Raw genomic sequence first — 52,540 nt, 5'->3', positions numbered from 1 at the left:
ATCGGCCAGCGCGTTACATGTTGCCCTTCTGAGATCTGATGTATGTGTCACCGATCGCGATCAGGTCGCCGGCAGCAACCATCTCGCCAACCGTTGCGACGACCTCGGCGACTGGCCTGCCAGACTGTATGACCAGATTGTCGATGGTGGCCGGATGGACTCGCTCCATGGCTTCAACAAGCCACCCGACGGCTGGTTCGATGGCCTTAGCGGATTTAGGTTTGGGTGGTGCCCCGACGAGCAGCCGTAGGTCCTCAATGAGTTCGTCGGGGTCGAGTGCCGGAAAGGCACCGTCACGGATCAAAAGATTGCAACCGCGGCTCGTGCGCCGATTGACGTCCCCAGGGACCGCAAACACCGGTACCCCTTGGTCCAGGGCAAGCGACGCGGTGATTAGCGCACCACCCTTCACATCAGCCTCGACAACTATCACGGCGTCGGCCAGCGCCGAGATGATCCTGTTGCGTGGCGGGAACCGCCAAGGCCGCGGGTCGGCACCCAACGGATACTCCGACACCACAGCGCCACCGCTATCGACAAGTTGCCGCGCCAGCGATCGATGCTCGGGCGGGTATAAAACGTCGACACCCGAACCGAGTACGACACACCCGTGACCACCCCCACGCACAGTGCCCTTGTGCGCGGCACCATCGACACCTCTGGCGAGGCCGCTGACGGTGCTCCAACCCTCGTTGGCGATGGCTTCGCCGTATGCGGTCGCGAGATTGCGGCCATACGTTGTGGCTGTACGGGTGCCAACGACTGCGAACGTAGGGCCAGTCGCAATCTCTCCGACAATGAACAACCCCGGTGGCCGATCTGGACGGTTGGCTAGTCGACGTGGGAAGGATGGATCGTCGTCAGCAATCCATCGAACCTTCGCGTCCTCAAGCGACGCCCGACGCTCCTCTGCGGACACTGAAAGGGCGCTTCTTGTTGCCGAGGACTGCCGCGTCTTCCCATGTGTTACCGCTGCGACCACCGCCTCATAGGAACCGAATCGGGCAACCAAGTCGCGCAACGTTCGCGGTGACATTCCGGCGCATTGACATCGCAGCTTTGCGTCGTTCACTGTGACACGCCGCGAAGCACGAGCGCTTCTGCAACGTGGGCCTTGGAAATCGATTCGGCGCCGGCAAGGTCCGCAACGGTACGAGCGAGGCGCCTAACCCTGTCCCACCCGCGGGCGGTGAGAGCGTTGGTCGCAACCGCCTTGCGCAACAAGGTCTTGGCTCCGTCCTCCCACGGCTGCATGTCAAGGTCACGCCGGCGCAACTCCCTATTCATCTGGCCGCGAGCCGTTTGTATATCCGCAGCAGCCTGAACACGCGATCGCACGGCCGCTGAACGCTCGCCGCGGCGACCAACAAGATCGTCGGCCGGCACACGGTCAACGACTACACGAACGTCGAAACGATCAACCAACGGCCCTGATAGTCGTCGTCGGTAACGATCGATCGCTGATGCCGAGCACACACATGACGTGGTTCGGTCATCGCGGTATCCGCAGGGACACGGATTTGTCGCCGCAATCAACTGGAATCTCGACGGGAACTCGACCGAGAAGCCCACACGGGCGACAACGACACTGCCATCCTCGATTGGTTGGCGCAACGCATCGAGAAGGTGTACCGGGAACTCGCCTAACTCGTCGAGGAAGAGCACCCCGTGATGTGCAAGCGTGATCTCGCCCGCAACCGGGGTCCCGGAGCCCCCGCCAATCAGCGCCGCCATGGTGGCTGAATGGTGAGGAGACCGGAATGGCGGAATCAAGATGTCGTTCCTGAATCGACCAACGGCCGCCCACCCAAGCGCAACATCCAGCGCTGCTGCTTCGCGAAGCGGCGGCAGGATCGTGGGAAGCGCACGAGCAAGCATTGTCTTACCGGCACCGGGTGGTCCAGACATCAGTACGTGGTGGCCTCCTGCGGCGGCAACTTCGAGCGCACGTTTTGCCAACGAATGGCCTCTGATGTCAGCGAAATCGTTACCCTCGTCCGGTTCAACCGCTTCTTGTGACTGCGGCGCTCGGATCGCCTCACCGCGGGCTGCTTGGATGGCCTCGGCCAAGGTGGCAGCCAACGCAATAGGGGCATCGGTGATGACAGCAGCTTCGGGGCCACTGGCGTCAGGCAAAATACACAACTTGTTCATGGCGCGACCCACTACCGCGGCGCCGAGACCGCCGGTAACGGGTTGTACTGCACCATCAAGTCCAAGCTCTCCAAGTGTGACAACTTCCGCACACCCCATGGGGATCTGGCGCGACGCGGCGAGCACACCGAGGGCTATTGGAAGGTCGTACGCGGACCCCGCCTTGGGGAGGTTGGCCGGCGACAGGTTGATCACGACCCTGCGCTGCGGGAAGTCGAACCCCGTCGCCACAATTGCCGCCGATACTCGCTCGCGGGCTTCGCGTACCGCAGCGTCAGGCAACCCGACGATTGCAACACCTGGTTTCTTCCCCCCGATGTGAACTTCGATGCGAACGGGGCGGGGCTCAACCCCTACAAGGGCGACAGACGTAACAGCAGCGAACATGCCACCAACGTACGAACTCTGCGACTCCGATGGAAGGGTGTTGGTTGGGGCGTTTCAGTACGCCCCAACCAACCCTCCGACGTATGCGACTGGAGAAAGTCAGTCAGCGCCGATTGCTTCACGGGCAGCGACGTTTGCGCCGGCGTAGAACGAGGCGAGGACCGCTGCCACTTCGGCCTTGTCATTTGACAACGTGGTTGTGTCAAGCAATGCACCCACCCAGCCATCTGTTGTCCAAGCCCCGACCTCAAGCTCGTCGAGAACGTCGGGTGAGGGAGCCGGCCATGGCAGGACGTACGCGTACGGTGCTGCCGAACCGCCATCACCGAAAGACAGCCCGAACGTCACCGACTTTGCGACTTCGGGGTCGGCTTCCTTGTCGATAACTCCGATCGTCCCTGAATCGAAATGATGTGGCCAGACACGAACGGGCGATGGATCATCGAGATCGGACTTGGCGCCCTCGAGTCCTGTGCCAGCCATCGCCACCCACGCCTCAACGGACGCAAGAGCAGGCTCGGCGACGAACACACCACCATCAGCAAGACTATGCTCGCCCATCTTCTCGAACGGGTACGCCATGTCGTCGGGTGCCTCACCACCGTTACGCGACGCAACCTGTGCGCTAAGCCAGGTCATCACCTCGGCAACCGTCTTGCCGGCGAGCGCAAAAATCTCATCCCCACCGGCGTCTGTGACGACGAGTTCAAGCGCGGAAATACGCAGCCCAACACGAAACGGGGTCGTGGTTGAGGTCTTCTTGCTTAAAAGCGTGGAGGTCTCAACGTCCCACGTCACGGCGACATGACCCCAATCATCCTCGGCCTCCGCCAGGGCCTTTCCGACGATGCCGGGAAAGTGTACCGCCCAGTGAGCGACAGTTCGGGCAGATGAGTACGAGTCGATGTCTTCAATTTTGAGCATCATGACCTCCTCTGGATCAGTCACTTGACGAACCCACGACGGGCGTTTGCCATTCCCGTTTGTGTTTGAGCGCCCTCTCGATAGTGGCCAGGGCCAGGCGACAGGTCAGTGACCGGTGAATTTCGGGGACCGCTGTTCCTGAAATGAACGCACTCCTTCGGCAACATCGTCCGATGTCAACAGTGTTGCCTGCGCCTGGGTCTCGTACGCGACGGCCTGCTCGAAGGACCATTCAAATGAGCGGTTCAGTCCCTGCTTGATGAAGCGCTGTGCAAGCGGTGCTCCGGCCGTAAGCTCGTTTGCGAGTTCTTCGACGTTTTTGCGAAGGCTGCCGACCGGGACGATTGCCGACACGAGACCGATCCTCATCGCCTCGTGGGCGTCGACCATACGTCCGGTCAACGCCATCTCTTTTGCGCGGGCAAGGCCAACCAAACGCGGGAGCAACCATGTTCCACCGAAGTCGACGGTCAGTCCACGTCGCACAAACACCTCTCCGAACCGCGCATCCTCGGACGCAATAACAACATCGCAACCCAGCGCAAGGTTGAGTCCTGCACCGGCGGCGACCCCGTCGACCATCGCGATCACCGGTTTTGGCATGTGGAAAAGCTCGGTTGCTGCCTCCCCAACCGGACGCATCCACGCTGCACCGACTGCTGCTGAGGACGCTGTCTCGGCAAAGTCGTTTTCGCCGACATCGGCGCCTGAGCAAAAGTTCCCTCCCGACCCTGAGATAACGAGAACCCTCTGATCGCATGACCGGAAGTCTCTGAACGCATCCCTCAGCTCCACCCAACCAGAGCGCGGCGTCGCGTTCATCACATCGGGACGATTTAGTGTCAACCACCGAACCGCGTTGGTATCGGAGATCAACAGAAAACTCGGGTCAGCCATGGGCGAACCTTACCGCGTAGCCGTGTTGCATCGATGTCGCGGGGCCGTACCATGTGCGCATGGGTCTCAATCCTTTTCGAAACCAAGACAAGACAACCCTCGATCTTGTGCTCGTCATCCTGTTCGTCGTTGTCACGGTCGCGCTTATCGGCTGGGGATTCTTCGGGTAGTCGTATGCCCTTTGGACACGAAGACGTCATGACAATTCAGCCCTACCAGGCGCGCAAGCAATACCTCTGCCCCGGGTGCGAGCAAACCATCGGCGAGGGCGTCGGCCACGTTGTTATCGTGCCGCAGCTCGCCCCCGATCTGCGCCGTCACTGGCATCGCGGTTGCTGGTACAAGGAACTTCGCCGCAGGAGGTCATGATGTTTGATGTCACATTTGCCCGATCGCAGTTCCCCGCGTTTGCGAAGGAGCCAACCCGGACGTGGGGCTTCTTCCAAAACGCCGGGGGTAGCTACCTTCCCGCTGCCGTGCTTGATCGATACGTTGAGTTTCTCACCGATTTCAAGGTACAGCCGTACGGGGACAACCCCATGGCGAAACGCGCCGGCGAGGCAATGGATGCTGGACGGGCCACGCTCGCCGACCTGCTCGGCGTACCGATCGACCGACTGACGATCGGCCCATCGACTACCCAGAACTTGAATACGCTGGCCAACGCTTTCCGGGGCAATCTCGGACCTGGAGACGAGATCATCGTCACTGATCAGGACCACGAAGCGAACATAGGGTGCTGGGAGCGACTGTGCGACGAGACGGGGGCAAATTTGCTCTGGTGGCACGTCGACCCCACATCCGGCCTGCTTGATATAGAGGATCTTGAATCGACCCTCACCGATGCAGTCGTCGTCGTCGCGATGACACACGTGTCGAACGTCGCCGGTGTGATCAACCCGGTTGCGCAGGTTGCGGAGCTGGTCCACATGCGAAATCGCTTCCTCATCGTTGATGGTGTTGCCGCCGCGCCGCACATGTGGCCACATGTTGACGCGACCGGAGCAGACGCCTATCTGTTTAGTCTCTACAAGACGTTTGCACCGCATCTCGGAGCTATGGTCACCACACCGCGCTTGCTTGAGGCCGTCACGCCGCAATCGCATTTTTTCAACACCGACGTGCCGTGGAAGCGGCTTGACGGCGCCGGTCCCGATCACGCTGCGATCGCCGCGCTTGTCGGTCTCGGTGACTACTTTGACACGCTCGCCGACCATCACGGGATCAACGTCGCTAACCGGGCGGTCCGCGTGCGAGAGCTATCCGAGTTGATGCGCGCCCACGAATTCGAACTCGCGTTACCCCTAGTCGAGCTTCTCCTATCGCGAGGTACACGGGTCATCGGGACCACAGATCATCCCGACAAGGTCGCCAACTTTTCCCTCGCCCCCAAGCAACCCACCGCACGCAGCATCGTTGACCGTCTGGCAGAGTCACAGATCGCTGCCGACGCCGACCACTTCTATGCGGCGAGACTCGTCGCAGCGTGCGGCATCGAGAACGTGGCGAGGATCAGTTTCGCTCACTACAACACAGCGGAGGAAGTGACACGCATGGTCGATACTCTGGCGACGGTCCTCTAAACAAGCCTCAGGCGACACTGCGCCCGGGGAGACCCGCCAAGCGACCTGCCTCCGAGCAAAGCGTTTAGCGGGGACGGTAGACATCAGCGCGGTGGTCGATACAGAGCACCCGAACTGTGTTTTCGTCGCCGGATTCGTACACGATGCGATATATGCCAACTCGTACTGAATCCAGACCGAACAACTCGTTTCCAAGCGCCCTCCCAACGGGACGAGGATTGGCAACACGCGGACCAACGAGAGTTCGACAACGGCCACTGGCCGTTACCTCATGGCAGTCGGGTGTAGACGATGTCATCCTCCGACAGCACCACCGTATCGGACGACGCCTCATGCTCGAAACGCAGGCTCACATCCGGAAGTTGCGAACTCTGCTCCGAGCCTCGCGGGTGGCAGTTGGCGATCGGTGCCACCTCAAACACCGACTTTCCCGCAAGGTCGAACGTGCCGGAACCTTGCGCTGACCAGGTGGCATAGGTGAAACCCTGGGTCTCGCACAGGCCAGAGCGCGTGTCTGAAGACTCCCACGATCCATCGGCGAGGATCGACATCGCAACGCGGGTGCCGTCTTGATCCGTGGCCTCCCACGACCCAACAAACGGGTTACTAGCGTCTGGGAGGACTCCACCGACTGGCGCCAATCTTGTGTACCGCACACCGCCGCTGGCAGGCTCGAGTGCGTCACGGCTCTGGTCATGAAAGAATCTGAGGGCTCGATCGCTGGCGCTGCCACTTTCGAGATCGTACGGGTAACACACCACCGACCCTGCAATCGTGAGGGTCGGCACGAGGTTTGCGCCTTCTCCGACCATGTCGTCGATGAACGAAGGCTGATCCGTCAGTTCTACAGTGGCCGATCCGGCCCACGTTTCGGGTGAATGTGCGAATCCCTGATCTCGACAATCTCGAGAGGCAGAGTCCCAGTGCATAAAGGCACCATCAGGACCAACGCGAAGGTCTAACTGGCTGCCATCGAGGGCGGTCGCCGTCCATCTCCCAACAAAGGGGTTCTCGTCCGTGGTAGGCGAAGTCGTCGAAAAGACGGCTTCCGTGGTCGAGGTGGTAGGAGATACTATGAGGGTTGGTGATGCCGCGACAGCTGGGACCGTCGGTGAGGTCGCCCCAGGCGAAACCTCGGTTGTGTCCGGCTCCCCTGAGTCGACGAGCAACGCTGCCGCGAGCACCCCGACCGTCAAGACGACCCCGCTCGCCACGACGATCACTACCTTCCATACCGGCCAACGGCGGCGCTCAGATTTCGGTGGGGGTTTGTCTACCATCGTCTTTCCTCCAACACGAAGAATCTACACCGACACCGATTCAATGGCCGCCGATTGGAACCGTGTTACAGGTGCCGAACCCAGCGTATTGCGACGCGATCCGGGAAGAGCTGAACACCAATCGCATCCACGCGTTGAATCGGGACCTTGGCGGCGGCAACCGAGCGATAGACAACGTCCCTTTTGTGGGTGTCGATCCTGTCGAGCGGATCTCCTCGGCCGACAATCGTCTTCACTTCCACAGCGATTGTTACACCCCGATGTTTGACGACAAGGTCGAGTTCGCCACCGGACACTCTTAGGTTTCGATGGAGGACTGAGGCACCGCGACGAATCAGAAACTCTGCAGCACACCGTTCGCCGATTTCACCAACCGAGATTCGGCGTTTCGCACTGTCTGCGTGAACGCCTACAGTTTTGCGGAGTGTTCGAGTTCCTCGATATTGACGTCTCGAAAGGTCATCACTTTGACCTTCTTCACGAAACGGGCCGGACGGTACATGTCCCATACCCATGCGTCTTCAAGCTCCAATTCAAAATAGACGGAGCCGTCAATGCTTTTCGTATTCAACTCGACACCATTGGCAAGGTAAAAACGGCGTTCGGTCTCAACAACGAACCGGAACATCGACAGTACGTCGCGATACTCCTTGTAGATCTGTAGCTCGATGTCGGTTTCGTAACGCTCGAGATCTTCATCACTCATGTGATGGTCCTTGCCTTGGGGTGGGCGTGATAATAGATACTTCGGAAGCTAAGGACGACTTCTAATGCGTTTCTATCAAACGCCACCGACAAACCGTTCGTCGCGGCTTACGACACTCGACCGCCTCCCTCACGATCTACAGACCACTCCAATGTCCTGCGGGCCACACGACCGCCAGCGCCCGACCGACAATGACGTCTTCGGGAACCGTTCCGAACACTCGCGAGTCTTTCGAACGGTTGCGGTTGTCACCCATCACAAACACGTGTCCAGCGGGGATCGTGAACGGCGCATACGGTTGTAGGACCAACCCGTCAGGGACGTACCCCTCGCTGAGCAAGAGACCATCGATGTACACGGATCCTCCCTTGATCTCGATCGTTTCGCCTTCAAGTGCAATCACTCGCTTGATGAGTTGGACGCCGGGCGTCCGTGTGCCTAGTGCTTCGCGCACGTTTCTCGAAACCGCGCCAATGAACGACTCGGGCGGAGAGGGACTAGAGGTTATTTCGTCAAATACGATTACATCGCCGCGTTGGATGTCGCCAAAACGGTATGCCATCTTGTTGACCACCACCCAGTCATCGACGGTGAGGGTCTGTTCCATCGACGCCGAAGGGATGAAAAATGCCTGGATCAAAAATGTCTCGATGACAATCGCGGTCGCAAACGCCGCCAAAAGTAGGATGAGAAAATCCCGTATTGACCGGAAACGGGACCTTATGCGGAGGGACCGAGCGGACACTGCTCGCCGCTCATCGTGATCGTCATGGCTCGAGTGAAGTGTCTCGAATGAATCGGGCTTCGGATCAGATTCCATACGCTACGCACTCTATCGACGAAGTACAGCAATGCCCTGGCGGTCGCTGTAGTCGAGGCCGCCGAGGTAGTCGTGCCACAGTATGCGGGCGGCAGTTGCTCGATGCGGTGCCCACGCCTCCGCAATGGCGTCGGCATCGTCGTAAGTCGGCACGCTGGAAAGCCCCATGACGGACTCCATCGAAACGACCAACGCACGATCGCCGCGAGGCCACAGGTCGCAGCGTAGGTCCGCAAACATGAGGTACACCGCAGCGGTCCACGGGCCTACCCCGCGCAGGCCACATAGCTTGGAGAACGCCGCGGCATCGTCGAGGTCGTCGACCACAAGCAGGTCCGGATTCTCAACCAGCAGTCGGGCGATGCCTAAGCAGTAGCCGAATTTCTGATGTGAGAAACCGATAATGCGAGCCGTAGCCGCATCCAGGCCAGCGAAACGGTCCGGTGTGACCACGCCGAGGTTATTGACGAGCCGGCTAAAAGCAGCCTGGGCGCTCGCCAAAGACACCTGTTGCTCAAGAATGATGTGGACTAGAGACGCGAAGCCCGGGTCCCGCTTCCACAACGGGGGAACTCCGTTGCGATCGAGGCGCTGTGCGAAGTACGGAAAGTTCGCGGCGAGTTCTGTGACGGGACCAATCATCGCCGCACGAGAAGCGAGCCGGAAACTCAGAGACCGCTCCAATTTGAGAATGGCCAAAGTATCACGAAGGCGCGGCCGATAATTCGCTGCTCAGGCACCGTTCCGAAGACGCGGCTGTCGCGCGAGTGGTTGCGGTTATCTCCCATGACAAAGACTTCCCCATCGGGGACGAGCTGAGGACCGAAGTCAGGGCTCGGGCCATCCCAAACTGCGTACGGTTCGTCGAGCGCGACACCGTCTATGAACACGGTCTGGTCGCGCACTTCGATCGATTCTCCTGGTAGACCTATTACACGCTTGATGAGATCAGATTGTGGTGTCGAAACGCCCACCGCCTCGGCCACGGTGCGCACGACTGCGCTCGGTAGAGATTCACCGGTGCGCGGTGTGAGGTCGAATACGACAACGTGGCCCCGGTCGATGTCGCCGATTCGATAGGCAAGCTTGTTGACCGCAACACGGTCACCGACCTCTAATGTGTCGAGCATCGACTCGGACGGTATCCAGAACACCTGAACGAGCAACAGCTTGATGATGACCGCAACGGCAACAGCCTTGATCGCGAGCGAGAGAAGGTCCAGTAGAAAACTAGTTTTGTCCGCCTTGTCGTCAGATTCAGAGACGTCGTCGGACTTGACGGTGCTCGTGGACCCATCGCCGGCAAGGTCATCGTTTTGCGGTGCCGGTGTCTCTACCCGCGCGGACTGGAATTCTCCAGAGGGAGGTCTCGGGCTTGCAAACGGGTCTGGGGGCGGAGTTCCCCCTTGCGTAGAGGAGCCTTCGGGGTCGGCCACCTCGCTCAGTCCCGCTTCTCCTTGATGCGCGCCGCCTTACCAACGCGGTCACGCAAGTAGTAGAGCTTGGCTCGCCGCACGTCGCCGCGGCGCACCACTTCGAGATGATCGATAATCGGCGCATGGACCGGAAAAATGCGTTCGACACCGACACCTGCGCTGATTTTGCGAACAGTGAATGTCGCGCGAATGCCGCCACCGTTGCGGGCTATGACAACACCCTCGAACACCTGGAGTCGGTGGCGACTACCTTCAACGACCCGCACGTGGACGCGCACCGTGTCACCGGGGCTGAAATCTGGGATGTCATCGCGCAAGTACGCGGACTCGACATGATCGAGCAAGTTCACGGAGTCCTCCGAGGCGTGTTCAAAACCGTCTGGGAGCTTACTCCACTTCCCTAGGCTCGGCGAACTCTGTGCGGAGCAAGTCGGGTCGACGTAGGCGAGTTCGCTCAAGCCGCTGCTGCCGGCGCCACTCCTCAACCCGTTCGTGGTGCCCGGACAGCAGCACGTCGGGTACGGACCACCCACGCCAATCTGCTGGTCGAGTGTACTGGGGCTCTTCAAGCAGGCCGTTGCGGAAAGATTCGGTGTGCACTGATTCTGGGTTGCCAAGCGCACCCGGTAACAGCCTTGTCACCCCTTCAACGATCGCCAACGCAGCCACTTCCCCGCCGAGCAGGACATAGTCGCCGATAGAGACCTCCTCGTCAATGAAGTTTTCTGCAATGCGCTCATCGACACCTTCGTATCTCCCGCACACCAGAGTCAATGCAGGAAGTAGCGCCCAGCGATCGAGAGTCACCTGCGTGAGGGTTGCGCCGGCAGGTGTCAACAGAATCCGTCGAGTCGCCGCGTAGGGTCCCAAGGCGTTCGCCATTGGCTCGGGTTGCAGCACCATGCCAACCCCGCCACCAAATGGCGCATCGTCGACCTGGCGATGTACGCCACTGCCAAACTCCCGTAAATCGACAACAGTTGTTTCAAGAAGGCCTGTAGCGCGAGCCTTGCCAACAATCGATATTTCGAGCGTCTCAGCAAAGAAATCAGGGAAAATCGTGATGATCGCAATGTGCATGGTGCAAGGGTATCCTGCGGTGTCAAGGGAACGCAATCGCCAGACAAAGGGCAGCATGGCCTACAGCGAAGACACCATCCGCAACGGCGCCGGAATCGAACAGGCGCGACGTGATACGGTCGACCCGTTCGGAGACGACCGTCCTGTGTTTCGCTCTACATCGAACGAGAACGAAGCCATGGAACACAACTGGCAACGACCCGCCACTTCCACCGCAGACGCACAAACCACCGCCCTTGAGCACATTGATCTCACGGGTGACGATCCGGTAGCAGCGGTAACCCGGTCAGCAGTGGTAACCGAGTCGATCAGCCAACAGCCGCAGGCAGTCTCGACCCCCAGCGACGCCGCGGATGTGCCAGAGGCAGTGGAAAACGCGACAATTCGCGATCTACGGACCACGAGCCGTACCAACGTCCTTAAAGAGCCGTCCGCTCACTACGGGTTAGGCCGGCGCTGGGGCTCGCAGTGGAGCACCGCGGCTCAAGGGTGGGTCACCTCGCCGTCTGGCGAACAAGTGTGGCGACCAGTGATAAGCACGACAGAAACCCTGTCACAGTGGGACACCGATACCTACCTTGGCGTCGTGACGGCCGAAGTAGCAATCGACGCCTCTCCTGCCGGGTACACCAACCTTGGCGAGACCCTCGCACGCGCCCGCCAAATCGGGATCGACGGCCTCACCGAGGAAGCCATTGATCGAGGCGCACACGCGGTAATCGGCGTCGCTATGACGTACACCCCTCTCGGCGACCGGCTTCTAATCACCATGACCGGAACCGCAGTCACACTCCGGGAAAAAGCCCCACAGCAGCCGCGGCTTGGCTACTGATCTCTAGACGATTGATTCTGCTACTTCGCTCTCAGCAATAGCGGGTGCCGCAATACCAAGAATGGTGTTGATGACGTGGACGGCGCTGTAGGTGGCGGAGCCTTGCGGGAGGAATCTCGCGATCGTCGCCACGTCGTCACCAGACGTCACGAGATCCCCTTCAACAGCGCCGTTGAACTGAATCTGCGGCATGCCGATCGCGCTGCACAGCGCGTTGCAGACGCACTTACGCCCGACCGTTTCTTCCATCTTTCCCCCTTTGGCAAGATAGTCGTCAATCGGTTCGGAGGGACAGCGCCACCCGATTTTGCCGTTTTCTCGTCGATAAGCAGTACGCAAATAGCCGAGGTCGCACACCCGCTCGCGCTCTTGGTACACAGACTCGACGGAAAGCGAGCCCTTGATTTGCAAGACCTTGAACGGGAAGCCGGTTGGCGAGGCGCGAGGGTCCGTTTTGACCTTGGCTTCACCGGCACGCGACATCGCAAGTACCCCCATCTTGATCTCTTCGGTGAACCCCGACTCTTCGCAATAAGCAAACGCCGTTCCGATCTGAACACCAACGGCTCCAACTGCCTGCGCGTCGCGCAACCCTTGCGCGGTCGCAAAGCCACCGGCGAGCCAAAAGGGGCGCCCAAGTGCCACGATGTTCTCTAGCTTGGGTACGTCGCGGTCACCGTAGATTGGCTCACCCTCATCGGAAAGTTGCAACTTCCCGCGCGGCGGTGCGTTGTGTCCACCGGCAACGGGCATCTCGACGATGAACCCGTCAACAAAACCATTTGCCTTCGTCGCCAACATCTTGGCGAGGACGTCAGATGTGATGATGGCAAGAAATTTTGGTCGCTTTAGATCGATGATCCGGCCCCTGCTGAAAGCCGTCGGATCGAAACGCATCACAAAGTTGTCGTCTTTGTGTGCACCCTTCACGTCGAGCCTCAGCTCGGCCGTCTCACCAACCGAGAGCTTGTCGAGAATGCCAGGGATCGATCGGGGTATACCGGCCCCCATCAGCACATAGTCCACATCGGCAAGCATCGCGCCGTAAATGGACGCCAAAGTGGGGGGCTGGAGCTTCTCCAAGAAATTGATGCCGACAACTCCGTCGTGCCCCTCCTTGGCGAGCCACACCTCAACGAAGTTGGCGACTACCAGCAGTTCTGTGAGCGCTTGGGATGGCCGGTGGGACACTAGCGGCTTCTGGGTGAACCTCTCGGTAGCGGTTTTGCCACCCTCGATGAAGTACTTTTCGAGAACACGATCCGCAACACCGGGGATCGGGAACGCAGCAAGACCGCGACGCATCGATCCGTCTGAGTCGCCCATTTCGAGACGTCGCACCAAAACAACATCAAGAGCGGTCCCAGACACGACTCCCATCTGACCCTCAATGGCAACTGCGCGTGCAAGGACCCAATTGGACACGGCTACGCCCATGCCGCCTTGGATAATCGAAGGATGGGAGACAATCACGGCATGTACACTAACCGAGTCACGGCGAATCGGACATCGAGCCGCTGGTGCTTCGGCGGCCGCCGGCCGAGCCACTGCTCCAGCCAACTCTGCTGACGAACTCCTCGTAAAGCGTCGTGCGTTGGCGCGGAGTCCGCCCCGCCGCCTCAATCGCCGACACAAAGTCCTCTGGAGCCATCTCGGTCCCGTGCGCTGCTCCTGCTGCATGCGAAATGGTCTCGCCCATCAATGTTCCACCGAGGTCGTTGCAACCTGCTGACAGCAGACGAACTCCGGCATCGAGCCCAAGTTTCACCCACGACGCTTGGATGTTGTCGATCAATCCGTGAAAAGCAATCCGGGCAACAGAGTGCACCAGAACCGTCTCATCCCAGGTTGGTCCGGGTCGACTCCTACCTCGCAAGTAGATCGGGGCACCCATGTGCACAAACGGCAGCGGGACGAACTCGGTGAACCCACCGGTCGACCGCTGAATGGTCCGGAGCACCTCAAAGTGCTCAGCCCACGACGCGGCGTCGTCGATGTGTCCAAACATCATCGTTGCGGTGGACCGCAAACCAAGGCCGTGGGCGGTCACCATGACTTCTGCCCACTGCCCCGTCCTTATTTTGTCGGGACACAAGTACTCGCGAATACGGTCGTCGAGAATCTCCGCAGCCGTGCCCGGAAGGGATCCTAGACCAGCGTTTCGCAAACGCTGCAGGAATTCCTTCACCGACACCCCGAGCGTGTCGGCGCCTTGCCACACCTCCAGCGGCGTGAACCCGTGGCAGTGCATTTCAGGAATATGTTCCTTGATCGACTCGAGCAGAGCGATATAGAAGTCTCCGGTAAAGTCTGGATGTATGCCGCCTTGCAGGCAGACTTCTGTCGCTCCGCGGCGATGTGCTTCGACGGCGCGTTCGACCACTTGCGGAATTGTCATGAGATACGGGTCGCCGCGTAGTTCTAGCGACCGGGGTCCTTTAGAAAACGCGCAGAACCCGCACTTGAAGTAACACTGGTTCGTGTAGTTGATGTTTCGATTGACAACGTAGGTAACAACATCGCCGTTCACTCGCTTGCGTAGGACGTCCGCTACGCCGGCGATCGCATCAACTTCATCGCCTCGCGCGGAGAACAGTCGGACGACTTCCGTCTGGGTCGGGGCGGTGCCCTCGATGGCGCGATCAAGGATGCCACCAAGGTCCACGGCGAGATCTCGGGACGCCGACTCGCCGCTCACCGACCTCCACGCCTCATCACCCCACTGGGCGGAAAATCGCCGCTCTGGAACTGGCGCAGCCATGTTCTTTCCTGGAGCCCACTCGTCCTTCGGTCTCGCAGCCCCGCTCGCATCAACAAGTTCAAGTGCTGCCGCGAACCTGTCGGCGTCGAGGTGCGAACGCAGATCCTCGACCGACACGCCGGGCGGATACACCGCACGCTCAACAAGACGCCCACCCAAGGAATCACGCAACTCACCAACCATGGCGGACGTCCATCCGCGCAATACAAGATCCTCTGCGCCCGAGCCAACCGCGCCAAGTGCTTCGTGTACGTCATCGACAAACACCGAAACTCGGGCCACCGTACCGGGGAGGGCCGTGATCTGAGCCAGCTCGGTCGCATGCGATCGCCCGCCGCGAAGAAACGCTGCTTGAGTACGGGCCACAGCCTCCACCACATCGGCACGGATGCCAGTGTCGATCACCGTGATACGCCAGCCAGGGACGCCCTGTTGCGCCAAAGACAACGCCTGTTGCGGTTCCACAACCCAGGCAAGCGGTTCGACACCATCGACACTGGTCGCCACCGCCCCCAGCTTCGCCTCAACGGTTGCGGTCCACGACGCCGCGTCCAACGCCGAAACCTCAACAACAGTCGTGCCCTCACGTCTGCGGGTGGTGGCCCAAAGCACATGGACCTGCTCAGCGGGGCGCAAATGGACAGCGGTCACGAAGCGGTTCATGCGGATGCTCCTACCCTCAGTGAGTTGCGGCCCACGAGTCCGTCGTCGTCAGCCGCGTCCAAGACTCGGTTAAGAAGTGCCCGGTCAACCCACGTTTCGTTTTGATACCGTGGGTACACCGGCAATCGTGCCCGCAACTCGAATCCACCACGCGACGTGACTGCACTGAGTTTCTCTACATGCGGCCAGGGTGCCTCGGGGTTCACCCAGTCAATCGTCAGCGGAGAAACCCCGCCCCAGTCGTTGATACCGGCGTCGAGGTAGACCGAAAAGTCCTCAGTGAGGTTTGGCGGCACTTGGACGCTCATCTCTGGACCCATGATCCAGCGCGCTAGTGCCACGACTCGTGCAAAAAACGGGATGTCAGGTTCGGGGGCCAACCGCATCAACGTGTCGTTCTTGGCACGGAAGTTCTGAATGATGACCTCCTGGATATGCCCGTGCCGGGCTTGCAGATCGGCCAGCGCGAACAGAGAATCGACTATCTCCTCGTTGTTCTCCCCAATCCCTACAAGGATCCCGGTCGTAAAGGGCACCTTGGCAACGCCCGCGGCCGAAATTGTCGCCACCCGCAAGACGGGATCCTTGTCCGGGCAGTTGTGGTGAGGCATACCCGGTTCCATCAGACGCGGTGAGATATTTTCCAACATCATCCCCATGGAGGGATTCGAAGGACGCAGTGCAACGAAGTCATCAAAACTCAGCAGGCCAGGATTGGCATGTGGGAACAGCGACGTCTCCGACACGACAGCCTCACACATTTGGGCGACGTACTCAAGCGTCGATTCGTGACCGTGATCTTGCAGCCAGACCTTCGCTTGCAGCCACCTCGCCTCCGGCCGATCTCCGAGCGTGAACAACGCCTCGGTACAACCGTGTGATTGGCCGGCCCGAGCGATTGCGATGACATCCTCGGGCTCAAGGTACTGGCCGCCGGCCCCCGGGGGTTTGGCAAAGGTGCAGTAGGTGCACACGTCCTGGCACAACGTCGTGAGCGGGATGAACACCTTACGCGAATAGGTTATGACCCGACCGAAACCCTCGTCGCGGAGGCGGCGAGCCTCGGCAAGCAGCAGATCTGCACTCTCGACACCGTTCAGAATGTCGATCGCAAGCGCTCGATCGGGACGGGGAAATTTCGGCATCGCAGAACGGTATCACAGACAATGCTGCGGCGTGACGGTCGACCGGCGGTAGGCTTCGGCCGTGAGACATTTCGCCAGAATTTCGGTTTTCTTACTCGCACTAACCGCGTGCGATGCCACGGGCGTTGGGTCTACAATCTCTGTCGAGCCGCCTAACACGGTTGCACCTATCTCGACCACCCATACCCCCGAGCCGCCGGCGTCGTCGACCACCTCGACTCTGCCACCAACCACAACCCCGCCGACCGAGGCGCCATGTGCGATCGGTGAAACGGCATATTCAGCTAGCCAAATTCTTGCAACGTTCGGCGCTACAGTCGGCGACGCCGAACGTCTCTCGACGATCCGCTGGGCGGCCTATGAAGACTGCGAGCGGCTCGTACTCGATTTCCTCACATCGGATGGTGCCCCTGCTTCAATAATGGGCGAAACAGCAGTTTCGTTGTTGCGTGAATTCAACGTCATTCGCGTTGCGCTCTCGCCCGAGGTCGAAACGACCCAGATCGACGACATACTGGTCGACACGGCCATGATCAGGAGGGCGTATGTGGTACGCCTCGCAAACGGCGCACTCATTGTGGACATCCACCTCAGCGGACCCGTCGAAGCGCGGGCCTTTGGTCTGCCAGAGCCGGCCCGGTCAGTGCTCGACCTCCGGCCGGCGAACAGTGCAGAGAATCTCGCTTACCCTTCGGTCTTCGACGACCTCGTGGTGTTCGTTGCTCCAAGCCGCAGCGGGCAAAGGTTGACGGTTTCTGGATACTCATGGGGTGGAGAACCGGTCGAACTCACCTACGCAAGCAACACGACAACCATCACACCGGAGACCGACATAGAAGCCAACGCAGATCGCGGCTGGTATTGGTTTGAGACGTCGATCGACAAAGATCTTCTTGAGACTCAGATACTGCGCCTCAAGCGAGGGGACTCCACGGTTGAGCTGCAGGTCAACGCCAACTGACTCGGCCTGGGCCACGGAGCGATTCCCAATCGGGCGTCCACCGTTAGTCCGGTAGATCCACGATTGCGCCGTCACCGATCAACCCGACTGGAAGATCCACTTCGACTCTCCCAGCGGCAAGATCGACGACGGGAACCAGTGCTGAGACAAATGGAATCTCCGCATGTGCACCGCTGTGCAGCCGCACACGGAGACGATCCTGGGCGGTCCCGACCAAGACCGATTCAATGACGCCAATTTCGTCTCCGGTCACGGTGACAACGACCAGGCCGGCGAGATCCTCGGGCCAGTATTCGTCCTCGTCCAACGTCCGGCGGTCCGTTGCCGGAACGAACAGCGACAGTCCCTTGGCGGCTTCGGCAGCGTCGCGTGAGTCAAACTCTGCAAATGTGACGAGATACCCACTCTTGTGGGGCCGCGACGACACCACCGCAATTTCTCGTGGGGGCGTTTCGTCGGTCCGCAGAACGGCACCTACGACGAACCGCGTTGGATCGTCGCTGATTGATACAATGGTGACAGCACCCCGGATGCCGTGGGCACGTTGGATGTACCCAACCTTTCTCCAGGCTGGCTCGTCGGACATCGACTGCCCGTCAGTCGAGGAACTCGACCTGGACTGCAAGACCCTCTTCATCACCGGCAGCACGGGCGACCGACCGAATGGCCCTGGCTACACGGCCGCGACGTCCGATGACTCGGCCCATGTCCGACTTGGCGGTGCGGACCTCGGCGACGACAGCGTCTGGTCCATCGGAGGCGACTACCACCTCGACGGTTTCAGCATCGTCCACGATTTGTTTTGTGATGTAGCTCACCACAGCCTCTACGATTTTTCCTTCGGTCATGCGTCACCTTCGCTTTCGGCATCCGAGGTTTCAGTGTCTGGTGTGTCAGTCTCAACGGCGGTTTCAGTCGCAGCTGCAGGCTCCTCTGATGCCGGTTCCGGCTCAGTCTCCACCTTGGCTTCCGGCTCAGCTTCGTTCTTGGATTGGGATGCGGGACCAGAGTCGACTGTGTGTATATCGCCCCTCGCGATTCTGAACTCGGTCCACGCGCCTGAAATCTCAAGAAGCTTGCGCACCCGGTCGGTGGGCTGGGCTCCGTCCTTGAGCCACTTCAGGGCCTTCTCGTTGTCTATTTCTATCAAAGACGGATTGTCAAGCGGTGCGTAACGACCGATCTGCTCGATGTACTTGCCATCGCGCGCTTTGCGTGAATCCATTACGACGACGCGGTAGACCGGCTGCTTTTTCTTACCCAAGCGGGTGAGACGGATCTTTACTGCCATGTGTGTTTACCTTTTGTTTCCGCGACGGCCACCCGGCAGCGACAAGCCCGGGATGGGGCTATTGCCGCTGACGAGCGCCTTCATCATCTTTTGAGATTCTGAGAACTGTTTCAAGAGCCGGTTGACGTCCTGAGGTCTTGTCCCCGAACCCTGTGCGATTCGGCGTTTACGGCTCCCGTTGATAATTCTAGGGTTGTGCCGCTCGGCCGGCGTCATCGAGCGGATAATCGCTTCGACCCGGCTGAGATCCTTGTCGTCGATCTCAACATCGCGTAGCGCCTGCCCGGCGCCGGGCAACATACTAACCAGCGATTGCAGCGGGCCCATTTTCTTGAGCTGCTGGAATTGCTCGAGGAAGTCCTCAAGATCGAACGACCCCTTGCGGAGCTTCCTCAATGTTCTATCAGCAGTGTCCGGGTCGATCGTGGCCTCGGCCTTCTCGATCAATGACATGACGTCGCCCATCCCGAGAATCCGCGACGCCATGCGGTCCGGATGAAACGTGTCCAGATCGTTGATGCCCTCGCCGGTACCGACGAACTTGATCGGGACACCGGTAACTTCACGGGCTGAAATCGCTGCACCGCCGCGGGCGTCACCATCAATCTTCGTAAGCAGGAGACCGGTGAGTTCGGTGTACTCCATAAACCCGGTCGCCACGTTGACGGCTTCCTGGCCGGTCATAGCGTCGACGACCAGCAGCACCTCGTGCGGCCGGGCGACTTTATGCACCGCGTTGAGCTCTTTCATCAGCTCGGTATCGATCTGCAATCTGCCTGCCGTGTCGATGATGACAACGTTGTTCGAGTCGGCGCGGGCCTGTTTCAGGGCTGCCTTGACAAGCCGCGCGGGCTTCCCGTTGCGATCGGCAAACACCGGAACCCCGCACTGCCTGCCGAGCATCTCAAGCTGGTCTATTGCCGCGGGACGTTGTAAATCGGCCGCAACCAAGAGCGGGCGCCGACCTTTTGACTTGAGCATGGCAGCGAGTTTGGCGGCCGAAGTAGTTTTGCCCGATCCCTGCAGACCAACCATGAGGATGACCAGCGGCGGAGTCGTCGGACGAAGGAGTTCAGCGGTCTCGCCACCCAGGGTCGTAATCAGCTCTTCATGCACGATCTTGATGATCTGCTGACCGGGGGTGAGACTCTTGGCGACCTCGTTGCCTAATGCACGTACCTTGACGCGCGCCAGGAATGTCTTGACAACTGCGACGTTTACATCGGCTTCCAACAGCGCCAGACGTACCTGGCGCAAGGTTGCATCAATGTCGGATTCGGACAGTCTGCCCTTGCTCCGCAACGCGGTGAACACATCTCCGAAACGGCTGGTGAGGTTCTCAAACATAGGCGGCAAGTGTAGGTCGAGCGGCACAGAACCCCGATTTAGCAAACGCGTTACGATTTAGGCGGCCCCGACCCATGGACGCATTGTGAACCTCACCGTTATTGACCATCCGCTCACCCGCCACTCACTCTCAGTGCTCCGCGACAAGAACACCAATTCAGAACAATTCCGCGCGGCAGCGAAGCGTCTGACATTCACGTTGCTGATGGAGGCAACGCGCTCTGCCCCAATGACCGAAACCGCGATCGAGACACCGATGGAGGCGACCGTCGGCTACGAGCTTGGTGATGTCGTTGCAGTTGCGGTCCTACGTGCGGGCCTTGGGATGCTCGACGCGGTGCTCGAAATGATTCCCAAGGTCAAGGTGGGTTTCGCGGGCGTGCAGCGTGACGAGGATACCGCGCTCCCCCAGGAGTACTACAACAAGCTGCCCAATCTCGCCAACGCACACGTGCTGATTTTGGAACCGATGCTGGCAACCGGCGGTTCACTGTCCTGGGCCGTTGACAAAGTAAAGGAATCTGGCGCGAGCAACATCACTGCCATGTGTGTCGTGACCGCGCCCGATGGGGTGCGAGCAATGTACGAGCGCCATCCTGACGTCCGCATCGTCGCTGCATCGTTCGACCGAGAACTTAACGACCGCGCATACATTCTCCCTGGGCTCGGCGACATGGGCGACCGGCTATTCGGAACTGTGTGACTGCGGCGTTGCACCGCGCCCTAGCGAGGGCAGATCGTGGATCGTGAACTAGCCTTCGAAGATTCGGCGATCGCAGTAATCCTGGCGACGCGCCCCGGTGACCTCATGACCTACGGGGAGGTCGCATCCGAAGCCGGGTACCCCGGTGCCGCCAGAGCCGTCGGTAGTTTGCTGCGGAAAGTCCCGGACCTTCCATGGTGGCGGATCATCTCGTCCACCGGACGCCTGCTGCCCCGGCTGCGCCAGGAACAAGCCGAATTGCTAAGGACCGAAGGGCATCGAATCCACAACGGCCGAGTTGCCCCTGATGCTGACTAGCCTGATAATGTGGGGCGCCCACGAACGACGACTTGTAGGGCGTGTCCGATGTCGACCAAACATTTCTCCATGGTGGAGCTCATTGCGCATAAACGTGACGGGAAAGAACTTTCCGATGAGGCGCTTGGGTGGATCATCGCATCGTACGTTGATGACGCTATCCCCGACTATCAAATGTCGGCACTGTTGATGGCCATATTTCTCATTGGCATGACAGGAGCGGAACTTGCCGCGTGGACCAACGCGATGCTCCACTCGGGCGACGTCCTCGACTGTTCGTCGATTTCCGGCAAGAAAATCGACAAACACTCGACCGGAGGGGTCGGCGACAAAGTCACGATCCCGCTCGCCCCCATGGTGGCGGCATGCGGAGTTCCGATCCCAATGATATCCGGGCGCGGCCTCGGCCACACCGGTGGGACTCGCGACAAACTCGAAGCCATTGCGGGGTTGCGGACTGCGTTCGACCCCGAAATTTTCATGGACTTGCTGCGCCGCAACAACGCCGTCATAGGTGGCCAATCGAACACGCTCGTTCCTGCCGATCGGTTGATCTATGCATTGCGCAGCGGCAGCGGGACCGTGTCCTCCATGCCGCTGATCGCGTCGTCGATCATGTCGAAGAAGCTCGCTGAAGATCTCGACGGCCTGGTACTCGATGTGAAGGTCGGGAGCGGAGCATTTATGAAAACAGTCGAAGACGCCAAGCTGCTTGCTGAGACGATGGTGGGCATCGGCGCGGCGCACGACACCGAGGTTGTTGCGTACCTCACCAACATGGACCAGCCCCTCGGGATCGAAGTTGGTAATGCGTCAGAAGTGCGCGAGTCGATCGACGTGTTGCATGGCGGCGGACCCACCGATCTCGTCACGTTGACATACCTCCTCGGCCAGGAAATGCTCGTTTTGGGTGGCAAAGCCGAATCGCATGACGAGGCGAAAGCACTCCTTGAAGCTGCGGTCGACTCAGGCGCTGCGTTCGAGAAGTTTCGCCAGATCGTCACCGCCCAAGGAGGCGATATTGCAATGGTCGACCACCCAGACCGACTACCTGTTGCCGAATATGCCTACGTGATCAAAGCATCCAACGACGGATGGGTTGCGCGCTGCGATGCATTTGACGTGGGTACGGCCTCGGTTCGACTCGGCGGGGGCCGCGCTACCAAGGATGCAGAGATCGACATGGGTGTCGGGATAACCGTGCACGCGAAGATCGGCGATCAGGTGAACGTCGGCGATCCGTTAGCAACCGTCAGGTATGCGGACGAGGAAAGGCTCGACGCCGCGCTGGAGGTGCTCAAAGGCGCCTGGACAGTTGGAGCGGTCAAGGTAGACCGTCCTCCGGTCATTCTCAGCGAGGTCCGTTGAGACAAAAGCGCATCACCGGTCACGCGTCCTGTCAAGAGTCAGTACGACCCTAGTGATGGCACCGCGCTTGACAACAGCGGTGAAAGGCCGGGACTTTCCGTAGAGCCAAACCGTCACCGCGGGATCGGCCTCGATGTTGCGAACCCACTGCGAGTCTCCGCGAACCGTGCTGACCACCAGTCGATCACCAAGGCGGGCGGCAAGCAACGGCACCCTGCGGCCAAGCGCCGACGTACGACCAACCGTTTCGAGAATGATCGCGCCACCACCGACCGGCAGCGGGTTCCCCAGACCGGCACGCACCGATGGAGCGACAACCTTGTTGAGCGCCCGGAGGGCCTTCTGGGTCGCGTCCGGCTCTGGATGACTCTTATGGCTCACAGCCGCACTGTAGAGACCTTGCGGCACCGCGATGTTTCCGCGGATTCCTCAACTCGCCCCCAGACAATCGCCCAGGCAAACGAACTCACGGTCGGGCTACCATCACCCGCCACATCTGCGCGAGTGCTTTGCAAGCCGAGCGGCGCCAAGGAGTTGACTCATGACACACAGCGCTTTACAACAAGCGGCCGCGGCAATTGCATACCGCACGCACCGACAGTCACACGAAGCAGCCATCGTCCTCGGCTCCGGTCTTAGCTCATTCGGCGCCACCCTCGAGGATGCGATCACGATTCCATTCGCCGAGATTCCAGGATTCCCGGTCCCCCAGGTGTCAGGACACGGCGGGGAGCTGGTCTCTGCTCTCGTCGGCGAGGAGGCGATTCTCGTTTTATCGGGCAGAGTCCACACGTACGAGGGATGGGACCCGTCTGACGTGGTGTTCGGCGTCCGCGCAGCAGCGATGGCCGGGGCGCGCACTGTGTTGCTGACCAATGCCGCAGGCGGGTGTGGCGACGGCATGGACCCGGGTGACCTCGTCGCGATCAGGGACCACATTAATTTCACGGGTCGCAATCCACTTGTCGGCCCGAACGACGACCGACTCGGTCCACGCTTTCCCGATATGAGCAACGTGTACGACCCTACGCTCCGCGACACCATCAGATCCGCAATGGAGTCCCAGGGTGTCACCTACAAGGAGGGGGTGTATGGATGGTTCCTCGGACCGAGCTATGAGACTCCCGCAGAAGTGCAGATGGCGAAACTCCTGGGAGCAGACCTTGTCGGCATGTCCACCGCTCCCGAGGCCATTGCGCTGGTCCACATGGGTGTTCGAGTAGGCGCTATCTCGCTCGTCACCAACCTCGCCGCCGGCATCTCGCAGAGACCCTTGAGCCACGAGGAAGTCACGGAGACCGCAGACAAAGCCAGAGAAACCTTTACAGCAGTGCTGACAAACCTCCTTCCCGATCTTGTCGGTCTGTAGAAACAGGGCTTTTTGAGCGCTCGCTAAAAGTTGTAACCTTCGCACCACCCAGCAGCCAGGAGAGTTGCCGCCATGAAAATCGCCGTCTGCGTCAAGCAGATTCCAGACCCTGCAACACCGTACGAACTTGATGCCGAGACGCATTTTGTGGTGCGCCCAGAAGACCAGATCATGGACGAGACCGACACATACGGCGTCGAGGTCGCTCTCCAGCTAGCCGAGGCCACTGGAGGCACGGTGACGTTGTTCTCAATGGGGCCAACCGGCACACAACAAGGAATTCGCCGAGCTCTTGCTACCGGCGCAGACAAGGCTGTCATCATCGACGACGACACGCTCAAGGGCTCGGACGCTTTAACCACCGCCAAGATCCTTGCTGCGGCGATTCGCCGCGAAGGTTACGACCTTGTGGTGGCCGGGACAGAGTCAACTGACGGATACACCGGTGTCGTTCCACAACAGATTGCCGAACTCCTTGGCATCCCGGCTCTGACGTTTGCCAAGAAAGTCGAGTCGATCGACGAAGGCCATGTGCGTATCGAACGCCAAACCAGCGCTGGTTTCGACGTCGTCGAAGCGCCGATACCGGCCCTCATTTCGGTGACAGCGGGTGTGGTCGAGCCCCGCTACCCGAACTTCAAAGGCATCATGGCCGCCAAGAAAAAGCCTGTCGAGACCTTGAGTGCGGCAGACCTCGGTGTTTCACCATCGCCTCAACAAGTCATTCGCAGCATCGAACCGGTGGCTGCGAGACAGGCTGGCGAGATCGTTGCTGACGACGGTACTGGGCACGAGAGAATCATTGCCCTGCTCGAAGAAGTGAAGGTGATCTAGGTGGCTGTTTGGGTTTTTGCAGACATTCACGACGGCGGGCCGGCAGATGGTGCGCTTGAAATGCTTACCAAGGCGCGTTCGCTCAGCAACGCGGTAGCCGTCTTCGCCACCGGGACTCTCAGCGATGCCGGTGCGCAGAACCTCGCCGACTTTGGTGCCCAAACGATCTACCAACTCGAGACTGGTGATCAGCTCGCGGCGCCAGCAGCGGCCCGAGCGCTCGAGTCGCTCATCGGCGAACATGATCCCGACATCGTGCTATTCGGCATGGACACGACCGACCGCGACACCGCAGGCCGCCTCAGCGTTCGACTTGATAGACCGGTTCTCGCTAACGCCACCGACATCACCAACAAGACCGGAGTTGTCGTTTCCAACGAGATCCTCGGCGGCACCCAACGCGTCCTCACGTCCATCGAAGGTGACGGAGTCGCGCTCGTTATCACACGCCCGAAAGCTTTTACAGCCGAGCCGGGTGGAGCCGGGTCCTCCGAAATTACCACCGTCGAGGTGGAAGACTCTGGACCGGCGGCGATTGTGACAGAGCGTCACGCCGAAGAATCTGAAGGACCCGATCTTGAAGCGGCGGCAATCGTTGTTTCCGGAGGCCGCGGTGTCGGTGAAGAGAAGTTCCCCATGATGGATGAACTCGCCAAGCTACTCGGTGCCGCGGTCGGCGCCAGCCGCGCCGTGGTTGATTCCGGGTGGGTCCCCTATTCGTACCAGGTTGGGCAGACGGGCAAGACTGTGAAACCCGACGTGTACATCGCATGCGGAATCTCGGGCGCCATGCAGCACGTGGTCGGAATGAAAGACTCCACCACAATCATTGCAATCAACAAGGACGAAGAGGCCCCAATCTTCGGCCTCGCCGACCTCGGCATTGTCGGCGACGTCCACACAGTGATCCCAGCCCTCATCGAAGCACTCAAAGCTCGCGGCTAGCGCGGCCAGCTCGGTCGGTTTTCTTTGCGGACAACGAACCGCAGACCTGACCAGGTGTCGTCGATCGCGCAGATCTTGTTGTCGACGAGTCCGAGTGTGAGACCGCTGTGTCGTACAACATCGAAGTTCAGCTCGGTCGCCATGCCTGATGCCTTCTTGGGCCACCCAATCCAGGCACCACCGGCGGATGGCATTTTCGCCATTGCGCGTGCCAGCGCGACTCGTAGATCATCTTCGGTGAGACAGAACGATACCGAAACATCCCACACGGATGTCCGCCCATCAACGATGTGAGCACCGGGTGGGAGCTGACCGAGTGTGTCGACGAAGTCAACTGGAGCGTTGCTCAGGCCGACTGCGTGGTCATCCTTGATGCCGAGCTTCTTGGCGAGCGGAGTACCTGAGTACCCGGCGGCCACTAGACACTCGCCCCGGCAATATCGTCGGGGCCAAAGCTGTTCGGCAGTAACTCCGCCAGTGGCACCGGGAGGGCGGCCCGGTCCGACGCCTCAACGATGACGGTCTCGACTTCGAACTCGCGCAGAATTTGTCGGCAGTTCCCACACGGCCAGCATGGTGCAGCGTTTGGTGAACTGACCGCGATTGCGACGAGTTTGCCGGCACCGGCGCTAACCGCGCCACTAACCGCCGAAGCTTCCGCGCACTGCCCCGACCCGTAGGCAGCGTTCTCGACGTTTACTCCAACAAAGGTATTTCCATCCTCGTCTACCACAACCGCGCCAACGTGAAACTTGGAGTATGGGGCGTACGCTCTGTGCGCGACATCTCGCGATAGCTGTAGCAATTTGTCTGCATCAGCGGGTGACATGCTCAAGCTCCGATCAGTGCATCCACAAAGTCTTCGGGGGAAAAGGCTACGAGGTCGTCGACCTGTTCGCCAACACCAATGAACTTGATCGGTATGTCGAGCTCCTGTTCGACAGCTATGGCGACGCCGCCGCGCGAGGTGCCATCAAGCTTGGTGACCACAATGCCGGTAACGGCTGCAACCTCGTTGAACGCCCTCGCCTGCTCAAGGGCGTTCTGCCCGGTGGTGCCGTCTATGACGAGAAGCACCTCGTCGATATCGCCGGCCTCGCGTGAGATCACGCGTTTGACCTTTGCGAGCTCGTCCATCAGGTTCGACTTGGTTTGGAGGCGACCTGCAGTATCGACGATCACTACATCCGCTCCAGACGACTGACCGAGACGAACGGCAGAGAAAGCCACAGATGCGGGGTCGACACCGTCAGCTCCGGTAGCTATCTCGATTCCGAGCCGGTCGGCCCAAGTTTTTAGCTGTTCGGCCGCCGCCGCGCGAAACGTGTCGGCGGCACCAAGTACAACCGTCTTTCCTTGATCGCCGAGCTGCGACGCAATCTTGGCGATGGTCGTCGTCTTCCCCGAGCCGTTCACCCCGACAACAAGTATCACCGACAGCTTGCGACCAAGGTTGAGGCCGCGTTCGCGGTTGGCGAAAATGCCGGTGAGATGTGCAATGAGCGCGGTGCGTGCCGCTTCGCCCGTGTCCGGGCTAGTGGATTTCACCGCGTCGACCGCTGCCGCCGCCACGCTGACTCCCACATCCGCAGCTACGAGCGTGTCCTCGAGATCCGACCAGAAATCATCGTCGAGCGTACCTCGGCCTATGATCTCGCCGAGTTGTCTCGCAATCACCGAGCGTGTCTTTGAGAGCTTGTCGCGTAGCCCGACGCCGCCCACGGTTGTTGACGCTTGCTGAGCGGTTCTCCTAGCTGGGGAGGCGGTCTTCGATCTGCCCTTTGATCGCAGGTACAGACCGGTCGCGACAACGACTGCCGTTATCGCGATGACAATGAGAACGGATTTGTCCACGGTTAGCTCCTGGCCGCGAGTGAGTTAGACCGACGTGCGGTCAAGCTTCTTGGAGAGCACACGAGAAGATTCGCCCGGCTCCATGGTCACACCGTAGAGGATGTCGGCGGCCTCCATCGTCTGCGGCTGGTGGGTGATGATGACCAGCTGAGCCGTCCCCCGCATCGTATCGACCAATCTGAGAAACCGCCTCAGGTTGGGGTCGTCGAGCGCAGCCTCCACCTCATCAAGGACGTAGAACGGACTCGGGCGTGCGCGGAACACTGCGAACAGGAACGCAAGGGCGGCCAGCGAGCGCTCGCCACCCGACAGCAGACTCAACCGGCCTACCTTTTTCCCCAGTGGTTGGGCCTGAATCTCGATACCGGACTCAAGAGGGTCATCGGGGTCGAGCATCCGAAGACGGCCCGTTCCGCCGGGGAACACAAGCGCAAAGTTCTCCTCGTACAACGCCGAGATCTCATCGAATGCTTCGCGGTACATTTCGACCATCTCTTCATCCAACGCCGCAATCACCTTGCGAAGCTCGCTCTTGGACTGTTCAAGGTCGCCAAGTTGCGCTTCAAGATGTTCGACTTCGATGGCAAGCTCGTTGTATTCCACAGCAGCGAGAGGGTTGATAGGGCCCATCCTGCGCAGTTGTGCCTCACGTGAAGCAAGCAACTCAACCGAGGATTCCCCATCACCGATCTGAGGCTCGGGCGCCGCCAACGCCTCTTTTTCAGACGCATCTGCGTCGCGGCGCAGGCCTTCAGCAACAGACTCGTGACGCACCCGTAGCTCCGCGAGCTCGACAGCAAGTGTGTTTGCCCGGTCTCTCGCCAACGTCAAAGATTGTTCAAGGGCGCGTTCGTTGGAGTGTGCCTGGGTGAGCTCAGTATCTGCAACACCGACACCTTCGCGCAAGGAGCGCTGACGCTCGCGAAGATTCTCAACATGGGCACTAACGAGATCGACGCCGCGACGTGCCATCGACTCCACGGTTGAAAGCCCCTCGATGACCTCGGGATCGACCGGCAGAGTGTCTATCGATAGGTGTTCGGTGCGGGCGGCGGCGAGCCGTGTCTCGGTTTGGCTGCACCGCTCAGCAATCGCGGCGAGTTCCGCCGCAGCTTGCTGGCGCTTCTCGCGAGCTTGGTCGCGGCGGCGGGCAACATCTTCACGGCGCCGGTTGAGAGCATCCCATGCATCCTGGCGGGACAGCTCCTCGCCTTCGAATTGTGCAACCCGGTCGCGCACTTCGCCGATCCGCTCGCCGCGGGCGGTCGCGGCCTCGACCAGGGCCGCCTGGCGCGCGTCTAGCCGCTCAAGTTCGGCGACACCCTCGGCCTGTGTTCGTTCGTTCATGGCGAGCGCCTCGGTCGAACCGGCGAGCCGAGCCTCCGCCGCCTCTAGCGCCTGCAAGGCTGCGCGGTGAGATACGTTGGCACCATCGAATGTTTCCTTGGCTGCGTCATTGGCCGAAGTTGCCAACGCAAACGCACTCTCAGCGACCTCGAGCGCAACCTTGGAAGCCTCGAGTGCAGCCGGCCCGGCGCCATCCGGTTCGGCAAGTTGCATGCCTGACACAGTCATCATGTCCCCTTCGGGTGTGACGGCGCGCAAGTGTGGATGCCCCTGCACGAGATTCCAACCGGCAGACCAACCCTCGACAAGTACCACGTCACCAAGAAGTTGGGCCGCGAGCCTACGACTGGCAGAAGCGCCGAGAGTGTCTACGAGAGCGGTAAACCCAAGGTCCTTCGCAACCGATCGGGCGGGCACGGAACCGTCGACGTCTCGATCCGCAACAAAAGACACGCCTCCCAATCCTTCTGATTTCAAAGACAGGATGACGCCATCAAACTTGCCGGCGTCGGCCACATAGGCGTCGCTCCACGGTCCCAAAGCGGCGTCGACAGCACGGGCCGCAGATTCAGGGACATCGAGTAGTGCGACGAGCGAGCCGGTGACACCGGCCGTGCGCACCGCTTGTTCGCGTGCCGCGGGATCGCCGACACCGGCAAGAGCGCCGGCTACAGCATCGACCCGCGCCTGCGCCTTGGCCACCGCGAACCGAGCTTCGGTGTACACACCTTGTGCCGTGTCGAGAGCGCGTTCAGCGTCGGTCCGTATGCGTCGAACGACCTCGTGAGCCGCCTGTACCTTGCCGACTTCAATATCGGTGTCTTGGATCGACCGAACAAGCTGCCGCCCCAACTCAATATCTGTCTCAAGGCGTTCCTCAACAGCGTCGCGACGACGTTCAACGTGCTCTGATTCACGACGATCACGCTCGACCGCGGTCTCTAAGGCGCGTAGGTCACCACGCAAGTTTGCCACCAGGCCCTCCACTGGGAGCTGTACCTGTTCGGCGAGTCCACGCTCTTCATCCTCGAACGCTTGCAACTGGACCTCGCGGCGATCGGCTTCGGCCTGCGCTTGCACTGATTCGGTTTCCGTGCGTTTGAGGCCGGTCTCAAGGTGGGCGATTTCCTTGTCAAGATCGCGACGTCGCTCGTCGACACCTTTCAGCCTCGATTCCAGCGCATAGCGGCGCTCGCGTGAGACTTGGGTTATCCGCTGCAGCCGTTCACCGACGGTTTCGAGCCGGGCTGCCGCCGATGTGGCATGCTCGAGTTCGCGCCCAACCTCGCTCGCTGCCGACCGTAGTCCGTCGAGGCTACCCCGCAGCGTTTCAAGCTGGGAAGCCTCGGACGCAATTGTTTTACGAAGGCCACCGTGATTCGTGTCCGCCGCGGCGAGACGTGCGGTAATAGCGCGCAGGGTGTCCCCGCCAATCCACAACCGGAGCGCACGAATATCGTCGCGAACGGACCCGTGCTGCTCGGCGGCATTTGCTTGGCGCTTTAGTGGGCGCAGGCGCTTTTTCGAGCCGTCGAGAAGGTCATGTAGCCGTTCAAGGTCAACGTCGGTCTGGTCGAGTCGACGGATCGACCGATCCCGACGTCCACGATGCTTGGTTATTCCAGCAGCTTCCTCGATAACAGCCCTGTGCTCCTCGGGGCGGGCGTTGAGGATCTCGCCAATCTGGCCCTGCCCGACAAGCATGTGCTGGTGGCGGCCGACACCACCGTCGGACAACAGCTCGCTCAGATCGAGGAGCCTGCATTGCGCCCCGTTGAGTAGGTACTCGCTAGTCCCATCACGGTACAAACGCCTTGTCATGGTGACCTCGGCAACGTCGAGCGGAAGAAATCCATCGCTGTTGTCGAACGTCAGAACGACCTCGGCGCGACCTAACGCGGGTCGAGTCGTCGTGCCGGCAAAGATCACATCTTCCATCTTCTCGGTGCGGAGAACACGAGTCGCCTGGGTGCCCATGACCCAGGCAATTGCGTCGAGGAGATTCGACTTCCCCGAGCCGTTCGGACCAACCACAATGTTGACGCCGGGCTCGAAATCAAGACGCGTGCGGTCAGCAAACGACTTAAAGCCGGCAAGGGAGAGAGTCTTGAGAACCACGGAAGAAGTGTAGCAAGCGAATTACACGGATGATATTCAGCCGGCCCTACGTGGCAGCCGTTGGCACCAGCCGCAAAAGTGGGTGGAGCGTTGGCGCACACTTATTTGGCGGATGCGACGGCCGCAGCTCGAGCACGAGTCGTTGGTCTTACCGTACACCGCCAAGCGTTCCGTAAACTCACCGGTCCGGCCATCGGGAAGCAGATACGCCATGTCGTTCAGTGTGGTGCCTCCCCAGGCGAGACCGTCGAGCAGGACCGCAGATATCGCGGCGTGGATTGCGCCGACACGCCGCGGCGTCAGTTGCTCGCCGCGCAACAGTGGGTGTACTTTGGCGCGGTGCAGAATCTCGTCGGCGTAGATATTCCCGATGCCTGCAATGATTCGTTGATCAAGCAAGAGCGCCTTCATCGGCGACCGGCTTCTCCCCCACGCCGCATGAAGCTCCTTCGCGGTGGGAAGATCGTTCAAAGCGTCGCGGCCGATGGTGTCGAAAATCAACGGCCGCTCATCGACGTCTAGAGCAACAACAAACCCAAAGGTTCGCGGGTCCACAAATCGGATCTGCTCACCGGCGGCCGTCGTCAGCACCATCTGGGTGTGGTCAACCATCGGTGCCGACTCATTGGGGTGGTGCTGAAGGTGGCCCGACATACCAAGATGAATCACCAGCATCATCTCGTTCGACAAGCCGATCTCGATAAACTTGCCTAGCCGCCCAACCTTGTCAACGGTGCTCCCGACAACACGCTGTACAAACAGTTCGGGTATCGGTTGGCGCCGCAAAACTCGAGCTCGCCCTATTTGCACGGCGATGATCTTACGTCCGAGAAGCACCGGCTCGATCAGCCTCCGGGTTGTCTCAACTTCAGGGAGTTCAGGCACGGGGCATATCAGCCGGCGGACAGCGTCGTCGCGGCAACCTGAGCCGCTGCCTGTTCGGCACGCTTCTTCGATGAGCCCTTGCCACTGCCCAAGAGGGCATCATCAACAAACACCTGCGCCACAAAGTCCTTCCGGTGCTCTGGACCTGACTCCGTGACCTCGTACCGTGGGAGTTTTCCATCCTGGGCAAGCGCCTCCTGGAGACGAGTTTTGTAGTCCCGCATGCCGGGAGCCGAAGCCCGCTCGGCTATCAACACCGTCCAGTGAAGACGAACAAGCTCGGATGCTCGCTCGAAGCCGGCCTCTATGTAGATCGCGCCCAGGACGGACTCCACGACGTCCGACAAGATCGAGTTCTTGCCCCTGCCTCCGGTTTGTTCTTCGCCTTTGCCAAGGACCAGCACGTCGGGTAAACGCCACGTTCGCGCCACCACGGCGAGACTCACTTCACTCACGACCACCGCCCGAATCTTTGCCATATGACCCTCGGCCAACTCGGGATACTCTGCGTAGAGGTCGTGCGTGACCGCGAGCTGCAGAACGGCGTCACCGAGAAATTCCAAGCGCTCGTACGAATCCCTTCCTTGATTTTCAGCGATGTAGGACCGGTGCGTCAACGCCCTCTCAAGCAAGTCCTTGTTTTCGAACCGATACCCCACTGCGTCTTCGAACGCACTCCGTGCAGTTCCGTCGATCGGCGTCATCCCGCTAAAGCGCCCATCTGCGCCAACCCCTTTTCGATGTGCCCAGGAAGATCGGTTGCGACGCCCTCGGCAGCAAGCCGGCACGCAGAAGCAACCGCGGCGACGTTAGAAGATCCGTGTGCAACGACGGCAACACCCTTCGTCCCCAGCAGCGGAGCCCCACCATTTTCATCCACCGCAAGTCCGTTGGCCAGGTCTTTGAGTGCGTCCAATACCCGGTCGCCGTCGTCGAGGTGCAAGTCCGTGACAGTCTGAAGCACGAGGCCGAGAACAAGCTTGGCAATCGCCTCGGAAGTCTTGAGAACCACATTTCCGGTGAACCCGTCGGTGACGAAAACGTCGACGGTCCCCCCGATCAGATCTGTTCCCTCGACGTTCCCGATGAAGTTGATACCAGCGGTCTCTCGTAGCAGACCTAGCGTCTCCTTCTCAAGATCGCGGCCCTTAGAGTCCTCAGTGCCGATGTTGAGCAAGCCGATGCGCGGCTCTGCAATGTCGTTGTGGCTCTGCGCAAGCGCCGATCCCATGATCGCGAACTGAATCAGGTGCTCGGGTCGAACCTGCACGTTGGCGCCACCATCAAGGAGTATCGGACCGTGCGGAAACAGCGTCGCAAGCGCAGGTCGTCCAATACCTTTGAATCGGCCTATAACGAGCGCCGCGGCAGCCATCGTGGCACCGGTCGATCCGGTTGAGACGAACCCGCCGACCTCGCCCGACGCAACGAGTTTGGCGGCTACCAGCACCGAAGCGTCCTTCTTCTGGCGCAGTGCCCGTGCGGGGTCATCGGTCATCTCAATGACATCGCTGGCGTGCACGATCTGCAAATCGGCGTCGACTTGATCGACAAGCGGGGAGAGTTGTGATTCGTCGCCGACGAGCACAATCTCAATCCCCTCGTCGGCAACACGGGCGGCCCCCAGGACGAGGTTCTCCGGTCCGTGGTCGCCCCCCATTGCATCAAGGGCGATTGTCGCTTTATACACTAGAGCAGCTTCCTGGAGATCTGGCGAAGGATTGGGTTCGTCCCGACAATAGCAATCACCGAGTTGCTCCGTTGTGCAGCTCACTCTCCGGCTCGACGTGCAAGCCCGTCGCCGCGCTCCACTACGGGCTATCGACCTCGACGACTTCCCGACCGCGGTACGTGCCACATGCTGAGCACGCTCGATGCGGCAGCGTTGCCAATCCGCACTGTCGACACTTCACGGTCATCGGTGCGGAAACCTTCCACTGCGCCTTGCGCCGGCGCGTCCGCGAACGCGACATTTTCTTCTTTGGAACCGCCATCAGGGAAACCTCAAATCGAATTACTCACGTGCTTGCAGCAGATCCCTTAGAACGCCAAAAGGCGAACTGGGCTTCTCTGCCTCGTGAACGCCTGTATTCAAGTCGCTTTGCACATACTCGACAAGTCCCGCACAGTCGCTGACACACAAGGACCGCAACGGCAGATCGAGAAGCACCTCGTCTCTGAGGATCGGCTCAAGATCGATCTTGGAAGACGAGATGAGGTACGCGTCTTCGTCGTCATCGTCGACATCGAACAACAGAGACGCCTGGACCTTGACACTGATCTCGGCCTCGTAGACCTTGAGGCATCTGTCGCAGGTCGAGCGAACAGTTGCGTCCACTGTTCCGAACACAACTACGCCACCAGATATCCGAGCGAGGGTGAGATTGGCAGTGATCGGCTGGTCCTCGAGAACGGTCGTGCCTGCAACACTCCAAGCAACGTTTGAGGTAATCCGCTCGGGTCGCACCTGGGTCGACCCGCGCACCAGATCGGTGATGTCGATCCTAAACGGGGAAGCCGGCATGAGAACTTACTCAGAGATCGGGGCTGGCGTAGCCGGTGGCCTGCTCTCATGAAGCGCTGCTCGCGATTCTTGGACAAACCTCAGCGATTCAGCAAGAACGGACTCGGCATCGATCAGTCGCCGCTCGGCGTGATCCTCGGCCTCGAGTCTGGTACGTCGGGCATCATTCTCAGCTGCCCGCACAAGTGTGTTCGCCTCGGCGACGGCCTCGGCGACGATGTGAGACTCAGAGATGAGTCGTTTCGACTCCTCGCTGGCCCTGAGAAGCATTGCGCGGGCCTTCTCGTTAGTGCGCGCAATGTAGGACTCGCGCTCACGAACCATCCACCGGGCTGCCCTCAATTCTTCTGGCAGCGCCTGGCGAACCTTTTCCATCTTGTCAACAATTTCATCCCGATTCAGCATGATCGAATTAGATAGAGGAACCGGTCGCGCCCCCTCTATCTCAAGGATGACCTCGTCGAGCATGTCCAACAGCTTGCCCGGAATCGGCGGAGGATTGATATCGTTCATATCGGAAACCTCTCATCGAGGGCCACCTTTACCGGCGGAGGGACCAAAGCGTCTACATTGCCCCCCAACGATCGTACCTGTTTCACGAGCGAAGACGACAGGTACCCAAACTCCGGTTTGGTGGCGACGAACAGCGTGACGATACCCGACAGGTGGCGATTCATCTGAGCCATCTGGATTTCGTAGTCGAAATCGGTGATCGCCCGCAGGCCTTTGACGATCACATCGATGTTCCGTGTGCTCGCAAAGTCGACAAGAAGCCCGCTAAACGAATCGATGACGACGTTGTCGAACTCGAGACATTCGCGCAGCAGCGCCGCCCGCTCCGCGGTACTGAACAGCGGTGATTTCGACGGGTTCTCGACTATCCCAACCACGACCTCATCAAAGATGCTGGCACAGCGTTCGACAACGTCAATGTGGCCCTTTGTCGGTGGGTCGAAGCTTCCTGGTACCAGTGCGACAGTCATGGTGTGTCTTTCTCCAAACGCCAAATGACGGCGTCGCCGTAGCGTCTTTCGTGCATGATACTCAGCGATGTCACCGGTTTCGATTGACCGACGCGCCGATGCAGGACTACCAGGCCGTTGTCGTCGAGCACGAGGGAGACTTGCTCCACGATCGCTGCCACCTCGGCGTCACTCATGGCATAGGGCGGATCGACGAACACCAAGTCGAACCGTGCCTTCGTCTTTGCGAGAAAGCTCTCCACTCGCGACGACACTACGGTACCGCCGAGTCCGATTTTCTCGACATTCCGACGAAGAATCTTCCCAACGCGGCGGTCGATTTCGACAAAAACCACCGATGCCGCGCCCCTGCTCAACGACTCCAGCCCTATTGACCCACTCCCTGCAAACAGATCGGCGACCGTGGCGCCCTCTACGACCCCGCCCAGCGAGGAGAACAGGGCTTCGCGGACTCGGCCCGTCAAAGGTCGGGTCACGTTTCCCTTTGGGCCGACAATCGTGTGCCCTTTCTTGGTACCCGCGATGATCTTCACGAACGTATCAACCACTCTGCAGCTTCGCCGAGGAACGCCTCAAGCTCGTGACGCATGTCGGGCATCGCAACAAGCGCCGGATCCGCCTCGATGATTGCAAACGCCTCGCGACGAGCCTCGAACAGCGTGTCAGCATCGCGCAAGATGTCGGCAATCTTGAGATCCTTCACTCCTGCTTGCCGTACACCAAACACCGTGCCTTGTCCCCGGATAGCGAGATCAGTTTCGGCGAGCTGAAATCCATCCGTTGTCTCGACCATCGCAGCAATGCGTCGTCGCGCATCGGGAGTTGCCGGATCAGCGACTAGGAAACACACTGCAGCGTGCTCGCTACGTCCAACACGCCCGCGAAGTTGGTGGAGTTGACTGAGGCCAAACCGATCGGCGTCTTCGATGATCATGACGGTCGCGTTAGGAATGTCGATACCGACTTCAACAACGGTGGTGGCGACAAGGATGTCGATATCGCCGCTCTTGAAAGCCGCCATCACGCCCTGTTTGTCGTCGGGGCGCATCTGCCCGTGCAACAAGCCCAAGGTGAGCTCTGGGAAAACCTCGATGAGTCGCTCATACTCCGCCGTTGCGGAGGCCGCTTCAAGCTTGTCTGAATCCTCCACCAAGGGACACACAACAAACACCTGGCGACCGCGCGCAACCTCCGACCGCACCGCGGCGTACATCTCCATCAACGCTGCTTCGGAACTGTCGATGTGGTGCGTTTTCACAGGCACTCTTCCTGGAGGCATCTCGTCAATCACGGAAACGTCTAGGTCACCGTACAGCGTCATCGCTAGCGTCCTGGGAATCGGTGTCGCGGTCATGATGAGGAGGTCGGGATCGTAACCGACGGCCTTGTCTCTAAGCTGAACCCGTTGATACACACCAAAACGATGCTGCTCGTCGACAATCGCGAGACCGAGCTTGTCGAACGACAACGACTCTTGGATGAGAGCATGTGTCCCTATCACGATGTCGACCGTACCGTCAGCAATCCAGTCGATCACTGCGGCGCGAGTTACCGACCCGGCAACGAAATTGACATAGGCTCGGTTGCTGGTGAGCAGAACCGTACGTACACCAACGTCGTCGCCGTCCCCGTCCGGGAGAAACATGCTTTCGGTCCCGGACCCGCCCGCGGGATCGATGGTCTCGGGGGCTAAGCCGGCAACGCGGAGAAGCTCAACGATGCCAAAGTAGTGCTGTTCAGCGAGGACCTCCGTCGGTGCCATCACCGCACCTTGGTATCCACTTTGAACCGCGCTGAGCAAGCCGGCAACGGCAACCACCGTCTTCCCGGAACCGACCTCGCCCTGGAGGAGGCGGTGCATGGGATGAGCGGCCGCCATGTCCTTTTGAATTTCGTCAATAGACCTCTGCTGGGCATCCGTGAGTTGGTATGGCAGCGCATCGACAAACGCTGCGACGAGGGGACCAGACACGTTGTGTTGGACACCGGTCGCCATCGCCTTCTGGAAGTGTTTTCGCACGGCTAGCGACAGCTCAAGCCGAAAGAGCTCGTCGAACACAAGGCGGCGTCTCGCCGGAATCGTGTGCTCCAGAGCGCTTGGAAAATGGATGTTTTGCAAGGCCGTTGCGCGGTCCATCAGGCCAAGCCGGTCGAGCAACTCCGCCGGCAACACCTCACCGACGGGCTGTGAGCGAGCCAGGGCGTTGGCGATCCAGACCTGAATCTGTCGCGATCCGATCCCCGCGAGGGCCGGATAGACAGGGATAATGGTCCCCATCGACGAGTCCTCAGCATCGAGCCTGTCAATCTCGGGTCCCTTCATCTGGCGCCGACCACGGAACGTCTCCACCGTGCCGTAGAGAATCAATTCCTCTCCCTCGACAATCTTGATGTACGGGTTAAACCACACTGCCGTCAACACGTTGGAGTCATCACCGATCACTGCTGTAGTCATAACGCGCCCCTTTGAGATACGACGCTTGACAACCGAGAGCACAGTCCCTCCAACTGTGACGTACTCGCCGAGTGGGGCACCTCCCAGATCGAAAAGTTGTGATCGATCGAGGTAGCGACGCGGAACATGCAGCAGGAGGTCCGCCACGCTATTCACGTCGACGGTCGCCAGCTTCTTTGCCGAGACCGATCCAAGACGTGCAATGTTGTCGACGGGAATCGATGCGAGGTAAGATAGCTGACGTCCGGCCATAAGGTTAGTTTAGAGTTCGCCCGCGGAGCGCTTGAGAATCGCTCAAAGGACGACGTGTTACAATTCCGGCTGCCCCAGGAGGATTCCACACCATGGCGTACCGTTGTGACGTCTGCGGCAAAGAGCCGTGGGTCGGCAAACAAGTAAGTTTTTCGCACAAGCGTTCGAGCCGGAGATGGCTCCCGAACATCCAACGTGTTCGTGTCAAGGACGGACCGAATTCGAAGCGCATGCGTGTTTGCACGTCATGTCTGAAGGCCGGCAAGGTAGAGAAGGCATAACGTGCAAGGAGTCGTAAAAGTCTACGACCCCACCACCGGGTTCGGCATCGTGATCTCCGAGGCAGACCGATCTGAGTATTTGCTCGGGCCAGGATCCCTCGACGGTTCGGCGTTCCGCCTATTGCGTCAGGGCCAACGGGTCAACTTCTCCACCGAAGATCGTGACGGCGAAACGTACGCCGTGAATCTCAGATTCGGATCTGACGGGGCCTGACACGGTCTTCATCAGCGATAAGGCCCTACCAACAAGACGGGACGCCAGTCGTTTGCCTGCGGTATTATGGCTACAAGGAATCGGAAGAAGGGAAACTTTCAATATGGTGCACGCATACGTGCTCGTCCAGACCGATGTGGGCAAAGCGGCAGCCGTTGTGACCGCGATGGTCGACATCGACGGTGTCACCCGCGCCGAGGCCGTCACCGGACCCTACGACGTGATCGTCCAGACTCAGGCGGAGGATGTCGACTCGCTCGGCAAGCTCGTGGTCGCCAAAGTTCAGGCAATCCCAGGAATCACCCGCACACTTACCTGCCCGGTAATCACCTTCTAAGGTCGGCGCGCCAATACAGCGGACCGCCAACCGGCGCGTCAGCGCGCCACAGAGTGCGTGCCTAATGCGATGGCGACAAGATCGGCACAAACTCTCGCAAAGGACAGTCCCGCGGCCTCGAGCATCATGGGAAACCCCGATATCGGTGTAAAACCAGGCATCGTATTGAGTTCGTTGAAAATGAACCCGCGCCCGGCCTCTTCGAGGAAAAAGTCGACGCGCGCCAGACCCCGACAACCGAGCACCTCGAAAGCTGTTTCGGCAAGCCGCAGCACCTCGGAGGTTTGAGTAGTAGAAAGCGGTGCCGGAGTCACGAACTTGCTTGTCGTATCTTCATACTTCGCCTCGTACGAATACCAGTCTGACTGCAGCACAATCTCGCCCGGCATCATGGCGTTGGGACCGTTAACCACTGCGACTTCGATCTCGCGTCCGCGAATAAACTCCTCGACAATTACGCGGCCACCGTACGAAAACGCCAGCTTCAAACCATCGCGGAGAGCGTCGGTGTCGAAGACCTTGCTTATCCCTATCGAGGATCCGAGTTCGGTCGGCTTTACAAACGCCGGATAACCGGTAACCGCACTGATCATAGAGATGGCACTCTCGGGATCACGCATGAAGTCAACGATGTTCACTGTCACACTGGCGGCTACGGCCAACCCGGCGTGGGAGACCAAACGCTTTGTCATGTCTTTGTCCATGGCCACCGCAGATGCTTTTACCCCACATCCAACGTACGGAACCCCCGCAACTTCGAAAAGGCCTTGAATCGTGCCGTCCTCGCCGAAAGGTCCATGCAGCACGGGGAACACGACATCGAACGCGACATCGTCACCAGCGGCCCGCAAATGCCCGCCGGGTAGGATCAGTTCGGCGACGCGCCCCTCGGCCCGCAACGGCCTCCGGTGCACATCGGTGACGAACCACTCTCCGGTTTTTGCAATGGCAACACCTATCACTTGATGGCCGGATGATTCCAACGCGTCAACTACTGCAACTGCTGACACGCACGAGACCTCATGTTCGTCAGAGGTGCCGCCGAAAAGAACAAGTACACGATCCATATGCAGAACACTACCGGAACTACCAACGAATACCTGATCGCAACTGACCTCGTTGCCACTGCCCTGGCCACCTACCGCAAGAGAGTTCGGCGTGTCGCGCTCGCCGGCAGCCTCGTCGCTGTCGGGAGCAACCTGTGGAATCTCTCACAGGCCAACGAAATCACCGCAGCGCCGATCGTATTCGCCACCTTCGCAATCCTCGGCGGCACCGTGAGCACGTTTCGCCGCACACCCCAAGGAAATCGGCGCGTCCGGGACGTTGCAGAGACGGTTTGGGCACTCGCCATCATCGCAATCCTCGTTGGCGACCCGGCGCTCTCTGAACCCGCGCTCCGATTTGGCGCCCTCATACTCCCGATCGTAGCAACCGGCGCACTCCTCACCCGGCCGCGGACTGTCGCGGTGGTGGCTGGATTCGCCGTTGCTGGATACGTAGCCCCCGAAATCCCGTTTTCGCCCGATGACCCTGCCGCGTTGGCCGCACAGATCGCCATATTTTCCGTCATCGCGGTTGCCATCGTCGGCGTTCGCATCAGCACGGAGCGTTTAGTAGGCGTATCCGAAGCAGAGCTATCAAGCATTGATGAGCGTCTCATTGCGCTGAAGCTCCGCGAGGAAGACGTGTCATCGATATATGACATCTCGCGGATGATCGGTACGGGTGGAAGCTTGCGAGAAGTTCTCCCGCATCTTGTCGGGCGTGTCACTCAAGCACTTGACGCAACGGTCGGATGCGCCCTCATCTGGGTTTCGGCGACGGACAGACTCGAACTCGTCCCGCGGATCTGGTTCGACGGCGTAGTTAAAACAGTTCCTTACACCGCGTTTCAGCTCACCGACGCAAACAAAGCTGAGGGAGTGTTCGTCACCGGGACCCCCTACGTTGACAACTTCGCGGCCGAACGAGAAGTCCACGACCCGCTCATCGCACTGCTCGACATCAGCCAGGTTGCAATGGTCCCGCTCCAGATTGAACAACGCACAATCGGCGTGCTGGTTCTCGGGGACAAGAGGGCAGGTTCTTTCACAACCGACGACATCTCACGACTCGCCGCTCTTGCCGGCCCAACAGCTCTCGTCGTACGTCAGATCGCAAGATACGAAGACGCAATGCACCACAGCGACGAGCTCGAGGAGATCGCTCGTATGAAAAGCGATTTCGTCTCGGTAGTCAGCCACGAACTTCGGTCGCCCCTTACCTCCATCATCGGTTCTCTCACAACCCTGCAACGCCCAGAGCTTTTGCCCGGAAACGTGAACGCGCGCAACCTCATTTCTTCAGCAAGACGTCAAGCCGACCGGCTGCGAATGCTCATCGAAGATCTGCTGGTGGTCTCCCGTGTCGACAACCGCGCGCTACCCGTGAGGCCGGTCGCCGTCGAACTCGCGGCATTTCTCCACGACACCGTTCAGCTCATAAGGGGGAACTCGCCGGTGGAGGTGACAATCGAGACCGCGCAAGACGTGCCGATTGTCCATACCGACCCAGAGCACCTGCGCCGAATCGCCACCAACCTACTGACAAACGCCTTCCGATACGCGGAGGGTTCGGACATCGAAATCAAGCTCAGGCTCGAAAACGACGATGTTCGTGTGGCCTTCATCGACCATGGACCCGGTATCCCGTTCGATAGGCGGGAACACATCTTCAAGCCGTTCACACAGCTCCAGCCCCACGAAACCCGTCAGCGCGGTGGCACCGGCCTTGGATTGTCAATTGTTGCGGGTCTCGCGACGACACTCGATGCCGAGATTCGGTACGAGCCAACACCAGGCGGAGGCTCGACCTTCGTGCTGACACTCCCGGTGAAGACTGCCGTTCACCGAGTTACGTAGTGACTTGGTGCGTGGTTGTCACCCGCCGAGCGACCCGGCTAGCTCGACGATCGCTAACCCATGAAGACCTTCGGAAAGTCTCGCACGAGCGACAACCTGCCCGCCCTCCACAAAGACGGTCTCACCTGTGCCACTAACGGCGACTACGAGCGTGTCACCGATGAATACGACGTGGTGCGGAGACGCTCCAACTTGCACGACCGTCGGACGCTTCCCAACGAATCCCACAACGGCGCCGGCGGCGACATCGGATATCCACACACTCCCCACGGGATCGACTGCAAAGTGCTGCGGCTCGCCAACCCCAACCGGCGCGTCAGGAACAATTCCAGACGCGGGATCAAAAATGCTGAGCCGGTCCGAACCCCAATTTGAGAACCATATCTTCCCGTCGCGGGCGACCACGAGGTCATGCGGTGAACCGCCAGTGGCAAAAAGTTCGACGTTTCCATCGACTACTTTCACGAGTTCGCTGCGGCCTATAAGCGTTACCCACAGAATTTCACCGTCGACAACCATGTCGTGCGGCTCCCCCGGCATTTCGACGGTGTCCATAACGACAAGGGTTTCGGCGTCGATTTTTAGCAGCTTGCGACCCTTTTCGTCGGCGACGATGAGGAACCCGATTTCACCTGCAGGCTTGATGTCGTGTGGCTCTGTACCAACCCGAACGTTGAGAACGTCGCCGGTGGCAACATCAATTCGAGACACGGTGCCCGCTACGGGGTGCGTGGCATACACGATTGCACCAATGGCGGTCAGATTATGGGGCCGCTCGGAGAGTTCGATTGAGCGCAGCGGTACGAGGTCGCAGACCCCACTATCGCCGCGGCAGAGTTCGGTCGCGTCGACTACCGCGATCCGCTTCGCATTCTCTTCGGCGATCACCACATATGAAAATTTGATCGCCTCCGCCCGTGCCTCCGCCGATGACACGGTCGTACTCGTCGGTGTGACGATGTCTGGTTGGTCCGTCGTCGACGTGGTCGATCGCGGAAATACGGAACCGTCTGTTGGAATGTCGTTCGTACTTGTGACCGTAGTAGGCGACGTGGTCGATGACGTACACGCGGAAATTACTAGTACCAAAACAGTGACCGCTGTGGAAAGTCGCATGCGACAAGTATGGCTCAACGCCCGCGGCACCGCCATCCACGAGACGTCGGCGCCGCTGCTACAAGCCGCAATCCGAAGGCCGTCCTCCGCCCCGTCTCGCCGCTCCGTGATCACGGCGGATACGGTTCGAAACCCTTGATGCGTTGACTCTCACGAACAAATGCAATTATCCGCACAAGATCGTCGTCAGTAAGACCGGAAATTGGCGGCATGTCGCCGAATCCCCAATGGTGGGAAGCTACACCACCAACAACGGCGCGAACAAACGCGGCGTCGGCATGATGATCGGGGTTGTAGATCACCGACAAGTGAGACGGCCCGAGAGCGGTACCCTCGGCGCTAACGGTGTGACACGTTGCACAAGACGCTTGGTACAACACCTCGCCCTCAGCAACTAATGCCGGGGTCTGCACTGGAATGCTGAACACGGACTTCCCAGTCATCGGGTCTCGCGGCAGCGACGTGTCGCCTTGCTCGCCTCCACCTGCAACCGCGAGGAGGATAACCGCAGCGGCGACACCAACAGCGATGAGCACACCACGAAAGTTCTTCATGCCAGCCTTCGGCAACCAGGTACCGCGCGTTCCGCGTAGCCTCTTTGCGTTCTAAGTGAACACTGTCACAAGACAGCGTTGACGAGTCGCCCGTTGCCAGCCAAAACATTAGAAGCCGCTATCTGCACTCCGGCACCTCCTCAACTGCAACGTTCACGCACTCCCCCGCACACGGACCAAGTAACGGTACCACTACTGGATCTGGCAAAGTCACAGGTGGCCCACGGTCGGTCGAATCGCCTCGCACGATCAACACCGCTCACCTGGGGCGCGTACAATGGCGCGATCAGTAGTGACCCGAGGAGTGGCGTATCACTTCGGACGGACATAGTTCAGGCTCGTTGACAACGGTCTGTTGCCGCCTGTGCCTGATCGAGTCGAGCACCACCCCCCATGGGCAGATGGAGCACGTTGACCCGATCCTGCGCGACTCTGATGCGCCTACCGCGGAGCATGCTGATATGGACCACGGCGGTATGGATCAGAAGAGGACGAGGCACTCCGGCGGTGATCACAGCGGCCATGAGGGCATGGACCACACCGACCACGAAAACATGTTTCACAAACGATTCTGGATCACTCTGGCGCTGAGCGTTCCCGTCCTGTTTTGGAGCGAAACAATCCAAGGGTGGGGGAACTACGAGGCGCCCACGTTCCCCGGTTCGGGCGCCATCGTTCCCATAGTCGCAACCCTTATCTTCGTCTATGGCGGTTTCCCGTTCCTCAACATGGCCAGATTCGAGCTGAGAAACCGGACACCTGCGATGATGACTCTGATCGCGCTGGCGATCTCGGTTGCGTATGGTTTCTCGATGCTGACGCTCGTCACCGACATTGGCGACGACTTTTTTTGGGAACTCGTCACGCTGATTGACATCATGTTGCTTGGCCATTGGCTGGAAATGCGGAGCGTCCGCCAAGCGTCGGGGGCACTCGGCGCCTTGGCAAAGCTCATGCCAGACACCGCCGAAGTCGAAGCGCCCGACGGGACGGTGACGGAAGTCGCTGCCGACAAACTCTCCACGGGCCAAATCGTCCTGATTCGTCCCGGTGCTAGTGTCCCGGCCGACGCGGTCATCGTCGACGGAGAATCCGATTTCGACGAGGCACTCATCACCGGTGAGTCCCGCCCGGTGAAAAAGTCTATCGACGCCTCCGTGATCGCCGGAACGATCAACAGCGGGTCTGGCGCCGTCCGTGCGAGGGTCACCGCAACTGGAAACGACACGGCTTTGTCCGGAATCATGAAATTGGTCGCAGAGGCGGAGGCGAGCAAGTCGCCGACCCAGCTTCTCGCCGATCGGGCTGCATCGTTGCTGTTTTACACCGCTGTCGGAGCCGCGGTCATAACCGCCCTCGTTTGGACAGTGATCTACGGAGGACTCGACCAACGTACTGTCGCTCGAGTTGTTACGGTGCTCGTCATTGCATGCCCCCACGCCCTCGGCCTTGCGATCCCGTTGGTCGTTGCGAACACGACGTCGATCGCCGCGCAAAACGGCATCCTGATCCGCAACCGTGAAGCCATCGACACAGCCAAAGACCTCAGCGTCATGTTGTTTGACAAAACCGGGACGCTCACGACGGGACAGATGGGGGTCGCGGAGATGGCGACGGTCGACGGCGTCTCGCAAGACACCGCGCTTGCGCTCGCCGCCGCTGTCGAGGGCGACTCAGAACATCCGATGGCGCGGGCGATCCGAGATTCGGCCCAAGAACGCGGCCTCGATGTACCGGACCCATCCTCGTTCGAGGCGTTAAAGGGACGCGGTGTTCGAGCAACGGTTGCCGGCGCCAACATCTTCGTCGGTGGACCCAGGCTCCTCGAAAGCATGGATATCGCGTTACCTCCAGAACTGAGCAGGTTCGCCGACACCGCCGGGGAACGCGGCGAGTCGGTGGTGTACGTGATTGATGGAGCCACTCCCATTGGAGCAATTGCAATATCGGACATCGTCCGAGCCGAAAGTCGTCCAGCGATTGATGCCTTGAAGAAGCGAGGTCTGCGTGTCGGCATGATCACCGGCGACAGCGATGAGGTCGCCCAAGCTGTCGCGACGCAACTCGGTCTCGACATCGTTTTCTCCCAGGTGCTGCCTGCCGACAAGGACGCCTATGTGTCTCAACTGCAACAACAGGGAGATCGCGTCGGCATGGTCGGTGACGGGGTCAACGATGCACCCGCTCTGGTGCGGTCGGACATTGGCATCGCCATCGGCAGCGGCACCGACGTTGCTGTGCAATCCGCTGATCTCGTTCTCGTGAAGAGCGATCCTCGGGAGGTCGTGAAGATCCTTCGGCTCTCGAAGGCGAGCTACCGCAAGCAACTCCAAAACATCTGGTGGGGCGCGGGTTACAACATTGTCATGATTCCCCTTGCGGCGGGGGTCCTCGTGTCCTTTGGGTTCGACATGCCGCCAGCGGTCGGGGCCGCACTAATGTCACTGAGCACAATCGTCGTTGCTGTGAATGCCCAACTGCTTCGCCGCCTTGACCTGAACGCCCCCGACTGAGCGACCGTCGTTATGTGTCCGCACGAGGAATAAGACGCAGTTCCTCGACAGTTACATCTCGAGATCGCCAAGTACAACCGATACATCCAGAGGAGATGGTGTGGCCAAGAAGAAACGCCCCGCAAACAAACCGGTCGACAAGCAGAAACAAGCCGAAAAGAGGCAGCGACGCGAAGCACGCAAGCTCGCCGAAGCTAAGGCGAAACAAGCCGCCCAGCGCAAACGCCGGCTAAAGAACGGGGTTGCGGTTGCGGTCGCGGTACTGGTCCTCGGCGTCTTCGGATTCATCGTTGTTCGCCGGGCCACGCCGGCTGAACTCGACGGCGTCACCACGTTTCCAAACGAAGGCCAAGTGCATATCGCGACAGGACAAACGTTCGCGTACGCCACCCCGACGCCAACGAGCGGAACCCACAGCTCCCGATCTCCCAGATGCGGCATCTCCACAGCAGAGTTGTCTCGGGAACTCGCGGTACATGCTCTCGAGCACGGCACGGTGGTTATCTGGTACCAGCCCACTCTTGCACCAGAAGTCGTAACTGAACTTGCCGATATCGTTAGCCGGTTCAACGACAACGTGGTGTTGTCGCCGAACAGTCGACTAACAAGCCCCGTGGTCGCCACCTCGTGGAGACGGCTCAAGGCTTACTCGGGAGCCGACGACGAACTCGAAGAATTTATCACCACCTACCGCAATCGCGGACCAGAGTCGTTCCGCTGCGCCTACTAGCCAGATAGAATCGACGCTACGAGGAGTCTTCAGCGGCGTCAGCTTCGAGCTGACGCTGCTGCTCGTCGATGTATTTCTGACCCGTCCCAATCGAGACTGCATGGAAACCCCCGTCGACGTGAACGATTTCACCCGACGTGAACTTTGCCCAATCGGACAACAACACACAGACCATGCGCGCCACGGGGTCGGGGTCAAACACATCCCAACCGAGCGGGGCACGTTCCAGCCACGCCGTCTCAAAAAGCTCGAAATGCGGAATCGATTTCGCGGCGATCGTTCCCAAAGGTCCGGCCGCGACAAGGTTCGCCCGGATGTTGTATTCGCCTAGGTAGAAAGCGAGGTAACGGTTCACCGACTGGAGCGCCATTTTGGCGACACCCATCCAGTCATACATCGGCCATGCCTGAGAGTTGTCGAAATCGAGAGCAACAACCGCACCACCACCGGCCTTGACCATCAGAGGTTGAAGCGCGGACGCAAGGGTCTTGTACGAGAAAGCTGACGTCACGAATGTGACCGCGGCATCCTGCGAATCAGTGTCAAGGAACGACCCACCAAGGGCGTTTCCAGGGGCAAACGCAATGGCATGAAGGGCCCCGTCTATACCGCCCCACTTCTCGTCCAGGCGCGAAACCGTGGCGTCAAGCTGATCCTGGTCGTTGATGTCGAGTTCGACAATCTCTGGTTCGACTGGAAGACGACGTCCCGAACGTTGCGTGAGCCGCAGACTCCTACCGAACCCCGTCAGCACGACTTCGGCACCTTCTTCTTGGGCAACCCGAGCCACATGCCAGGCAATCGAGTCGTCAGTAAGCACCCCTGTAATCAACAATCGTTTACCTTCAAGCAACATGCATGTACCTCTTTGTCACAACCCTAATTCACGTTAGCCCACGCGCGGAATCCGAGTCCCATGACAAACAGCAGCAACAGACCATAGGCCAGCGCGGGGTTGCGGGCCATCTGTGCACGATATACATACACGATTGCAAGCGTAATCGCCGCGACGATGCCGTAGAAGATGTGAAAGGCGTTTGCGGGAACAATACCGGAGTTGAACAAGATCACCCCGGCCGTTATTTGGACTAGAACCGCGGTCATCGCCATACCGCGCGCGACCGAAAACGCCCGGCCCGGGACTCTTTTGATGTAGGCAAGTCCTAACCCCCAAAGGCCCGCCAGCCCGTTCGAAATGACGGTCACAAAGAACCAGTTTGCGTGGAACGTTCGCATGACCGCGAGATTAGCCCACCTACGCGAAGCCGAGTCCAGCGTATCTCCGCGAAATCGAACGGGCAGCGGTTCGGCATCGGCCATACTGGACCGGATTGTCGCGAGAGGAACGCATGTCCACAACCACATCTCCAATCCCCAAAAGCCTCCTGGTTGGGAGTGTGACTGGACTGCTCGCGGCTGCCGTGTCGATCCCGCTGTTGTCGCCTGACCCGGTGTTTATGAACACTCTTACGGTTATCCTCGGCGCTTTTGGTGTGGGGATTTCTGGCGACTCTCGTGGGGCTGGTGGCGGTTCAAATCGCGTATCTGGATCACATGATCACGTTCGGCGCGCCGCTGGCTGCAATTATCTTTTTTGGCACGGTCATCATTGTTCCTCGACTGGACAGCGTGACGCTCCCGCGGCCGGTACTGCTGGCCTTCTCTGTCGTTGTACTCGCGGGCGGACTTGGCTTGCAAGGGCTCTCCGACATCGAATCTGGGTTCCTAGCACTCGACGACCTCGGCAACTCCGAGTCGTCGTCGATTGACGCGCTGGTCGCACGGAGGTTCACAATCGAGAGCGGCGTGGCCACATATAGTGTGCCGGAGACCCTCGCTGCGAGCGGTCTTGCGGCAGTCGCCGTGGGCCGGACAACGACCCTCTCGGGCATGATCGACCTCGACGGAGTTTCCGAAATCTCGATCGACCTGACGACGTTTCGCTCCGATCAGAGTCGCCGAGACAGCAATGTCGCGCGTCTGTTCTCCGCCAACCCATTTGCGGTCTTCACCAGCAGCGGATTCTCGGTGCGACCGAAATTGTAATCACCGACTTCGGTGTTAACCCACCCAGCATCGGCGGATTCGTGACGGGCGAGAATGAGGCTCGCCTCGAAGTTGTATTCTCGGCATCGCCTCGGCAATGACGACCGACCCCTGACAGAGTTCCAAACCGCGAAGGACACAACAGCCATGACGGCCTCAAACTTGCTCTCGAAACTTGCAACCATCGGAGACGGTCCGATCGCCGACTCCGAAGCGGTGGCGCGGTATGCAACGGATGTCACGAGAAACTATCATGGACAACCGATTGCAGTGATGCGGCCGCGAACGACCGAAGAAGTCGCCGCGATCGTCCAAGTGTGCGCACAAGCAGCGGTGAGCATGGTGCCACACGGAGGCAACAGCGGCTTGGTCGGAGGATCTGTGCCCGTTGGCGACGACAAGAGTGTGGTGGTGTCGCTCGAACGCATGACCGCAGTTCGGGACCTCGATTTGCTCTCGAACACCGTTACGGTGGAAGCCGGATATCTGCTTGTCGACCTTCAGCAACTCGCAGCCGACAACGATCGGCTGTTTCCGCTGCGACACGCAGGTTTGAGCAGCCAAATCGGCGGCAACCTGAGCACCAACGCTGGAGGGACGAACGTCGTTCGGTACGGCATGGCACGCAACCTCGTACTCGGCATCGAAGTCGTGCTGGCAAGTGGTGCAATCTGGAACGGACTGAACCGCCTCCCGAAGCACAACACCGGGTACGACCTAAAACACCTTTTCATCGGTGCCGAGGGAACACTCGGCATCATCACCGCGGCAAAGTTGAAGCTGTTTCCGCCTCCACAGTTGTCGGAGACGGTGCTCTTTGCAATGAACACATGTGCGGCGGCCGTGGACCTCTTGGCCAGATGCCGCGCCGAACTCGACGAATTCTTGTCGACCTTTGAACTAATGAGCGGTGTCGCCGTCGAATCCGTCGTGGACACCACAACGTCACCGATGGGCAGCTCGTACGAGTGGTACGTCCTCGCCGAGTTTGCGGCGACCTCAAAGCGAGTTCCTCTTGAGGAGATGCTCCTCAATGTCATCAGCGCTGCCGCCGACGATGGTTTGATCGCCGATGCAATAATCGCAGCCTCTGCATCACAATCGCGAAAGCTGTGGGACATTCGCGAGCGTATTGCTGCCTTGATTGTGGAAGATCCAACATGTGTTAAGGGCGATTCGAGCGTCCCGATCAGCGCCATTCCGAAATACATAGCAGCCGCCGATAAAGGGGTAGCGGCACTGGTTCCCAATGCCAGGGTGTTGGTATTCGGACACATCGGCGACGGCAACATCCACTACAACGTGCTTCGCCCGCCAGCAATGTCTGAAGAGGAGTTCACTGTGTTCGGCCCAGCGCTCACACTGGTCATCGAGGATGCGGCTCTGGATCTCGGAGGGTCTCTAAGCGCCGAACATGGCCTTGGGCAGCGAAAGTTTCGCAGAGCCGCAGAGGTGCTGGACGATGAAGAACTCGATCTCATGCGCCTCATCAAGCGTTCCCTGGATCCACATGGGCTGTGGAACCCTGGCAAAGTCGTCGACGACCCTGATGTCTGACCGGTCTCAGCTTCGGAATACCGGAGCAATGCGCTGGGTTGGTCGGGTCGAAGCCTCGACATGCCGGGAAGGCAGCAACACATGACAGCCGACCAATCCGGCGCGACCGCGATTGCCACACGACGGTCGCTTCTCGAGGCGCAGTTGACCACGGTTCGTTCGGGAACGTTTCGGATGACGGACGCCCTCACCGACGACGATCTTCATCGACAATTTGACCCGCTTATGTCCCCAATCGTTTGGGACATGGGACATATTGCGAATTTCGAGGAGTTCTGGCTTCTCCGCAAGATCGCCGGGCGCGAGGCCAGGGACCCCGTCCTCGACGATCTATACAACCCGTTCGATAACCCGCGGTGGGTGCGTGGTGGTCTCCCGATTCTTGAGAGGAAGGAGGCGACGGACTACCTGAACAACGTACGTGGCGAAGCCCTCGACGTCCTCAGACACCACGACCTTGACCCCGAAAGCCCGCTCTTGGCTGACGGGTATGTGTGGTCGATGATCGCCCAACACGAAGCCCAACATCAGGAAACGGTTCTGCAAGCGCTCGACCTTCGCAGCGACCTCGCACCGTACGTTGTGGCCGCCAGACGCCGCCTTCCCCAACGTGCCGCTGCTGTTGACGACGCCACCAGGGTGACAATTCCCGCTGGAACGTTCATGTTTGGTACCAACGACTTGATGTACGCCTACGACAACGAGCGACCCGCACACCTGATCGACCTCAATGGATTCGCGATAGACAAATTCCCCGTGACTGCGCGGCGTTACGACGAGTTCGTACAGGCTGGCGGTTACCAGAACTCTGACCATTGGACGGAACAAGGTCGGGAATGGCTAGCGGAGCACGGCCATACCACCCCCCAGGGATGGATCCCCGACCTCGACGGCGGCTGGCTTGTGCGCCGGTTCGGACATCTCAGTTCACTCGATCCAGCCGAGCCGGTGGAGCATGTCAACTTCCACGAGGCGCAGGCGTTCGCCGCGTTTGCGGGCGGTCGCCTTCCAACCGAACTCGAATGGGAGAAGGCTGCCGCATGGGATCCCGCAGCACAGGAGTCGAGAAAGTACCCCTGGGGTGAGACACCACCAACACCCGAGACGGCTAACCTCGGCCGCATCGGCTGGGGACCCGCTCCTGTCGGGAGTTACCCCACCGGGGCGAGCGCCTACGGCGTTGAACAACTACTCGGCGACGGGTACGAATGGACCACCTCGTATTTCAAGGGGTACGCGGGGTTCTCGACGTTCCCATACCCCGAATATTCCGAAGTCTTCTTCGGCGAAGACTATCGCGTGTTACGGGGTGCGTCATGGGCGACATCGCGGCTTGTCGCAAGAACAACGTTCCGCAATTGGGACATTCCGATCCGGCGGCAAATATTCGTCGGAATCAGGCTGGTCTGGGACATCTGACATGTGCAGAATCGCAGCCTACATTGGGAATCCGATCCCTCTCGCCGAAGCTTTGTACCGACCACCCCACTCGTTAGAACACCAATCGTATGCTCCTCGGGAGCAACTCCACGGGAAAGTCAACGTTGATGGGACCGGTGTTGCATGGTGGGACGGGATCGATCCGAGACCGCTGCGCTATGTCACGCCGCTAGCGCCCTGGCAAGACGCCAACTTGCCTCACCTCGCGCAACGGTTGTCTGCACATGCATTTCTCGCTGCTGTACGCTCCGCCAGCTCAGGCATACCCGTCGGAGCAGCGAATGTTGCGCCCTTCGTTGTAGGCACCATGGCCGGCGTGCACAACGGCTTCATTGCAGGGTTCCGAGGTGCTCTTGGGCGCGAACTTGTCAGTTCGCTGAGCGCACAATCCTACGAGCAACTCCACACGGTCAGCGACTCGCTCGCGCTCCTGCTGGTCGTTCTTGAGCACTACTCGGGAGACCTCGCACAAGCAATGATCGATGGGCTTGGCACGATTGGGGAGCTGGTCCGCCGACACGACTCGCAGGCAACACTAAACGTCGTCATTGCAGATGGCACGAATGTCGTCGCGGCCCGTCACTCGGTCAACGAACCACTCAACAGTCTCTACACCGCTGCGCGCTC

Annotated in this window: 58 protein-coding genes and 1 pseudogene (1 of these 59 running past the window's edge); 20 read left to right on the top strand and 39 right to left on the bottom strand. The window is 59.8% G+C overall.

Annotation, left to right across the window (positions count from 1 at the left end):
* Positions 1 to 13: 13 nt before the first annotated feature.
* The 4 genes from dprA to IIC71_01825 form a co-directional block, all read right to left on the bottom strand.
* Positions 14 to 1,036 carry a DNA-protecting protein DprA gene (dprA, locus tag IIC71_01840; protein MCH7667936.1) on the bottom strand — a complete coding sequence of 341 codons (1,023 nt, stop codon included), beginning with the start codon at positions 1,034 to 1,036 and terminating at the stop codon, positions 14 to 16.
* Between the two features lie 32 nt (positions 1,037 to 1,068).
* Positions 1,069 to 2,541 (bottom strand): YifB family Mg chelatase-like AAA ATPase, encoded by a 1,473-nt coding sequence (locus IIC71_01835; protein MCH7667935.1) that lies wholly within the window; start codon positions 2,539 to 2,541, stop codon positions 1,069 to 1,071.
* A 99-nt stretch (positions 2,542 to 2,640) separates the two neighbouring features.
* Positions 2,641 to 3,468: a hypothetical protein gene (locus IIC71_01830; protein ID MCH7667934.1), complete on the bottom strand. Its 828-nt coding sequence runs from the start codon at positions 3,466 to 3,468 to the stop codon at positions 2,641 to 2,643.
* A 102-nt stretch (positions 3,469 to 3,570) separates the two neighbouring features.
* A complete protein-coding gene (locus IIC71_01825; protein ID MCH7667933.1) occupies positions 3,571 to 4,362 on the bottom strand; it encodes an enoyl-CoA hydratase/isomerase family protein in 792 nt (263 codons plus the stop codon).
* Positions 4,363 to 4,536: 174 nt separating this feature from the next.
* On the opposite strand from IIC71_01825, the gene IIC71_01820 reads away from it, so the two are divergent.
* Together IIC71_01820 and IIC71_01815 are read left to right on the top strand one after the other, a co-directional pair.
* Positions 4,537 to 4,731, top strand: a complete 195-nt coding sequence (locus IIC71_01820; GenBank protein ID MCH7667932.1) for a hypothetical protein — start codon at positions 4,537 to 4,539, stop codon at positions 4,729 to 4,731.
* Positions 4,731 to 5,945: an aminotransferase class V-fold PLP-dependent enzyme gene (locus tag IIC71_01815; GenBank protein ID MCH7667931.1), complete on the top strand. Its 1,215-nt coding sequence runs from the start codon at positions 4,731 to 4,733 to the stop codon at positions 5,943 to 5,945. The genes IIC71_01820 and IIC71_01815 overlap by 1 nt, the downstream gene beginning before the upstream one ends.
* Before the next feature lie 64 nt (positions 5,946 to 6,009).
* On the opposite strand, the gene IIC71_01810 is transcribed toward IIC71_01815, so the two are convergent.
* The 9 genes from IIC71_01810 to trmD all read right to left on the bottom strand — a co-directional run bounded on the left by IIC71_01810 (position 6,010) and on the right by trmD (position 11,267).
* Positions 6,010 to 6,243 carry a type II toxin-antitoxin system RelE/ParE family toxin gene (locus IIC71_01810; GenBank protein ID MCH7667930.1) on the bottom strand — a complete coding sequence of 78 codons (234 nt, stop codon included), beginning with the start codon at positions 6,241 to 6,243 and terminating at the stop codon, positions 6,010 to 6,012.
* A complete protein-coding gene (locus tag IIC71_01805) occupies positions 6,215 to 7,225 on the bottom strand; it encodes a hypothetical protein (GenBank protein ID MCH7667929.1) in 1,011 nt (336 codons plus the stop codon). Before IIC71_01805 ends, IIC71_01810 begins: the two co-directional genes overlap by 29 nt.
* A 65-nt stretch (positions 7,226 to 7,290) precedes the next feature.
* Complete coding sequence (locus IIC71_01800) at positions 7,291 to 7,734, bottom strand: YraN family protein (protein MCH7667928.1); 444 nt, start codon at positions 7,732 to 7,734, stop codon at positions 7,291 to 7,293.
* On the bottom strand, positions 7,635 to 7,931 hold the full coding sequence (locus IIC71_01795) for a DUF2469 domain-containing protein (GenBank protein ID MCH7667927.1): 297 nt from the start codon (positions 7,929 to 7,931) through the stop codon (positions 7,635 to 7,637). Before IIC71_01795 ends, IIC71_01800 begins: the two co-directional genes overlap by 100 nt.
* A 136-nt stretch (positions 7,932 to 8,067) precedes the next feature.
* Positions 8,068 to 8,751 carry a signal peptidase I gene (gene lepB / locus IIC71_01790; GenBank protein ID MCH7667926.1) on the bottom strand — a complete coding sequence of 228 codons (684 nt, stop codon included), beginning with the start codon at positions 8,749 to 8,751 and terminating at the stop codon, positions 8,068 to 8,070.
* A 12-nt stretch (positions 8,752 to 8,763) separates the two neighbouring features.
* Entirely contained in the window at positions 8,764 to 9,393 is a 630-nt protein-coding gene (locus IIC71_01785; GenBank protein ID MCH7667925.1) for a DNA-3-methyladenine glycosylase 2 family protein, read from the bottom strand.
* Between the two features lie 26 nt (positions 9,394 to 9,419).
* Positions 9,420 to 10,187 (bottom strand): signal peptidase I, encoded by a 768-nt coding sequence (gene lepB, locus IIC71_01780; GenBank protein MCH7667924.1) that lies wholly within the window; start codon positions 10,185 to 10,187, stop codon positions 9,420 to 9,422.
* A gap of 5 nt (positions 10,188 to 10,192) precedes the next feature.
* Positions 10,193 to 10,537 carry a 50S ribosomal protein L19 gene (gene rplS / locus IIC71_01775; GenBank protein ID MCH7667923.1) on the bottom strand — a complete coding sequence of 115 codons (345 nt, stop codon included), beginning with the start codon at positions 10,535 to 10,537 and terminating at the stop codon, positions 10,193 to 10,195.
* Positions 10,538 to 10,574: 37 nt separating this feature from the next.
* Complete coding sequence (gene trmD, locus IIC71_01770) at positions 10,575 to 11,267, bottom strand: tRNA (guanosine(37)-N1)-methyltransferase TrmD (protein MCH7667922.1); 693 nt, start codon at positions 11,265 to 11,267, stop codon at positions 10,575 to 10,577.
* A gap of 55 nt (positions 11,268 to 11,322) precedes the next feature.
* Here trmD and IIC71_01765 point away from each other — a divergent pair, with 55 nt between their 5' ends.
* Positions 11,323 to 12,099, top strand: coding sequence for a heavy metal-binding domain-containing protein (locus tag IIC71_01765; GenBank protein ID MCH7667921.1), 777 nt, complete (start codon positions 11,323 to 11,325; stop codon positions 12,097 to 12,099).
* 3 nt (positions 12,100 to 12,102) lie between these two features.
* Here the strand turns inward: IIC71_01765 and IIC71_01760 are convergent, their stop codons facing one another.
* Genes IIC71_01760 through cofG form a run of 3 tightly spaced genes read right to left on the bottom strand, consistent with a single transcriptional unit; the run spans position 12,103 to position 16,668 of the window.
* A complete protein-coding gene (locus IIC71_01760; GenBank protein ID MCH7667920.1) occupies positions 12,103 to 13,536 on the bottom strand; it encodes a nitronate monooxygenase in 1,434 nt (477 codons plus the stop codon).
* 55 nt (positions 13,537 to 13,591) lie between these two features.
* On the bottom strand, positions 13,592 to 15,523 hold the full coding sequence (gene cofH / locus IIC71_01755) for a 5-amino-6-(D-ribitylamino)uracil--L-tyrosine 4-hydroxyphenyl transferase CofH (protein ID MCH7667919.1): 1,932 nt from the start codon (positions 15,521 to 15,523) through the stop codon (positions 13,592 to 13,594).
* A complete protein-coding gene (gene cofG / locus IIC71_01750) occupies positions 15,520 to 16,668 on the bottom strand; it encodes a 7,8-didemethyl-8-hydroxy-5-deazariboflavin synthase CofG (protein ID MCH7667918.1) in 1,149 nt (382 codons plus the stop codon). Before cofG ends, cofH begins: the two co-directional genes overlap by 4 nt.
* A gap of 61 nt (positions 16,669 to 16,729) precedes the next feature.
* Here cofG and IIC71_01745 point away from each other — a divergent pair, with 61 nt between their 5' ends.
* Positions 16,730 to 17,629, top strand: a complete 900-nt coding sequence (locus IIC71_01745) for a hypothetical protein (protein MCH7667917.1) — start codon at positions 16,730 to 16,732, stop codon at positions 17,627 to 17,629.
* Between the two features lie 43 nt (positions 17,630 to 17,672).
* Here IIC71_01745 and rimM read toward each other — a convergent pair whose 3' ends face one another.
* Genes rimM through ffh form a run of 4 tightly spaced genes read right to left on the bottom strand, consistent with a single transcriptional unit; the run spans position 17,673 to position 20,267 of the window.
* Positions 17,673 to 18,215, bottom strand: coding sequence for a 16S rRNA processing protein RimM (gene rimM, locus IIC71_01740; GenBank protein MCH7667916.1), 543 nt, complete (start codon positions 18,213 to 18,215; stop codon positions 17,673 to 17,675).
* Positions 18,216 to 18,225: 10 nt separating this feature from the next.
* Positions 18,226 to 18,477 carry a KH domain-containing protein gene (locus IIC71_01735; protein ID MCH7667915.1) on the bottom strand — a complete coding sequence of 84 codons (252 nt, stop codon included), beginning with the start codon at positions 18,475 to 18,477 and terminating at the stop codon, positions 18,226 to 18,228.
* Entirely contained in the window at positions 18,474 to 18,920 is a 447-nt protein-coding gene (gene rpsP, locus IIC71_01730) for a 30S ribosomal protein S16 (protein ID MCH7667914.1), read from the bottom strand. Before rpsP ends, IIC71_01735 begins: the two co-directional genes overlap by 4 nt.
* Before the next feature lie 6 nt (positions 18,921 to 18,926).
* Positions 18,927 to 20,267: a signal recognition particle protein gene (ffh, locus tag IIC71_01725; protein ID MCH7667913.1), complete on the bottom strand. Its 1,341-nt coding sequence runs from the start codon at positions 20,265 to 20,267 to the stop codon at positions 18,927 to 18,929.
* Between the two features lie 82 nt (positions 20,268 to 20,349).
* Here ffh and upp point away from each other — a divergent pair, with 82 nt between their 5' ends.
* The 3 genes from upp to IIC71_01710 all read left to right on the top strand — a co-directional run bounded on the left by upp (position 20,350) and on the right by IIC71_01710 (position 22,656).
* Positions 20,350 to 20,970: a uracil phosphoribosyltransferase gene (gene upp, locus IIC71_01720; GenBank protein ID MCH7667912.1), complete on the top strand. Its 621-nt coding sequence runs from the start codon at positions 20,350 to 20,352 to the stop codon at positions 20,968 to 20,970.
* A 36-nt stretch (positions 20,971 to 21,006) separates the two neighbouring features.
* On the top strand, positions 21,007 to 21,288 hold the full coding sequence (locus IIC71_01715) for an MGMT family protein (protein MCH7667911.1): 282 nt from the start codon (positions 21,007 to 21,009) through the stop codon (positions 21,286 to 21,288).
* Positions 21,289 to 21,357: 69 nt separating this feature from the next.
* On the top strand, positions 21,358 to 22,656 hold the full coding sequence (locus IIC71_01710) for a thymidine phosphorylase (GenBank protein MCH7667910.1): 1,299 nt from the start codon (positions 21,358 to 21,360) through the stop codon (positions 22,654 to 22,656).
* A gap of 12 nt (positions 22,657 to 22,668) precedes the next feature.
* On the opposite strand, the gene IIC71_01705 is transcribed toward IIC71_01710, so the two are convergent.
* Positions 22,669 to 23,037: a nitroreductase family deazaflavin-dependent oxidoreductase gene (locus IIC71_01705; GenBank protein ID MCH7667909.1), complete on the bottom strand. Its 369-nt coding sequence runs from the start codon at positions 23,035 to 23,037 to the stop codon at positions 22,669 to 22,671.
* A 160-nt stretch (positions 23,038 to 23,197) separates the two neighbouring features.
* On the opposite strand from IIC71_01705, the gene IIC71_01700 reads away from it, so the two are divergent.
* The 3 genes and pseudogenes from IIC71_01700 (at position 23,198) to IIC71_01690 (ending at position 25,804) form a co-directional block, all read left to right on the top strand.
* Positions 23,198 to 24,025, top strand: a complete 828-nt coding sequence (locus IIC71_01700; protein ID MCH7667908.1) for a purine-nucleoside phosphorylase — start codon at positions 23,198 to 23,200, stop codon at positions 24,023 to 24,025.
* A gap of 72 nt (positions 24,026 to 24,097) precedes the next feature.
* Positions 24,098 to 24,859, top strand: coding sequence for an electron transfer flavoprotein subunit beta/FixA family protein (locus IIC71_01695; protein MCH7667907.1), 762 nt, complete (start codon positions 24,098 to 24,100; stop codon positions 24,857 to 24,859).
* A 6-nt stretch (positions 24,860 to 24,865) separates the two neighbouring features.
* Positions 24,866 to 25,804, top strand: a pseudogene (locus IIC71_01690) (electron transfer flavoprotein subunit alpha/FixB family protein).
* Here IIC71_01690 and IIC71_01685 read toward each other — a convergent pair.
* The 13 genes from IIC71_01685 to recG form a co-directional block, all read right to left on the bottom strand.
* On the bottom strand, positions 25,801 to 26,223 hold the full coding sequence (locus IIC71_01685; GenBank protein ID MCH7667906.1) for a DUF3052 domain-containing protein: 423 nt from the start codon (positions 26,221 to 26,223) through the stop codon (positions 25,801 to 25,803). The pseudogene IIC71_01690 and the gene IIC71_01685 sit on opposite strands and share 4 nt — an antisense overlap.
* Entirely contained in the window at positions 26,223 to 26,633 is a 411-nt protein-coding gene (locus IIC71_01680) for a cytidine deaminase (protein MCH7667905.1), read from the bottom strand. Before IIC71_01680 ends, IIC71_01685 begins: the two co-directional genes overlap by 1 nt.
* Positions 26,634 to 26,635: 2 nt before the next feature.
* The gene (gene ftsY / locus IIC71_01675) at positions 26,636 to 27,658 is read right to left on the bottom strand and encodes a signal recognition particle-docking protein FtsY (protein MCH7667904.1); all 1,023 of its coding nucleotides are present in this window, start codon (positions 27,656 to 27,658) and stop codon (positions 26,636 to 26,638) included.
* A 24-nt stretch (positions 27,659 to 27,682) separates the two neighbouring features.
* The gene (gene smc / locus IIC71_01670) at positions 27,683 to 31,123 is read right to left on the bottom strand and encodes a chromosome segregation protein SMC (protein ID MCH7667903.1); all 3,441 of its coding nucleotides are present in this window, start codon (positions 31,121 to 31,123) and stop codon (positions 27,683 to 27,685) included.
* 36 nt (positions 31,124 to 31,159) lie between these two features.
* Positions 31,160 to 32,008, bottom strand: a complete 849-nt coding sequence (mutM, locus tag IIC71_01665; GenBank protein ID MCH7667902.1) for a bifunctional DNA-formamidopyrimidine glycosylase/DNA-(apurinic or apyrimidinic site) lyase — start codon at positions 32,006 to 32,008, stop codon at positions 31,160 to 31,162.
* A gap of 8 nt (positions 32,009 to 32,016) precedes the next feature.
* Positions 32,017 to 32,712, bottom strand: a complete 696-nt coding sequence (gene rnc, locus IIC71_01660) for a ribonuclease III (protein ID MCH7667901.1) — start codon at positions 32,710 to 32,712, stop codon at positions 32,017 to 32,019.
* A complete protein-coding gene (gene plsX / locus IIC71_01655) occupies positions 32,709 to 33,698 on the bottom strand; it encodes a phosphate acyltransferase PlsX (GenBank protein ID MCH7667900.1) in 990 nt (329 codons plus the stop codon). Before plsX ends, rnc begins: the two co-directional genes overlap by 4 nt.
* 121 nt (positions 33,699 to 33,819) lie before the next feature.
* Positions 33,820 to 34,002, bottom strand: coding sequence for a 50S ribosomal protein L32 (rpmF, locus tag IIC71_01650; GenBank protein ID MCH7667899.1), 183 nt, complete (start codon positions 34,000 to 34,002; stop codon positions 33,820 to 33,822).
* A gap of 20 nt (positions 34,003 to 34,022) precedes the next feature.
* Complete coding sequence (locus tag IIC71_01645; protein ID MCH7667898.1) at positions 34,023 to 34,532, bottom strand: DUF177 domain-containing protein; 510 nt, start codon at positions 34,530 to 34,532, stop codon at positions 34,023 to 34,025.
* A 6-nt stretch (positions 34,533 to 34,538) separates the two neighbouring features.
* Positions 34,539 to 35,045, bottom strand: a complete 507-nt coding sequence (locus IIC71_01640) for a hypothetical protein (GenBank protein MCH7667897.1) — start codon at positions 35,043 to 35,045, stop codon at positions 34,539 to 34,541.
* Positions 35,042 to 35,515, bottom strand: coding sequence for a pantetheine-phosphate adenylyltransferase (gene coaD, locus IIC71_01635; protein MCH7667896.1), 474 nt, complete (start codon positions 35,513 to 35,515; stop codon positions 35,042 to 35,044). Before coaD ends, IIC71_01640 begins: the two co-directional genes overlap by 4 nt.
* Positions 35,512 to 36,048 carry a 16S rRNA (guanine(966)-N(2))-methyltransferase RsmD gene (gene rsmD / locus IIC71_01630; protein ID MCH7667895.1) on the bottom strand — a complete coding sequence of 179 codons (537 nt, stop codon included), beginning with the start codon at positions 36,046 to 36,048 and terminating at the stop codon, positions 35,512 to 35,514. Before rsmD ends, coaD begins: the two co-directional genes overlap by 4 nt.
* On the bottom strand, positions 36,045 to 38,222 hold the full coding sequence (gene recG / locus IIC71_01625; protein ID MCH7667894.1) for an ATP-dependent DNA helicase RecG: 2,178 nt from the start codon (positions 38,220 to 38,222) through the stop codon (positions 36,045 to 36,047). Before recG ends, rsmD begins: the two co-directional genes overlap by 4 nt.
* A gap of 92 nt (positions 38,223 to 38,314) precedes the next feature.
* On the opposite strand from recG, the gene IIC71_01620 reads away from it, so the two are divergent.
* From IIC71_01620 to IIC71_01610, 3 genes are all read left to right on the top strand, one after another.
* The gene (locus tag IIC71_01620) at positions 38,315 to 38,503 is read left to right on the top strand and encodes a 50S ribosomal protein L28 (protein MCH7667893.1); all 189 of its coding nucleotides are present in this window, start codon (positions 38,315 to 38,317) and stop codon (positions 38,501 to 38,503) included.
* A 1-nt stretch (position 38,504) separates the two neighbouring features.
* Complete coding sequence (locus IIC71_01615; GenBank protein ID MCH7667892.1) at positions 38,505 to 38,717, top strand: cold-shock protein; 213 nt, start codon at positions 38,505 to 38,507, stop codon at positions 38,715 to 38,717.
* Between the two features lie 103 nt (positions 38,718 to 38,820).
* Positions 38,821 to 39,054 (top strand): Lrp/AsnC ligand binding domain-containing protein, encoded by a 234-nt coding sequence (locus tag IIC71_01610; protein MCH7667891.1) that lies wholly within the window; start codon positions 38,821 to 38,823, stop codon positions 39,052 to 39,054.
* 38 nt (positions 39,055 to 39,092) lie between these two features.
* Here IIC71_01610 and IIC71_01605 read toward each other — a convergent pair whose 3' ends face one another.
* Positions 39,093 to 40,121: a D-alanine--D-alanine ligase gene (locus IIC71_01605; GenBank protein ID MCH7667890.1), complete on the bottom strand. Its 1,029-nt coding sequence runs from the start codon at positions 40,119 to 40,121 to the stop codon at positions 39,093 to 39,095.
* Between IIC71_01605 and IIC71_01600 the strand changes: the two genes are divergently transcribed.
* Positions 40,122 to 41,957, top strand: coding sequence for a hypothetical protein (locus IIC71_01600; protein ID MCH7667889.1), 1,836 nt, complete (start codon positions 40,122 to 40,124; stop codon positions 41,955 to 41,957).
* Between the two features lie 18 nt (positions 41,958 to 41,975).
* Here IIC71_01600 and IIC71_01595 read toward each other — a convergent pair whose 3' ends face one another.
* Both IIC71_01595 and IIC71_01590 read right to left on the bottom strand, forming a co-directional pair.
* Positions 41,976 to 43,073 (bottom strand): hypothetical protein, encoded by a 1,098-nt coding sequence (locus IIC71_01595; GenBank protein MCH7667888.1) that lies wholly within the window; start codon positions 43,071 to 43,073, stop codon positions 41,976 to 41,978.
* Positions 43,074 to 43,183: 110 nt separating this feature from the next.
* The gene (locus tag IIC71_01590; protein MCH7667887.1) at positions 43,184 to 43,627 is read right to left on the bottom strand and encodes a cytochrome c; all 444 of its coding nucleotides are present in this window, start codon (positions 43,625 to 43,627) and stop codon (positions 43,184 to 43,186) included.
* A 530-nt stretch (positions 43,628 to 44,157) separates the two neighbouring features.
* Here IIC71_01590 and IIC71_01585 point away from each other — a divergent pair.
* Complete coding sequence (locus IIC71_01585) at positions 44,158 to 46,140, top strand: heavy metal translocating P-type ATPase (GenBank protein MCH7667886.1); 1,983 nt, start codon at positions 44,158 to 44,160, stop codon at positions 46,138 to 46,140.
* A gap of 100 nt (positions 46,141 to 46,240) precedes the next feature.
* Complete coding sequence (locus IIC71_01580; GenBank protein MCH7667885.1) at positions 46,241 to 46,870, top strand: DUF3105 domain-containing protein; 630 nt, start codon at positions 46,241 to 46,243, stop codon at positions 46,868 to 46,870.
* A 16-nt stretch (positions 46,871 to 46,886) separates the two neighbouring features.
* On the opposite strand, the gene fabI is transcribed toward IIC71_01580, so the two are convergent.
* Positions 46,887 to 47,726 (bottom strand): enoyl-ACP reductase FabI, encoded by an 840-nt coding sequence (gene fabI / locus IIC71_01575; GenBank protein MCH7667884.1) that lies wholly within the window; start codon positions 47,724 to 47,726, stop codon positions 46,887 to 46,889.
* A gap of 23 nt (positions 47,727 to 47,749) precedes the next feature.
* Positions 47,750 to 48,106, bottom strand: a complete 357-nt coding sequence (locus IIC71_01570; GenBank protein ID MCH7667883.1) for a hypothetical protein — start codon at positions 48,104 to 48,106, stop codon at positions 47,750 to 47,752.
* Between the two features lie 288 nt (positions 48,107 to 48,394).
* On the opposite strand from IIC71_01570, the gene IIC71_01565 reads away from it, so the two are divergent.
* The 4 genes from IIC71_01565 to egtC form a co-directional block, all read left to right on the top strand.
* Positions 48,395 to 48,916 (top strand): hypothetical protein, encoded by a 522-nt coding sequence (locus tag IIC71_01565; protein MCH7667882.1) that lies wholly within the window; start codon positions 48,395 to 48,397, stop codon positions 48,914 to 48,916.
* A gap of 147 nt (positions 48,917 to 49,063) precedes the next feature.
* The gene (locus tag IIC71_01560; GenBank protein ID MCH7667881.1) at positions 49,064 to 50,473 is read left to right on the top strand and encodes an FAD-binding oxidoreductase; all 1,410 of its coding nucleotides are present in this window, start codon (positions 49,064 to 49,066) and stop codon (positions 50,471 to 50,473) included.
* 81 nt (positions 50,474 to 50,554) lie between these two features.
* Positions 50,555 to 51,892 (top strand): ergothioneine biosynthesis protein EgtB, encoded by a 1,338-nt coding sequence (gene egtB, locus IIC71_01555; protein ID MCH7667880.1) that lies wholly within the window; start codon positions 50,555 to 50,557, stop codon positions 51,890 to 51,892.
* Between the two features lies 1 nt (position 51,893).
* Positions 51,894 to 52,540 carry the 5' portion of an ergothioneine biosynthesis protein EgtC gene (egtC, locus tag IIC71_01550; GenBank protein MCH7667879.1) on the top strand. It continues 124 nt past the right edge of the window, so 647 of the gene's 771 nt are visible here — the first part of the coding sequence; the start codon lies at positions 51,894 to 51,896; its stop codon lies off the right edge, out of view.

Source organism: Acidobacteriota bacterium (assembly GCA_022562055.1).
Classification (GTDB): Bacteria; Actinomycetota; Acidimicrobiia; order Spongiisociales; family UBA5794; genus BMS3BBIN02.
The sequence above is the reverse complement of the archived record's forward strand: the minus strand, read 5'-3'. Positions and strand labels throughout refer to the sequence as shown.

Bases quoted from the DNA above. Each gene is read 5' to 3' on its own strand.
- rpsP (MCH7667914.1), bottom strand. From the start codon at position 18,920: ATGGCAGTAAAGATCCGTCTCACCCGCTTGGGTAAGAAAAAGCAGCCG.
- IIC71_01620 (MCH7667893.1), top strand. From the start codon at position 38,315: ATGGCGTACCGTTGTGACGTCTGCGGCAAAGAGCCGTGGGTCGGCAAA.
- egtB (MCH7667880.1), top strand. From the start codon at position 50,555: ATGACAGCCGACCAATCCGGCGCGACCGCGATTGCCACACGACGGTCG.
- ffh (MCH7667913.1), bottom strand. From the start codon at position 20,267: ATGTTTGAGAACCTCACCAGCCGTTTCGGAGATGTGTTCACCGCGTTG.
- IIC71_01560 (MCH7667881.1), top strand. From the start codon at position 49,064: ATGACGGCCTCAAACTTGCTCTCGAAACTTGCAACCATCGGAGACGGT.
- rnc (MCH7667901.1), bottom strand. From the start codon at position 32,712: ATGACGCCGATCGACGGAACTGCACGGAGTGCGTTCGAAGACGCAGTG.
- IIC71_01610 (MCH7667891.1), top strand. From the start codon at position 38,821: ATGGTGCACGCATACGTGCTCGTCCAGACCGATGTGGGCAAAGCGGCA.
- coaD (MCH7667896.1), bottom strand. From the start codon at position 35,515: ATGACTGTCGCACTGGTACCAGGAAGCTTCGACCCACCGACAAAGGGC.
- IIC71_01765 (MCH7667921.1), top strand. From the start codon at position 11,323: ATGGCCTACAGCGAAGACACCATCCGCAACGGCGCCGGAATCGAACAG.
- IIC71_01640 (MCH7667897.1), bottom strand. From the start codon at position 35,045: ATGAACGATATCAATCCTCCGCCGATTCCGGGCAAGCTGTTGGACATG.
- IIC71_01835 (MCH7667935.1), bottom strand. From the start codon at position 2,541: ATGTTCGCTGCTGTTACGTCTGTCGCCCTTGTAGGGGTTGAGCCCCGC.
- cofG (MCH7667918.1), bottom strand. From the start codon at position 16,668: ATGCCGAAATTTCCCCGTCCCGATCGAGCGCTTGCGATCGACATTCTG.
- dprA (MCH7667936.1), bottom strand. From the start codon at position 1,036: ATGTCACCGCGAACGTTGCGCGACTTGGTTGCCCGATTCGGTTCCTAT.
- IIC71_01830 (MCH7667934.1), bottom strand. From the start codon at position 3,468: ATGATGCTCAAAATTGAAGACATCGACTCGTACTCATCTGCCCGAACT.
- recG (MCH7667894.1), bottom strand. From the start codon at position 38,222: ATGGCCGGACGTCAGCTATCTTACCTCGCATCGATTCCCGTCGACAAC.
- IIC71_01800 (MCH7667928.1), bottom strand. From the start codon at position 7,734: ATGGGACATGTACCGTCCGGCCCGTTTCGTGAAGAAGGTCAAAGTGAT.
- IIC71_01805 (MCH7667929.1), bottom strand. From the start codon at position 7,225: ATGGTAGACAAACCCCCACCGAAATCTGAGCGCCGCCGTTGGCCGGTA.
- IIC71_01760 (MCH7667920.1), bottom strand. From the start codon at position 13,536: ATGGGCGTAGCCGTGTCCAATTGGGTCCTTGCACGCGCAGTTGCCATT.
- IIC71_01600 (MCH7667889.1), top strand. From the start codon at position 40,122: ATGCAGAACACTACCGGAACTACCAACGAATACCTGATCGCAACTGAC.
- IIC71_01570 (MCH7667883.1), bottom strand. From the start codon at position 48,106: ATGCGAACGTTCCACGCAAACTGGTTCTTTGTGACCGTCATTTCGAAC.
- IIC71_01645 (MCH7667898.1), bottom strand. From the start codon at position 34,532: ATGCCGGCTTCCCCGTTTAGGATCGACATCACCGATCTGGTGCGCGGG.
- IIC71_01815 (MCH7667931.1), top strand. From the start codon at position 4,731: ATGTTTGATGTCACATTTGCCCGATCGCAGTTCCCCGCGTTTGCGAAG.
- IIC71_01820 (MCH7667932.1), top strand. From the start codon at position 4,537: ATGCCCTTTGGACACGAAGACGTCATGACAATTCAGCCCTACCAGGCG.
- trmD (MCH7667922.1), bottom strand. From the start codon at position 11,267: ATGCACATTGCGATCATCACGATTTTCCCTGATTTCTTTGCTGAGACG.
- IIC71_01825 (MCH7667933.1), bottom strand. From the start codon at position 4,362: ATGGCTGACCCGAGTTTTCTGTTGATCTCCGATACCAACGCGGTTCGG.
- IIC71_01710 (MCH7667910.1), top strand. From the start codon at position 21,358: ATGGTGGAGCTCATTGCGCATAAACGTGACGGGAAAGAACTTTCCGAT.
- IIC71_01735 (MCH7667915.1), bottom strand. From the start codon at position 18,477: ATGACCGAAGGAAAAATCGTAGAGGCTGTGGTGAGCTACATCACAAAA.
- IIC71_01795 (MCH7667927.1), bottom strand. From the start codon at position 7,931: ATGAGTGATGAAGATCTCGAGCGTTACGAAACCGACATCGAGCTACAG.
- IIC71_01605 (MCH7667890.1), bottom strand. From the start codon at position 40,121: ATGGATCGTGTACTTGTTCTTTTCGGCGGCACCTCTGACGAACATGAG.
- IIC71_01680 (MCH7667905.1), bottom strand. From the start codon at position 26,633: ATGTCACCCGCTGATGCAGACAAATTGCTACAGCTATCGCGAGATGTC.
- cofH (MCH7667919.1), bottom strand. From the start codon at position 15,523: ATGAACCGCTTCGTGACCGCTGTCCATTTGCGCCCCGCTGAGCAGGTC.
- rimM (MCH7667916.1), bottom strand. From the start codon at position 18,215: ATGTCCGACGAGCCAGCCTGGAGAAAGGTTGGGTACATCCAACGTGCC.
- IIC71_01595 (MCH7667888.1), bottom strand. From the start codon at position 43,073: ATGCGACTTTCCACAGCGGTCACTGTTTTGGTACTAGTAATTTCCGCG.
- IIC71_01585 (MCH7667886.1), top strand. From the start codon at position 44,158: ATGGACCACACCGACCACGAAAACATGTTTCACAAACGATTCTGGATC.
- lepB (MCH7667926.1), bottom strand. From the start codon at position 8,751: ATGGAATCTGATCCGAAGCCCGATTCATTCGAGACACTTCACTCGAGC.
- IIC71_01590 (MCH7667887.1), bottom strand. From the start codon at position 43,627: ATGAAGAACTTTCGTGGTGTGCTCATCGCTGTTGGTGTCGCCGCTGCG.
- IIC71_01700 (MCH7667908.1), top strand. From the start codon at position 23,198: ATGACACACAGCGCTTTACAACAAGCGGCCGCGGCAATTGCATACCGC.
- fabI (MCH7667884.1), bottom strand. From the start codon at position 47,726: ATGTTGCTTGAAGGTAAACGATTGTTGATTACAGGGGTGCTTACTGAC.
- IIC71_01785 (MCH7667925.1), bottom strand. From the start codon at position 9,393: ATGATTGGTCCCGTCACAGAACTCGCCGCGAACTTTCCGTACTTCGCA.
- rpmF (MCH7667899.1), bottom strand. From the start codon at position 34,002: ATGGCGGTTCCAAAGAAGAAAATGTCGCGTTCGCGGACGCGCCGGCGC.
- IIC71_01810 (MCH7667930.1), bottom strand. From the start codon at position 6,243: ATGACATCGTCTACACCCGACTGCCATGAGGTAACGGCCAGTGGCCGT.
- IIC71_01695 (MCH7667907.1), top strand. From the start codon at position 24,098: ATGAAAATCGCCGTCTGCGTCAAGCAGATTCCAGACCCTGCAACACCG.